General features: G+C 65.3%; 60 protein-coding genes (2 of these 60 running past the window's edge). 44 read left to right on the forward strand and 16 right to left on the reverse strand.

Features of this window, described 5'->3' with window-relative positions:
- The 25 genes from B4I46_RS10860 to B4I46_RS10980 all read left to right on the forward strand — a co-directional run.
- A protein-coding gene (locus tag B4I46_RS10860) for a fused response regulator/phosphatase (protein ID WP_043861810.1) crosses the window boundary here: on the forward strand, positions 1 to 1348 show its 3' portion. 368 nt of this gene lie to the left of the window's left edge; 1348 of the gene's 1716 nt are visible here — the last part of the coding sequence; the start codon falls outside the window, past its left edge; it ends in the stop codon at positions 1346 to 1348.
- Between the two features lie 25 nt (positions 1349 to 1373).
- On the forward strand, positions 1374 to 1739 hold the full coding sequence (locus tag B4I46_RS10865; protein ID WP_043861811.1) for an Hpt domain-containing protein: 366 nt from the start codon (positions 1374 to 1376) through the stop codon (positions 1737 to 1739).
- A gap of 71 nt (positions 1740 to 1810) precedes the next feature.
- Positions 1811 to 3127: a flagellar hook-length control protein FliK gene (locus B4I46_RS10870; RefSeq protein ID WP_088515602.1), complete on the forward strand. Its 1317-nt coding sequence runs from the start codon at positions 1811 to 1813 to the stop codon at positions 3125 to 3127.
- 174 nt (positions 3128 to 3301) lie between these two features.
- Complete coding sequence (gene fliL, locus B4I46_RS10875; protein WP_054915630.1) at positions 3302 to 3799, forward strand: flagellar basal body-associated protein FliL; 498 nt, start codon at positions 3302 to 3304, stop codon at positions 3797 to 3799.
- 9 nt (positions 3800 to 3808) lie between these two features.
- A complete protein-coding gene (gene fliM / locus B4I46_RS10880; RefSeq protein ID WP_043861814.1) occupies positions 3809 to 4777 on the forward strand; it encodes a flagellar motor switch protein FliM in 969 nt (322 codons plus the stop codon).
- Between the two features lie 48 nt (positions 4778 to 4825).
- Positions 4826 to 5296 (forward strand): flagellar motor switch protein FliN, encoded by a 471-nt coding sequence (gene fliN / locus B4I46_RS10885; RefSeq protein WP_043861815.1) that lies wholly within the window; start codon positions 4826 to 4828, stop codon positions 5294 to 5296.
- A gap of 24 nt (positions 5297 to 5320) precedes the next feature.
- Positions 5321 to 5752, forward strand: a complete 432-nt coding sequence (gene fliO / locus B4I46_RS10890) for a flagellar biosynthetic protein FliO (protein ID WP_370409109.1) — start codon at positions 5321 to 5323, stop codon at positions 5750 to 5752.
- Positions 5752 to 6504 (forward strand): flagellar type III secretion system pore protein FliP, encoded by a 753-nt coding sequence (fliP, locus tag B4I46_RS10895; protein WP_054915628.1) that lies wholly within the window; start codon positions 5752 to 5754, stop codon positions 6502 to 6504. Before fliO ends, fliP begins: the two co-directional genes overlap by 1 nt.
- Before the next feature lie 18 nt (positions 6505 to 6522).
- Positions 6523 to 6792 (forward strand): flagellar biosynthesis protein FliQ, encoded by a 270-nt coding sequence (fliQ, locus tag B4I46_RS10900; RefSeq protein WP_043861818.1) that lies wholly within the window; start codon positions 6523 to 6525, stop codon positions 6790 to 6792.
- Between the two features lie 7 nt (positions 6793 to 6799).
- On the forward strand, positions 6800 to 7576 hold the full coding sequence (fliR, locus tag B4I46_RS10905) for a flagellar biosynthetic protein FliR (RefSeq protein WP_054915627.1): 777 nt from the start codon (positions 6800 to 6802) through the stop codon (positions 7574 to 7576).
- Positions 7577 to 7578: 2 nt separating this feature from the next.
- Complete coding sequence (gene flhB, locus B4I46_RS10910) at positions 7579 to 8715, forward strand: flagellar biosynthesis protein FlhB (protein WP_054915626.1); 1137 nt, start codon at positions 7579 to 7581, stop codon at positions 8713 to 8715.
- Positions 8716 to 8879: 164 nt separating this feature from the next.
- A complete protein-coding gene (gene flhA, locus B4I46_RS10915) occupies positions 8880 to 11009 on the forward strand; it encodes a flagellar biosynthesis protein FlhA (RefSeq protein WP_043861821.1) in 2130 nt (709 codons plus the stop codon).
- Positions 11010 to 11020: 11 nt separating this feature from the next.
- On the forward strand, positions 11021 to 12331 hold the full coding sequence (gene flhF, locus B4I46_RS10920; protein ID WP_043861822.1) for a flagellar biosynthesis protein FlhF: 1311 nt from the start codon (positions 11021 to 11023) through the stop codon (positions 12329 to 12331).
- Between the two features lie 119 nt (positions 12332 to 12450).
- On the forward strand, positions 12451 to 13284 hold the full coding sequence (fleN, locus tag B4I46_RS10925) for a flagellar synthesis regulator FleN (protein WP_054915624.1): 834 nt from the start codon (positions 12451 to 12453) through the stop codon (positions 13282 to 13284).
- Positions 13281 to 14021 (forward strand): RNA polymerase sigma factor FliA, encoded by a 741-nt coding sequence (fliA, locus tag B4I46_RS10930; protein ID WP_043861824.1) that lies wholly within the window; start codon positions 13281 to 13283, stop codon positions 14019 to 14021. Before fleN ends, fliA begins: the two co-directional genes overlap by 4 nt.
- Before the next feature lie 104 nt (positions 14022 to 14125).
- On the forward strand, positions 14126 to 14500 hold the full coding sequence (locus tag B4I46_RS10935) for a chemotaxis response regulator CheY (RefSeq protein WP_043861825.1): 375 nt from the start codon (positions 14126 to 14128) through the stop codon (positions 14498 to 14500).
- Between the two features lie 20 nt (positions 14501 to 14520).
- On the forward strand, positions 14521 to 15309 hold the full coding sequence (locus B4I46_RS10940) for a protein phosphatase CheZ (protein ID WP_043861826.1): 789 nt from the start codon (positions 14521 to 14523) through the stop codon (positions 15307 to 15309).
- 12 nt (positions 15310 to 15321) lie between these two features.
- Positions 15322 to 17550 carry a chemotaxis protein CheA gene (locus B4I46_RS10945; RefSeq protein WP_210014308.1) on the forward strand — a complete coding sequence of 743 codons (2229 nt, stop codon included), beginning with the start codon at positions 15322 to 15324 and terminating at the stop codon, positions 17548 to 17550.
- 45 nt (positions 17551 to 17595) lie between these two features.
- Positions 17596 to 18717, forward strand: coding sequence for a protein-glutamate methylesterase/protein-glutamine glutaminase (locus B4I46_RS10950; protein ID WP_058542051.1), 1122 nt, complete (start codon positions 17596 to 17598; stop codon positions 18715 to 18717).
- Positions 18717 to 19457 (forward strand): flagellar motor protein, encoded by a 741-nt coding sequence (locus tag B4I46_RS10955; RefSeq protein ID WP_043861829.1) that lies wholly within the window; start codon positions 18717 to 18719, stop codon positions 19455 to 19457. Before B4I46_RS10950 ends, B4I46_RS10955 begins: the two co-directional genes overlap by 1 nt.
- A 3-nt stretch (positions 19458 to 19460) precedes the next feature.
- Positions 19461 to 20348, forward strand: a complete 888-nt coding sequence (gene motD / locus B4I46_RS10960; RefSeq protein ID WP_043861830.1) for a flagellar motor protein MotD — start codon at positions 19461 to 19463, stop codon at positions 20346 to 20348.
- Between the two features lie 43 nt (positions 20349 to 20391).
- Positions 20392 to 21180: a ParA family protein gene (locus B4I46_RS10965; protein WP_078480275.1), complete on the forward strand. Its 789-nt coding sequence runs from the start codon at positions 20392 to 20394 to the stop codon at positions 21178 to 21180.
- Positions 21180 to 22073 carry a CheW domain-containing protein gene (locus tag B4I46_RS10970; RefSeq protein ID WP_286900151.1) on the forward strand — a complete coding sequence of 298 codons (894 nt, stop codon included), beginning with the start codon at positions 21180 to 21182 and terminating at the stop codon, positions 22071 to 22073. Before B4I46_RS10965 ends, B4I46_RS10970 begins: the two co-directional genes overlap by 1 nt.
- A 64-nt stretch (positions 22074 to 22137) precedes the next feature.
- Positions 22138 to 22617 carry a chemotaxis protein CheW gene (locus tag B4I46_RS10975; protein ID WP_043861833.1) on the forward strand — a complete coding sequence of 160 codons (480 nt, stop codon included), beginning with the start codon at positions 22138 to 22140 and terminating at the stop codon, positions 22615 to 22617.
- A gap of 1 nt (position 22618) precedes the next feature.
- Positions 22619 to 23011 carry a DUF2802 domain-containing protein gene (locus B4I46_RS10980; protein ID WP_043861834.1) on the forward strand — a complete coding sequence of 131 codons (393 nt, stop codon included), beginning with the start codon at positions 22619 to 22621 and terminating at the stop codon, positions 23009 to 23011.
- A gap of 25 nt (positions 23012 to 23036) precedes the next feature.
- On the opposite strand, the gene B4I46_RS10985 is transcribed toward B4I46_RS10980, so the two are convergent.
- Together B4I46_RS10985 and B4I46_RS10990 are read right to left on the reverse strand one after the other, a co-directional pair.
- Positions 23037 to 23372 (reverse strand): EscU/YscU/HrcU family type III secretion system export apparatus switch protein, encoded by a 336-nt coding sequence (locus tag B4I46_RS10985; protein WP_043861835.1) that lies wholly within the window; start codon positions 23370 to 23372, stop codon positions 23037 to 23039.
- Positions 23369 to 24940 carry a flagellar hook-length control protein FliK gene (locus tag B4I46_RS10990; protein ID WP_116053242.1) on the reverse strand — a complete coding sequence of 524 codons (1572 nt, stop codon included), beginning with the start codon at positions 24938 to 24940 and terminating at the stop codon, positions 23369 to 23371. The genes B4I46_RS10985 and B4I46_RS10990 overlap by 4 nt, the downstream gene beginning before the upstream one ends.
- 182 nt (positions 24941 to 25122) lie before the next feature.
- Between B4I46_RS10990 and ccmA the strand changes: the two genes are divergently transcribed.
- From ccmA to B4I46_RS11050, 12 genes are all read left to right on the forward strand, one after another.
- Entirely contained in the window at positions 25123 to 25755 is a 633-nt protein-coding gene (ccmA, locus tag B4I46_RS10995; RefSeq protein WP_043861837.1) for a cytochrome c biogenesis heme-transporting ATPase CcmA, read from the forward strand.
- Entirely contained in the window at positions 25752 to 26420 is a 669-nt protein-coding gene (gene ccmB / locus B4I46_RS11000) for a heme exporter protein CcmB (protein WP_043861838.1), read from the forward strand. Before ccmA ends, ccmB begins: the two co-directional genes overlap by 4 nt.
- A gap of 43 nt (positions 26421 to 26463) precedes the next feature.
- Entirely contained in the window at positions 26464 to 27240 is a 777-nt protein-coding gene (locus tag B4I46_RS11005; RefSeq protein ID WP_286900158.1) for a heme ABC transporter permease, read from the forward strand.
- Positions 27237 to 27413 carry a heme exporter protein CcmD gene (gene ccmD / locus B4I46_RS11010; protein WP_043861840.1) on the forward strand — a complete coding sequence of 59 codons (177 nt, stop codon included), beginning with the start codon at positions 27237 to 27239 and terminating at the stop codon, positions 27411 to 27413. Before B4I46_RS11005 ends, ccmD begins: the two co-directional genes overlap by 4 nt.
- Positions 27410 to 27865, forward strand: coding sequence for a cytochrome c maturation protein CcmE (ccmE, locus tag B4I46_RS11015; RefSeq protein WP_058542048.1), 456 nt, complete (start codon positions 27410 to 27412; stop codon positions 27863 to 27865). The genes ccmD and ccmE overlap by 4 nt, the downstream gene beginning before the upstream one ends.
- A gap of 11 nt (positions 27866 to 27876) precedes the next feature.
- Positions 27877 to 29850, forward strand: coding sequence for a heme lyase CcmF/NrfE family subunit (locus B4I46_RS11020; protein ID WP_167400228.1), 1974 nt, complete (start codon positions 27877 to 27879; stop codon positions 29848 to 29850).
- On the forward strand, positions 29847 to 30383 hold the full coding sequence (locus tag B4I46_RS11025) for a DsbE family thiol:disulfide interchange protein (RefSeq protein ID WP_043861843.1): 537 nt from the start codon (positions 29847 to 29849) through the stop codon (positions 30381 to 30383). Before B4I46_RS11020 ends, B4I46_RS11025 begins: the two co-directional genes overlap by 4 nt.
- The gene (locus B4I46_RS11030; protein ID WP_043861844.1) at positions 30380 to 30856 is read left to right on the forward strand and encodes a cytochrome c-type biogenesis protein; all 477 of its coding nucleotides are present in this window, start codon (positions 30380 to 30382) and stop codon (positions 30854 to 30856) included. The genes B4I46_RS11025 and B4I46_RS11030 overlap by 4 nt, the downstream gene beginning before the upstream one ends.
- The gene (gene ccmI / locus B4I46_RS11035; protein ID WP_043861845.1) at positions 30849 to 32033 is read left to right on the forward strand and encodes a c-type cytochrome biogenesis protein CcmI; all 1185 of its coding nucleotides are present in this window, start codon (positions 30849 to 30851) and stop codon (positions 32031 to 32033) included. Before B4I46_RS11030 ends, ccmI begins: the two co-directional genes overlap by 8 nt.
- A 10-nt stretch (positions 32034 to 32043) precedes the next feature.
- Positions 32044 to 32454, forward strand: a complete 411-nt coding sequence (locus tag B4I46_RS11040; RefSeq protein ID WP_043861846.1) for a hypothetical protein — start codon at positions 32044 to 32046, stop codon at positions 32452 to 32454.
- A gap of 49 nt (positions 32455 to 32503) precedes the next feature.
- Complete coding sequence (locus B4I46_RS11045; RefSeq protein ID WP_213607216.1) at positions 32504 to 33442, forward strand: 2-hydroxyacid dehydrogenase; 939 nt, start codon at positions 32504 to 32506, stop codon at positions 33440 to 33442.
- Positions 33443 to 33533: 91 nt separating this feature from the next.
- The gene (locus B4I46_RS11050) at positions 33534 to 33947 is read left to right on the forward strand and encodes a GFA family protein (RefSeq protein WP_043861848.1); all 414 of its coding nucleotides are present in this window, start codon (positions 33534 to 33536) and stop codon (positions 33945 to 33947) included.
- Here B4I46_RS11050 and B4I46_RS11055 read toward each other — a convergent pair.
- A complete protein-coding gene (locus B4I46_RS11055; protein WP_054915613.1) occupies positions 33940 to 34833 on the reverse strand; it encodes a LysR substrate-binding domain-containing protein in 894 nt (297 codons plus the stop codon). The genes B4I46_RS11050 and B4I46_RS11055 overlap by 8 nt on opposite strands.
- Before the next feature lie 156 nt (positions 34834 to 34989).
- Here B4I46_RS11055 and B4I46_RS11060 point away from each other — a divergent pair, with 156 nt between their 5' ends.
- The 5 genes from B4I46_RS11060 to B4I46_RS11080 all read left to right on the forward strand — a co-directional run bounded on the left by B4I46_RS11060 (position 34990) and on the right by B4I46_RS11080 (position 38513).
- Positions 34990 to 35922: a DMT family transporter gene (locus B4I46_RS11060; RefSeq protein ID WP_123753585.1), complete on the forward strand. Its 933-nt coding sequence runs from the start codon at positions 34990 to 34992 to the stop codon at positions 35920 to 35922.
- A 91-nt stretch (positions 35923 to 36013) separates the two neighbouring features.
- Complete coding sequence (locus tag B4I46_RS11065; protein WP_043861851.1) at positions 36014 to 36352, forward strand: FKBP-type peptidyl-prolyl cis-trans isomerase; 339 nt, start codon at positions 36014 to 36016, stop codon at positions 36350 to 36352.
- Between the two features lie 80 nt (positions 36353 to 36432).
- Positions 36433 to 37044, forward strand: a complete 612-nt coding sequence (locus B4I46_RS11070) for a hypothetical protein (protein ID WP_043861852.1) — start codon at positions 36433 to 36435, stop codon at positions 37042 to 37044.
- Between the two features lie 13 nt (positions 37045 to 37057).
- On the forward strand, positions 37058 to 37645 hold the full coding sequence (locus B4I46_RS11075; protein ID WP_043861853.1) for a hypothetical protein: 588 nt from the start codon (positions 37058 to 37060) through the stop codon (positions 37643 to 37645).
- Positions 37646 to 37850: 205 nt separating this feature from the next.
- Complete coding sequence (locus B4I46_RS11080; RefSeq protein WP_236176436.1) at positions 37851 to 38513, forward strand: histidine phosphatase family protein; 663 nt, start codon at positions 37851 to 37853, stop codon at positions 38511 to 38513.
- Between the two features lie 3 nt (positions 38514 to 38516).
- Here B4I46_RS11080 and B4I46_RS11085 read toward each other — a convergent pair whose 3' ends face one another.
- From B4I46_RS11085 to B4I46_RS11095, 3 genes are all read right to left on the reverse strand, one after another.
- Positions 38517 to 39194: a hypothetical protein gene (locus tag B4I46_RS11085; RefSeq protein ID WP_043861855.1), complete on the reverse strand. Its 678-nt coding sequence runs from the start codon at positions 39192 to 39194 to the stop codon at positions 38517 to 38519.
- Entirely contained in the window at positions 39194 to 40090 is an 897-nt protein-coding gene (locus B4I46_RS11090; protein WP_157811456.1) for a hypothetical protein, read from the reverse strand. Before B4I46_RS11090 ends, B4I46_RS11085 begins: the two co-directional genes overlap by 1 nt.
- A gap of 98 nt (positions 40091 to 40188) precedes the next feature.
- Positions 40189 to 40626: an Lrp/AsnC family transcriptional regulator gene (locus B4I46_RS11095; protein ID WP_043861856.1), complete on the reverse strand. Its 438-nt coding sequence runs from the start codon at positions 40624 to 40626 to the stop codon at positions 40189 to 40191.
- 131 nt (positions 40627 to 40757) lie between these two features.
- On the opposite strand from B4I46_RS11095, the gene B4I46_RS11100 reads away from it, so the two are divergent.
- Positions 40758 to 41663 carry a DMT family transporter gene (locus tag B4I46_RS11100; RefSeq protein WP_054915609.1) on the forward strand — a complete coding sequence of 302 codons (906 nt, stop codon included), beginning with the start codon at positions 40758 to 40760 and terminating at the stop codon, positions 41661 to 41663.
- A gap of 81 nt (positions 41664 to 41744) precedes the next feature.
- Complete coding sequence (locus B4I46_RS11105; RefSeq protein WP_286900171.1) at positions 41745 to 42665, forward strand: class I SAM-dependent methyltransferase; 921 nt, start codon at positions 41745 to 41747, stop codon at positions 42663 to 42665.
- Between the two features lie 102 nt (positions 42666 to 42767).
- Here B4I46_RS11105 and B4I46_RS11110 read toward each other — a convergent pair whose 3' ends face one another.
- The 10 genes from B4I46_RS11110 to B4I46_RS11155 all read right to left on the reverse strand — a co-directional run.
- Positions 42768 to 44219: a PepSY domain-containing protein gene (locus tag B4I46_RS11110; protein ID WP_286900174.1), complete on the reverse strand. Its 1452-nt coding sequence runs from the start codon at positions 44217 to 44219 to the stop codon at positions 42768 to 42770.
- A gap of 48 nt (positions 44220 to 44267) precedes the next feature.
- Positions 44268 to 46421: a TonB-dependent receptor gene (locus tag B4I46_RS11115; protein ID WP_043859886.1), complete on the reverse strand. Its 2154-nt coding sequence runs from the start codon at positions 46419 to 46421 to the stop codon at positions 44268 to 44270.
- Between the two features lie 90 nt (positions 46422 to 46511).
- Complete coding sequence (locus B4I46_RS11120; protein ID WP_043859887.1) at positions 46512 to 46898, reverse strand: DUF2946 domain-containing protein; 387 nt, start codon at positions 46896 to 46898, stop codon at positions 46512 to 46514.
- A 54-nt stretch (positions 46899 to 46952) separates the two neighbouring features.
- Complete coding sequence (locus B4I46_RS11125) at positions 46953 to 48992, reverse strand: mechanosensitive ion channel family protein (protein WP_043859888.1); 2040 nt, start codon at positions 48990 to 48992, stop codon at positions 46953 to 46955.
- 238 nt (positions 48993 to 49230) lie between these two features.
- Positions 49231 to 50232, reverse strand: coding sequence for a sulfate ABC transporter substrate-binding protein (locus B4I46_RS11130; RefSeq protein WP_043859889.1), 1002 nt, complete (start codon positions 50230 to 50232; stop codon positions 49231 to 49233).
- 92 nt (positions 50233 to 50324) lie between these two features.
- Positions 50325 to 51149: an ion transporter gene (locus B4I46_RS11135; protein WP_043859890.1), complete on the reverse strand. Its 825-nt coding sequence runs from the start codon at positions 51147 to 51149 to the stop codon at positions 50325 to 50327.
- A 31-nt stretch (positions 51150 to 51180) separates the two neighbouring features.
- A complete protein-coding gene (locus tag B4I46_RS11140; protein WP_210014301.1) occupies positions 51181 to 52059 on the reverse strand; it encodes an urea transporter in 879 nt (292 codons plus the stop codon).
- A 169-nt stretch (positions 52060 to 52228) separates the two neighbouring features.
- Positions 52229 to 53644, reverse strand: a complete 1416-nt coding sequence (pyk, locus tag B4I46_RS11145; RefSeq protein WP_043859892.1) for a pyruvate kinase — start codon at positions 53642 to 53644, stop codon at positions 52229 to 52231.
- Entirely contained in the window at positions 53634 to 54914 is a 1281-nt protein-coding gene (locus B4I46_RS11150) for a glycerate kinase type-2 family protein (RefSeq protein ID WP_054915605.1), read from the reverse strand. The genes pyk and B4I46_RS11150 overlap by 11 nt, the downstream gene beginning before the upstream one ends.
- Positions 54915 to 55097: 183 nt before the next feature.
- Positions 55098 to 55275, reverse strand: partial view of a 2-hydroxy-3-oxopropionate reductase gene (locus B4I46_RS11155; protein WP_054915604.1) — the 3' portion only. 716 nt of this gene lie beyond the right edge of the window; only the last 178 of its 894 coding nucleotides appear in the window; its start codon lies beyond the right edge, outside the window; the stop codon is at positions 55098 to 55100.

A 55275-nucleotide genomic window follows, 5' to 3' on the forward strand; every position in this document is an offset into this window, starting at 1 on the left:
GATCAAGGCGATGGATCGGCTGCGTCGCCTGCAGGCGACCGTGCTGGAGCAGCGCGACGAGCTGGCGCGCCACCACGGTCACCTGCTCAACGAGCAGCGGGTGGCCAAGGCGGTGTTCGATCAGGTCACGCACTCGGGGTGCCTGAATGCGCCGAACATCCGCTACCTGCAATCTCCCTATGCGCTGTTCAACGGCGACCTGCTGCTGGCGGCGTTCACGCCGACCGGTGAAATGCATGTGCTGCTGGGCGACTTCACTGGCCATGGCCTGCCGGCTGCAGTGGGCGCCATGCCGTTGGCCGAGGTGTTCTACGGCATGACCGCCAAGGGCTACGGCCTGGCCGAAACCTTGCGCGAGATGAACGCCAAGCTCAAGCGCATCCTGCCGGTGGACATGTTCTGCTGCGCAATGATGCTCAGCCTGAGTTTCGAGCGGCGCCTGGCCGAGGTATGGAACGGCGGCATGCCGGACGGCTACCTGCTGCCCGCGGCCGGTGGCGAGCCCCAGGCGCTGGTGTCGCGGCACTTGCCCTTGGGGGTGCTGGCGCCGGAGCGTTTCGACGAGCACCCCGAGGTGGTGTCGCTGGCGTTGGGGGATCGTCTGTTCCTGCTGTCCGATGGGGTGGTGGATACCTGCGACCAGGACGAGCAACTGTTCGGGGTGGAGCGCCTGCGCCAGGTGTTTGCGCGCAACCGTGCGCCGCAGCACCTGTTCGAGGATGTGCTGCAGGCGCTCGAAGACTTTCGCGGCCAGTCCCGCGACGATGTCAGCATGCTCGAGATCAGTGTGGTCGAGCCACAGACACTGGCCCCGCCGCCGCTGGTGTATTCGGACAGCGGCCAGTCCAGCCCGCTGGACTGGTCGCTGTCGTTCGAGTTTCGCGCGCAGACCCTCAAACGCTTCAACCCCTTGCCCTATCTGTTGCAGGTACTGCAGGAAATACACGGCCTGCGCCCCCAGAGCGGTGCGCTGCACAGCGTGCTCAACGAGCTCTACACCAATGCACTGGAGCACGGTGTGCTGGCCCTCGACTCGGCCCTCAAGCGCGACGCCCAGGGGTTTGCCGCCTATTATCAGGAGCGCAGCCGACGCCTGCAGGCATTGCAGGAAGGTTACATACGCTTGCACCTTCAGGTTGAACCCGTAGCGGGTGGCGGGCGTCTGGTGATTGAGATCGAAGATAGCGGCAGTGGCTTCGATGTGGGTACAGTGCTGGCCCGACCGGTGTTGGAGCAGCGGTTGTGCGGGCGTGGCCTGAGCCTGATCCGGCGTTTGAGCCGTCACGCCGAATGGGCCGACGGAGGGCGCAGGGCCCGCGTGGAGTTCGCCTGGGTGGCTCTGGCATAATTGAACTTGATCAAGGAGTGAGCAAGTGTCCGATCAGCGTATCGATAACAAGGTAGTGGGCGAGTTGCGGGAGGTCATGGGTAGCCAGTATGCCGAGTTGCTGGAGACCTTCCTGGCCGATTGCGAAAAGCGCATGGTGCAACTGCGCGACGCCCGCTCCCCCCGGCAGCTGAGTGAGGCTGCCCACAGTTTCAAGGGTAGCTGCAGCAACATGGGCGCCACCGACCTGGCCGAGTTGTGTCGGCAGCTGGAAGTGCGCGTGATGGAGCAGCCGGCACACGGCATCGAGGACCTGATCAGCCAGATCAGGTGCGAGTACCTCGAAGTGCGTCCCTTCTATGTCGCCGAGTTGGAGCGCGTGTCGCCGCAGGCGGCCAGGCATCCTGTGTAGCGCAAACCTGGCGCGACTCTTGCAGTCTCTTCGCTATTCAAGTTCGCGCTTCTGTAGTGGAGACCCTTCCCATGCCTGTCGCTTCAAACCCGCTGCTGCAACCGTCCGCCGTGGCCAAGGCCTCGCGCACGGCTGCGCCAGCGCCCGAAAAGGTGCCCCAGGTCGCCAATGACAAGGCTGCGGGCTTCTCCAAGGTGTATGCCGATCAGTCCCGCGACAAGCTGCCGGCCAAGGCGGATGTGCCCAATGCCGACAAGGCGGGCGTTGCAGCCGGGGCGGCAAATGCCGGCAAGACGGCGACCGATCAGGAGCGCACTGTTGCCGACAGCGGCAATTCATTGCCTGAACAGAAGCCGGCATCGGACGAGTCGACGCCAGTTGCCGATGACCTTCAACTGCTCGATTCGAGCCTGGTGGCGGGTCAGGTTACTGACGCCCAGGCCGGCGCACAGCTGATCCAGGCTCAGGCCGAAGCGGTGGCCCCAGTGGTGCAGGCGGCTGCCGCACAGTTGCAGGCCCAGGTGCAGGCCCCGGCCGTCGCGCCGCAGCCACCGGCCCCGGAAGAACCCGCTTTCGACCCGGCCGGCGACGTGCTCGAGGACCTGCCGGCATTGCGCCTGGCCCTGGAGCAGAACGCCCAGGCCCAGGGCACCACCTCTGCCCATGCCAGCAAGCCGACCACGGCGCAACCCGAAGCCACCCAGGGCCAGCCTGCCGTCAATACCCTGGCGGCCATGCTCGACCCGCGTCAGGCCGATCCGGGCGACAGCGAGCCGGGCGAGAAGGGCTTCAGCAACCTGCTCGATGACGGCCTGAAGGACCTCAAGGGCGCCTCCAGCGATACCCGTGTCGATGACTTTGCCGAGCGCCTCAGCGCGCTGACCCAGGCCGCGACGCCCAAGACCGCCAATGCGGTGCCGGTGGCGATGCCGCTGAACCAGCCGCTGGCGATGCACCAGGGTGGCTGGACCGAGGGCCTGGTCAATCGCGTGATGTACCTGTCCAGCCAGAACCTGAAGTCGGCTGAAATCAAGCTGGAGCCAGCCGAACTGGGGCGCTTGGACATTCGCGTGCACATGACACCCGAGCAGCAGGCGCAGATCACCTTCACCAGTGGCAACGTGGTGGTGCGCGAAGCGCTGGAAAACCAGGCCAGCCGGCTCAAGGAAATGTTCGCCGAACAGGGCCTGGCGCAACCTGACGTGAACGTGGCCGACCAGTCCCGCGAGCAGCAGCAGGGCTCGCAGGACGGCACCTCGAAGCTCAGCGGCGTGGCCGCGCGTCGCAATGAAGGCGCGGGCGGCGAAGAGGCCGACGCCGACGCGGCGGCCCAGCCCGTGGAGCGACCGGTGGTGCTGGGGTCCAGCGCGGTCGATTTCTACGCCTGATTGCACGGGTAGGGCTGGGCGGTTGCGGGGCGGCTGCCCAGCCCTTCACGGATGAATCTGCCCCTGCGTTCGTCGCCTTCCTCAATCGGGCCGGTGTGGCCCGCAAATCTGGCATAACACTTGCTCAACCCTCGCCATGTGGGACAAACCTCTTGTGAGTGACGGATTATTGGCATGGCGAAGAGCGAAGCAGTGAAAGACCCCGCCGTAAAAGGCAAACTCAAGCTGATCCTGCTGCTGGTGCTGGCATTGCTGCTGGCCATCGGCTTGTCGGTGGGCGCCACCTGGTTCTTCCTGCAAAGGGGCGACAGCAAACCTCAGGTCGACCCGGCAACCGTCAGCAACGTCAGGCCTGCGGCCATCTACGAGCCGCTGGCGCCAGCCTTCGTCGTCAACTTCAACCAGAACGGTCGTCAGCGCTACATGCAGGTGAGCATCACCATGCAGGGGCGCGACCAGGCTGCGCTGGATGCGCTGAAAGTGCACATGCCGGTGATCCGCAACAACCTGGTGATGCTCTTCTCCGGCCAGCCGTTCGACTCCCTGGCGACCCCGGTCGGCCAGGAGATGCTGCGCCAGAAGGCCACCGCCAGCGTGCAGGAAGTGGCCCAGAAAGAAGTCGGCAAGCTGGTGATCGACCAGTTGCTGTTCACCAATTTCGTATTGCAGTAGGAGCCCAAGATGGCCATGCAGGACCTGCTGTCCCAGGATGAGATCGATGCCCTGCTGCACGGCGTCGACGACGGGCTGGTGCAAACCGATAGCGGCGCCGACCCCGGCAGCATCAAGAGCTACGACCTGACCAGCCAGGACCGGATCGTGCGCGGGCGCATGCCGACCCTGGAAATGATCAACGAACGTTTCGCCCGCTATACCCGCGTGAGCATGTTCAACCTGCTGCGCCGCTCGGCGGATGTGGCAGTGGGGGGCGTGCAGGTGATGAAGTTCGGTGAGTACGTGCACTCGCTGTACGTGCCCACCAGCCTCAACCTGGTGAAGATCAAGCCGTTGCGCGGCACCTCGCTGTTCATCCTCGATGCCAAGCTGGTGTTCAAGCTGGTGGACAATTTCTTCGGCGGTGACGGTCGTCACGCCAAGATCGAGGGCCGCGAGTTCACGCCCACCGAATTGCGCGTGGTGCGCATGGTGCTGGACCAGTGCTTCGTCGACCTCAAGGAAGCCTGGCAGGCGATCATGCCGGTCAACTTCGAGTACATCAACTCGGAGGTCAACCCGGCCATGGCCAACATCGTCGGCCCGAGCGAGGCGGTGGTGGTGTCCACCTTCCACATCGAACTCGATGGCGGTGGCGGCGACCTGCACGTGACCATGCCCTACTCGATGATCGAGCCGGTGCGCGAAATGCTCGACGCGGGCTTCCAGTCCGACCTGGACGACCAGGACGAACGCTGGATCAAGGCCCTGCGCGAAGACGTGCTGGACGTCAGCGTGCCGATCAGCGCCACCGTGGCACGCCGCGAGCTGCGCCTGCGCGACATCCTGCACATGCAGCCGGGTGATGTGATCCCGGTCGAACTGCCGGACGAGCTGGTACTGCGCGCCAATGGCGTACCGTCGTTCAAGGCCAAGTTGGGCTCGCACAAGGGCACACTGGCATTGCAAGTAACCGAGCCGATCGAGCGCCGCTGATCGGTACCCTGGCTTTAACTCCGAATTGATTGCCCCGTCGAGGACAAGATGGCTGACGAAAACGATATCACCTCCATGGAAGACCAGGCCCTGGCCGATGAGTGGGCAGCAGCCCTGAGCGAGACCGGCGACGCCGGCCAGTCCGACATCGACGCGCTGTTGGCGGCTGACGGCGGCAGCAGTGCCGGCTCGCCCAACCGCCTGCCGATGGAAGAATTCGGCAGCTCGCCCAAGGGCAACGATGCAGTGACCCTGGACGGCCCGAACCTGGACGTGATCCTGGATATTCCGGTGAGCATCTCGATGGAAGTGGGCAGCACCGAAATCAACATCCGCAACCTGCTGCAACTGAACCAGGGTTCGGTGATCGAGCTGGACCGCCTGGCCGGCGAGCCGCTGGACGTGCTGGTCAACGGCACCCTGATCGCGCACGGCGAGGTGGTGGTGGTGAACGAGAAGTTCGGCATCCGCCTGACCGACGTGATCAGCCCGAGCGAACGCATCAAGAAGCTGCGCTGAGTGAAGCGTCTTCTGCAAGCGGGGCTGACCGGGGTCGGCCTGCTCTGGCTCGACCTGGCACTGGCGGCACAGCCCGCGGCCACGACAGCCGCGGCGACCACGGCAGCAGCCGGCAGTGCCAGCGGGCAGTTGGGCCGTCTGGTGCTGGGGTTGTTGCTGGTGCTGGGCCTGATCTTCTTTCTCGCCTGGCTGCTGCGCCGGGTGCAGAACGTGACGCCGCGTGGCCAGCAGGTCATCGAGATCGTCGGCACGCGCGTGGTCGGCCCGCGTGATCGGCTGCTGCTGGTGCAGGTGGGCAACGAACAGATACTGATCGGTCATACGCCGGGCAGCCTTACCGCATTGCATGTGCTGGCCGAGCCGGTGCAGGTACCGGCCAGCGCCCGCCAGGCTACGCCCGAATTCGCCCAGCGCCTGATGGAGCTGCTGGGCAAGGATCAAAAGGACAAGTCGTGATGGGCGCATTGCGCATGCTGTTGACTCTGCTGCTGATGTTCGCAGCGCCGCTGGCCCTGGCCGCCGACCCGCTGTCGATTCCGGCGATCACCCTGTCCAACGGGGCGGATGGGCAGCAGGAGTACTCGGTCAGCCTGCAGATCCTGCTGATCATGACGGCGCTGAGCTTCATTCCGGCGTTCGTGATCCTGATGACCAGCTTCACCCGGATCATCATCGTGTTCTCGATCCTGCGCCAGGCCCTGGGCCTGCAGCAGACGCCGTCGAACCAGATCCTCACCGGCATGGCGCTGTTCCTGACCCTGTTCATCATGGCGCCGGTATTCGACCGGGTGAACAAGGATGCCCTGCAGCCGTACCTGGCCGAGACCCTGTCGGCCCAGGACGCGGTGGCCAAGGCCCAGGTGCCCCTCAAGGACTTCATGCTGGCGCAGACCCGCGAGAGCGATCTCGACCTGTTCATGCGCCTGTCCAAGCGTACCGATATCGCCACGCCGGACGAGGCGCCGTTGACCATTCTGGTACCGGCCTTCGTCACCTCCGAACTCAAGACCGCGTTCCAGATCGGCTTCATGATCTTCATCCCGTTCCTGATCATCGACCTGGTGGTGGCCAGTGTGCTGATGGCCATGGGTATGATGATGCTGTCGCCGCTGATCATCTCCCTGCCGTTCAAGATCATGCTGTTCGTGCTGGTGGATGGCTGGGCGTTGATCATGGGCACCCTGGCCGGCAGTTTCGGTGGCGTCTAGCGCGCCGAGGAGAACAACATGACCCCAGAAGTTGCTGTCGACCTGTTCCGCGATGCGCTGTGGCTGACCACCATGATCGTGGCCGTGCTGGTGGTGCCGAGCCTGCTGGTGGGCCTGATGGTGGCCATGTTCCAGGCCGCCACCCAGATCAACGAACAGACCCTGAGCTTCCTGCCGCGCCTGCTGGTGATGCTGATCACGCTGATCGTGGCCGGGCCCTGGCTGGTGCAGAAGTTCATGGAATACATCCTGTCGTTGTACGGCAGCATTCCCCAGTTGATCGGCTGAGCGCGCGATGCTCCAGTTGACCGATGCGCAGATCGCCACCTGGGTGGCGAGCTTCATCCTGCCGCTGTTTCGCATTGCCGCCGTGCTGATGACCATGCCCATCATCGGGACCAAGATGGTGCCGGGGCGCATCCGCCTGTACCTGGCCCTGGCGATCACCGTGGTGGTGGTGCCGGGCCTGCCGCCGATGCCCGAAGTCAATCCGCTGTCGCTCAGCGGGCTGCTGCTGATTGCCGAGCAGATCCTCATCGGTGCGGTATTCGGCCTGTCGCTGCAGCTGTTCTTCCAGATATTCGTGGTGGCCGGGCAGGTGGTGGCCATCCAGATGGGCATGGCCTTCGCCTCCATGGTCGACCCGGTCAACGGCGTCAACGTGGCGGTGGTCAGCCAGTTCCTGAGCATGCTGGTGACGCTGCTGTTCCTGTCGATGAACGGGCACCTGGTGGTGTTCGAGGTGATCACCGAGAGCTTCACCACCTTGCCGGTGGGCACCGGCCTGATGGTCAACCACTACTGGGACCTGGTCGGGCGGCTGAGCTGGGTGCTGGGCGCGGCGCTGCTGCTGGTGCTGCCGGCGATCACCGCGCTGCTGGTGGTGAACATCGCCTTCGGCGTGATGACCCGTGCAGCGCCGCAGCTGAACATCTTCTCCATCGGTTTCCCGTTGACCCTGGTGCTGGGGCTCGGGATTTTCTGGGTTGTCCTGGCCGACATCCTTTCCCATTACCAGGCGCTGGCCTCCGAGGCCCTGCAGTGGCTGCGTGAGCTGGCGAGGGCGAGCTGAGCATGGCAGAGAGCGAAAGCGGTCAGGACAAGACAGAAGACCCCACGGAGAAAAAGAAGAAGGACGCCCGCGAGAAGGGCGAGATCGCCCGTTCCAAGGAGCTCAACACGGTGGTGGTGACCCTGGCCGGGGCCGGTGGCCTGCTGGTGTTCGGTGGTGGCCTGGCCGAAGTGCTGATGGACATCATGCGCATCAACTTCACCCTGTCGCGCGACACGCTGATCGACGAGCGCTCGATGGGCACCTTCTTGCTGGCCTCGGGCAAGATGGCCCTGATGGCGCTGCAGCCGGTATTGCTGGTGGCGCTGATCGTGGCCTTCATCGGGCCGATCTCGCTGGGTGGCTGGCTGTTTGCCGGCGGCACCCTGGCGCCCAAGTTCAGCCGCATGAACCCGCTGTCGGGGATCAAGCGCATGTTTTCCCTGAACGCACTGACCGAGCTGCTCAAGGCCCTGGCGAAGTTCTTCGTGATCCTGATCGTGGCGCTGGTGGTGTTGTCGTCGGACCGTGACGACCTGCTGGCCATTGCCAACGAGCCGCTGGAGCAGGCGATCATCCACAGCGTGCAGGTGGTGGGCTGGAGTGCCCTGTGGATGGCCGCCGGCCTGTTGCTGATTGCCCTGGTGGACGTGCCGTTGCAGCTGTACCAGTCGCACAAGAAGCTGCTGATGACCAAGCAGGAGGTGCGCGACGAGTACAAGAACAGCGAGGGCAAGCCGGAGGTCAAGCAGCGTATTCGCCAGTTGCAGCGCGAGATGTCGCAGCGGCGCATGATGGCGGCGATCCCCGATGCCGACGTGATCATCACCAACCCGACCCACTATGCGGTGGCGCTCAAGTACGACCCCGAGAAGGGCAATGCGCCGACGCTGCTGGCCAAGGGCACCGATTTCCTGGCGCTGAAGATTCGCGAAATCGCCAATGCCCACAACATCCAGGTGCTGGAATCGCCTGAGCTGGCGCGTTCGATCTTCTACTCCACCGAGCTCGAGGAAGAGATCCCGGCCGGCCTCTACCTGGCCGTGGCCCAGGTGCTGGCCTACGTGTATCAGATTCGCCAGCACCGGGCGGGCAAGGGCAAGGCGCCGGAGCCGCTCAAGGATCTGCCGATTCCGCCGGACCTGCGCCGCGATTCCTGAACCGTTTGAGCTCTTCCCGTCGGCGCCGAGGTGTCGGCCCCTTCGCTGCAGGAGCCGGCAGTGTCGGCGAAGGTCGCGTCACTGATCCAAAGTTGGAAAGCTTCTTGCAATAGCAGCGCCAAGCGCCCGCATGGCGTCAAAAGTTTGCTTGAAGAGGAATATCGGTGGATCGCTCTCAGTTAATCAACAGCGCCCGTAGCAACCTGTCCGGGCTCGGCCGGGGCAACCTGGGGGTGCCGCTGTTGCTGCTGGTGATGTTGGCAATGATGATGTTGCCGATCCCGCCGTTCCTGCTCGACGTGTTCTTCACCTTCAACATCGCCCTGTCCATCGTCGTGCTGCTGGTGTGCGTGTACGCCTTGCGCCCGCTGGATTTCGCCGTGTTTCCGACCATCCTGCTGGTGGCCACGCTGCTGCGCCTGGCGCTGAACGTGGCGTCCACGCGGGTGGTGATGCTCCACGGCCACGACGGCCACGAAGCCGCGGGCAAGGTGATCCAGGCCTTCGGCGAGGTGGTGATCGGCGGCAACTACGTGGTCGGTATCGTGGTGTTCGCGATCCTCATGATCATCAACTTCGTGGTGGTGACCAAGGGTGCGGGGCGCATTTCCGAGGTGAGCGCGCGCTTCACCCTCGACGCCATGCCCGGCAAGCAGATGGCCATCGACGCCGACCTCAACGCCGGCCTGATCGACCAGGCCCAGGCCAAGGCACGGCGTACCGAAGTGGCCCAGGAGGCCGAGTTCTACGGTTCGATGGACGGTGCCAGCAAGTTCGTGCGCGGTGACGCCATCGCCGGCCTGCTGATCCTGTTCATCAACCTGATCGGCGGCATGGCCGTGGGTATCTTCCAGCACGGCATGACCTTCGGCGACGCCGGTCGCGTGTATGCGCTGCTCACCATCGGTGACGGTTTGGTGGCGCAGCTGCCTTCGCTGCTGCTGTCCACCGCCGCCGCGATCATGGTTACCCGTGCCTCGGGCTCCGAGGAAATGGGCAAGCAGATCAACCGGCAGATGTTCGATTCGCCCAAGGCGCTGGCCGTGTCCGGCGGCCTGATGATCGTCATGGGGCTGGTGCCGGGCATGCCGCACGTGGCATTCCTCAGCCTCGGCCTGATGGCCGCGGGCGGCGCCTACCTGGTGTGGCGCAAGCAGAACCAGGCCAAGGTCAAGGCACAGCAGGAAGTGCAGCGCCAGCAGGACCTGCTGCCGTCGCCGCAGCGTGCTCAGGAAACCAAGGAGCTGGGCTGGGACGACGTTACCCCGATCGACATGATCGGCCTGGAAGTCGGCTACCGGCTGATCCCGCTGGTGGACCGCAACCAGGGTGGGCAGTTGCTGGCGCGGATCAAGGGGGTGCGCAAGAAGCTGTCCCAGGACCTGGGCTTCCTGATGCCCACCGTGCACATCCGCGACAACCTCGACCTGGCCCCCAGCGCCTACCGCCTGACGCTGATGGGGGTGATCCTGGCCGAGGCCGAGATCTACCCCGACCGCGAACTGGCGATCAACCCGGGGCAGGTGTTCGGCAACCTCAATGGCATCGCCGCCAGGGACCCGGCCTTCGGCCTGGAGGCAGTGTGGATCGATGTGGCCCAGCGCAGCCAGGCGCAATCGCTGGGCTACACCGTGGTGGACGCGAGCACCGTGGTCGCCACCCACCTCAACCAGATCCTCTACAAGCATTGCCACGAGCTGATCGGTCACGAAGAGGTACAGCAACTGCTGCAGGTCCTGGCCAAGGGCTCGCCCAAGCTGGCCGAGGAACTGGTGCCGGGGGTGCTGCCGCTGTCCGGTCTGCTCAAGGTGCTGCAGGCGTTGCTGGCCGAGCAGGTGCCGGTGCGCGACATCCGCACCATTGCCGAAGCCATCGCCAACAATGCCGCCAAGAGTCAAGATACCGCCGCGCTGGTGGCTTCGGTGCGCGTAGGATTGAGCCGCGCAATCGTGCAAAGCATTGTAGGAACTGAGTCCGAGCTGCCTGTGATCACGCTTGAGCCAAGGTTGGAACAGATTTTGCTCAATAGTTTGCAAAGGGCCGGGCAGGGTCAGGAAGATGGTGTTCTTCTTGAGCCGAGCATGGCCGAAAAGCTTCAGCGTTCGTTGATCGAGGCCGCCCAGCGTCAGGAGATGCAAGGGCAACCTGCAATCCTGCTGGTCGCAGGACCCGTTCGACAGATGCTGTCGCGTTTTGGCCGCCTGGCTGTACCGAATTTGCATGTTTTGGCGTATCAGGAAATACCTGACAACAAGCAAGTTACCATCGTTGCCACAGTAGGCCCCAACGGCTGAGGTAGTGGGATATGCAAGTTAAGCGTTTTTTCGCCGCTGATATGCGTCAGGCCATGAAGCTGGTTCGTGATGAGCTGGGGGCAGAGGCCGCCATCATCGGCAACCGACGGATTGCTGGCGGTGTCGAGCTGACGGCGGCGCTGGACTACAAGCTGTCCGCGCTTGCGCCGCGGGTGCCGAACGTCGAGCTCGAGGACGAACTGCGCAAGACCCAGTCGCGCATCGTCACCGCGCAGGCCGAGCTCAGCAGCCGGGTCGAAGGCGAGGAGGGCAACCGCCAGTTGTTCGCCGGCCTGCCGCTGACCGCCTCCGAGCCGCTGGTAGAGCCGCAGGTCGAGGCCCCCGTGCGGCCTCAGGCAGCAGCCCCGGCGCCGGTCGATCAGCGCCTGTTCGATTCCATGCGTTCGGAACTCTCGGGCCTACGCGAGCTGCTCGAAGTGCAGCTCGGCTCGCTGGCCTGGACCCAGCTGCAGGGCAGCAAGCCGCACCAGGCCAACCTCTGGCGCCGCCTGCAGCGCATCGGCATCGCCGGGCCGCTGGCCCGCGAGGTGCTGGACATCACTGCCGACATCGAAGAGCCCCGCCAGGCCTGGCGCATGCTGCTGGCGCACCTGGCCCGCATGATCCAGGTGCCGGAAATCGAGCCGATCGAAGAGGGCGGCGTGATCGCCATGGTCGGCCCGGCCGGCATGGGCAAGACCACCACCCTGGCCAAGCTGGCGGCGCGCTATGTGCTCAAGTACGGCGCGCAGAACATCGCGCTGGTGAGCATGGACAGCTTTCGCATCGGCGCCCAGGAACAACTCAAGACCCTGGGGCGCATCCTGAATGTGTCGGTGACCCACGTCGACCCCGGCCAGTCGCTGGCCCAGGCCCTGGACCCTCTGCTGCGCAAGCGCGTGGTGCTGATCGATACCGCCGGCCTGCAGGCCAGCGACCCGGCACTGCGCATGCAGCTCGAAACCCTGGCCGGGCGCGGCATCCAGGCCAAGAATTACCTGGTGCTGGCCACCACCAGCCAGAAGCAGGTGCTGACCGCTGCCTACCACAGCTACAAGCGCTGCGGGCTGGCCGGTTGCATCCTGACCAAGCTCGACGAAACGGCGTGCCTGGGCGAGGTGCTGAGCCTGGCCATCACGCATGAGTTGCCGGTGGCCTATCTGACCGATGGGCCGCGCATTCCGGACGATCTGCACTTGCCGCGCCGGCACCATCTGGTCAGTCGCGCGGTCAGTGTACAAATGCAGGACGATCCCAGCGAAGAGGCCATGGCCGACATGTTCGCCGATCTGTACCACAGCGACGGCAAGCGTGTCGGCTGAGGTAAATGTGTATACGTTGCAAAGTACCTACATCAATGGTCTGCCAGGCATTTTTCAGGTGTTGAAAGCGCAGCCAGTCATGTGGCCTCGGTCTAAGTAAGACAAGGTAAAGAACAAACATGGGCAGCATGCATCCCGTACAGGTGATCGCCGTGACAGGCGGCAAAGGTGGCGTCGGCAAGACCAACGTGTCAGTGAACTTGTCATTGGCGCTGGCTGAGCTTGGCCGTCGGGTCATGCTGCTGGACGCCGACCTGGGCCTGGCCAACGTCGACGTCTTGCTCGGCCTGACCCCCAAACGCACACTGGCCGATGTCATCGAGGGCCGCTGCGAGCTGCGCGACGTGCTGCTGCCGGGGCCTGGCGGGGTACGCATCGTGCCTGCGGCCTCCGGCACCCAGAGCATGGTGCACCTGGCGCCGGCCCAGCATGCCGGGCTGATCCAGGCGTTCAGCGAGATCGGCGACAACCTCGACGTGCTGGTCATCGACACCGCGGCCGGCATCGGCGATTCGGTCGTCAGCTTCGTGCGCGCGGCCCAGGAAGTGCTGCTGGTGGTGTGCGACGAGCCCACGTCCATCACTGACGCCTATGCCCTGATCAAGCTGCTGAACCGCGATTACGGCATGAACCGTTTCCGGGTGCTGGCCAACATGGCACAAAGCCCTCAGGAAGGTCGCAATCTGTTCGCCAAATTGACCAAGGTCACGGATCGCTTCCTGGATGTCGCCTTACAATACGTCGGTGCTGTGCCCTACGACGAATGTGTCCGCAAGGCAGTGCAGAAGCAGCGAGCAGTCTACGAAGCCTTTCCGCGTTCCAAGTGCGCGCTGGCCTTCAAGGCCATTGCTCAGAAGGTCGATAGCTGGCCGTTGCCTGCCAACCCGCGTGGTCATCTGGAGTTCTTCGTCGAACGGCTGGTGCAACCGACCAGTGCGGGACCAGTGCTATGAGTGCAAGCGGCTATCGGATGTACAGCAAGGCTTCGCGTGATGCCCAGTACGAGCTGATCGAGCGGTACGCACCCTTGGTCAAGCGCATTGCCTATCACCTGCTGGCGCGTCTGCCAGCCAGTGTGCAGGTGGAAGACCTGATCCAGGCCGGCATGATCGGCCTGCTCGAGGTCTCCAACAAGTACGACTCCAGCAAGGGTGCCAGTTTCGAGACCTATGCCGGTATCCGCATCCGTGGGGCCATGCTCGACGAGGTGCGCAAGGGGGATTGGGCGCCGCGTTCGGTACACCGCAATACCCGCATGGTGAGTGACGCGATTCGTGCAATTGAAGCAAAAACCGGTCGTGATGCTAAAGATCACGAGGTTGCTGCCGAACTTCAATTGAGTCTCGATGATTATTACGGGATTTTGAACGATACCTTGGGCAGTCGCCTGTTCAGTTTCGACGACCTGTTGCAGGACGGCGAACATGAAGGCCTGCACGAGGACGGCGCCAGTGCCCAGCTCGAGCCATCGCGCGATCTGGAAGACGAGCGCTTTCAGGCAGCCCTGGCGGATGCAATCGCCAACCTGCCCGAGCGCGAGCGCCTGGTGCTGGCGCTGTACTACGACGAAGAGCTGAACCTCAAGGAAATCGGCGAGGTGCTGGGAGTCAGCGAGTCGCGTGTCAGCCAGTTGCACAGCCAGTGCGCCGCACGCTTGCGCGGTCGCCTGGGGGAATGGCGGGCGCGTTGAGCAGCCGTTCCATACAGTCGTGAAATGTAGTGCCCGAATTGATTGAATGCGCGTTCAGCGCTGAGCGCGTTAAAGACTGCTTGGAGGTCTAATTGAACAAAGACATGAAAATCCTCATCGTCGACGATTTTTCGACGATGCGGCGGATCATCAAGAACCTGTTGCGTGACCTGGGCTTCACCAATACCCAGGAAGCCGACGACGGCAACACCGCGTTGCCGATGCTCGAAAGCGGTCACTTCGATTTCCTGGTGACCGACTGGAACATGCCCGGCATGTCCGGTATCGACCTGCTGCGCAAGGTACGTCTGGATGAACGCCTCAAGCACCTGCCGGTGCTGATGGTGACGGCCGAAGCCAAACGCGAACAGATCATCGAAGCCGCCCAGGCGGGCGTCAACGGCTATGTGGTCAAACCGTTCACCGCCCAGGTGCTGAAAGAAAAGATCGAAAAGATCTTCGAGCGCGTCAATAGCTGAGGTACGCCACGGGGGCGCTTATGGAGCAAAAAAGATCATCTTTGGACGACTTCGAGTCGACTCTGAAGAAACATGCCCAGGAGCTGGTCAGCAGCCTTGAAAAAGGCAGGTTCGGCGACGCGGTGCAACTGATCCATCAGCTGAACCAGACCCGTGACCTTGGCCTGTACCAGGAAGTCGGCAAGCTTACCCGCGAGCTGCACAGTGCGATCGTCAGTTTCCAGATCGATCCGCACATGCCGCAGGCCGAGGAAGTCTCGCAGATTACCGACGCCACCGAACGCCTGTCGTATGTGGTCAAGCTGACCGAGGGCGCTGCCAACCGCACCATGGACCTGGTGGAGGCAAGCACGCCGGTACTCAATGACCTCAGTGCCGAGGCGGCCAGCCTGAGTGGCGACTGGCAGCGCTTCATGCGCCGCGAAGTCGAGGCTCCGGAGTTTCGCGAGCTGGTCAAGCGCGTCGACAGTTTCCTGACGCACAGCGCCGAGGGCAACCGCAAGGTCGCCGGCCATCTCAACGACATTCTTCTGGCTCAGGACTACCAAGACCTGACCGGCCAGGTGATCAAGCGCGTCACGGCACTGGTCACCGAAGTAGAAAGCAATCTTCTGAAGCTCGTGTTGATGGCGAGTCAGGTCGACCGGTTCGCCGGCATCGAGCATGACCACGACCAGCTGCGTGCCGAAAAAGATCAAGAAAAACATCCGACTCGGGGTGAAGGACCACAGATTCATGCCGATAAACGTGAAGACGTTGTGTCCGGTCAGGACGATGTCGACGATCTGCTGTCCAGCCTGGGTTTTTAGGGAGCACGTTTAATGAGCTTCGGCGCCGATGAAGAAATCCTCCAGGATTTTCTGGTAGAAGCCGGCGAAATTCTTGAGCAACTGTCCGAGCAACTGGTCGAGCTGGAAAGCCGCCCGGATGATGCCGACCTGCTCAATGCAATTTTTCGCGGTTTTCACACTGTAAAAGGGGGCGCCGGCTTCCTCCAGCTCAATGAGCTGGTGGAGTGCTGCCACATCGCCGAAAACGTCTTCGACATCCTGCGCAAGGGTGAACGACGTGTGGACGCCGAACTGATGGACGTGGTCCTGGAAGCCCTGGACACCGTCAACAGCATGTTCGGCCAGGTGCGCGAGCGCACCGACATCACCGCAGCCACTCCGGAACTGCTGGCCGCCCTGGCGCGCCTGGCCGAACCTGCCAGTGCCGAAGCGGCGGCGCCTGCGCCGGTGGCGGCGGTTGCCGAGCCGGAGCCTGAGGCCGAGGCGAGCGGGGGTGATATCACCGACAGCGAGTTCGAGCAGTTGCTCGACTCGCTCAATGCCGCCAAGGCCCAGGCCGAGGCGCCCGAGCCGGTAGCCGTGGACGCTGCCAGCGATGAAATCACCGACGCCGAGTTCGAGTCGTTGCTGGACCAGTTGCATGGCAAGGGCCAGTTCGCCCCCGACAGCGTGGCGGCGGCATCTGCTGCTGCACCTGGCGCGGACGCGGCGCCCAGCGGTGATATTACCGACGATGAATTCGAAGCACTGCTGGACCAGTTGCACGGCAAGGGCACCTTTGCCGCCGATGCACTGCCCGGCGCTGTAGCGGCCGCCGCACCGGCCGCTGCCGCACCCGCAGCGGCGGGTGACCATATTTCCGAACACGAATTCGAGGCCCTGCTCGACGAGTTGCACGGCAAGGGCAAGTTCGCGCCCGACGCCGTCAGCGGCGCTGGCGCTGCCAACGCGCCTGCTGCTGCGGCGACGGTTGCGGCCAAGCCGGCGGCCAAGCCCGCAGCGGCACCGGCACCGGCACCGGCCAAGGCACCCGCCCCCGCGCCAGCCCGTCAAGCGGCTCCCGCTGCCGACAAGCATCCGGCCAGCGAGGCCGAGACCACCGTGCGGGTCGACACCGCGCGCCTGGACGAGATCATGAACATGGTCGGCGAACTGGTGCTGGTGCGTAACCGCCTGGTGCGCCTGGGCCTGAACAGCGGCGATGAAGCCATGTCCAAGGCCGTTTCGAACCTGGACGTGGTGACCGCCGACCTGCAGACCGCGGTGATGAAGACCCGCATGCAGCCGATCAAGAAGGTCTTCGGGCGCTTCCCGCGTCTGGTTCGCGACCTGGCCCGCCAGCTCAAGAAAGAGATCAACCTGGAGCTGGTCGGCGAAGAGACCGACCTGGACAAGAACCTCGTCGAGGCCCTGGCCGACCCGCTGGTGCACTTGGTGCGCAACGCCGTCGACCATGGCGTGGAAACCCCGGAAGAGCGCGAAGCCGCCGGCAAGTCGCGCAATGGCAAGGTGATCCTCGCTGCCGAACAGGAAGGCGACCACATCCTGCTGTCGATCTCCGATGACGGCAAGGGCATGGATGCCAATGTCCTGCGCGCCATTGCGGTCAAGCGCGGGGTGATGGACAAGGACGCCGCCGATCGCCTCAGCGAAAGCGACTGCTACAACCTGATCTTCGCCCCGGGCTTCTCGACCAAGACCGAGATCTCCGACGTGTCCGGTCGCGGCGTGGGCATGGACGTGGTCAAGACCAAGATTTCCCAGCTCAACGGCTCGATCAACATCTACTCGACCAAGGGCCAGGGCTCGAAGATCGTCATCAAGGTGCCGCTGACCCTGGCGATCATGCCGACCCTGATGGTGATGCTCGGCAACCAGGCCTTCGCCTTCCCGCTGGTGAACGTCAACGAGATTTTCCACCTGGACCTGTCGCGCACCAACGTGGTCGACGGCCAGGAAGTGGTGATCGTGCGTGACAAGGCCTTGCCGCTGTTCTACCTCAAGCGCTGGCTGGTCAGCTCGGCAGCCCACGAGGAGCAGCGTGAAGGCCACGTGGTGATCCTGTCGGTGGGTACCCAGCGCATCGGCTTCGTGGTCGACCAGCTGGTGGGCCAGGAAGAGGTGGTCATCAAGCCGTTGGGCAAGATGCTGCAGGGCACCCCGGGCATGTCGGGCGCCACCATTACCGGTGACGGGCGCATTGCGCTGATCCTCGACGTGCCGAGCATGCTCAAGCGTTACGCCGCTCGGCGTATCTGATCCCGGTGGCGTGGCCAGGTGGCCGCGCCCCGTAATGGAGTGTTTATGGTAGTCAAGGTCCTGGTGGTGGATGATTCCGGTTTTTTCCGCCGCCGTGTCTCGGAAATTCTTTCAGCGGACCCGACTATCCAGGTGGTCGGTACCGCGACCAACGGCAAGGAAGCGATCGATCAGGCGCTGTCGCTCAAGCCCGACGTCATCACCATGGACTATGAAATGCCCATGATGGATGGCATCACCGCCGTGCGTCATATCATGCAGCGCTGCCCCACGCCTGTACTGATGTTCTCCTCGCTCACCCACGAAGGCGCCCGCGTCACCCTCGATGCACTGGACGCCGGTGCGGTGGACTACCTGCCGAAGAACTTCGAGGACATCTCGCGCAACCCCGAGAAGGTCAAGCAGATGCTGTGCGAAAAGGTGCATACCATTTCGCGCAGCAACCGTCGTTTCAGCAGCTATGCCAGCCCGGCACCGGCCGCAGCGCCTGCACCGTCGCACAGCGCCGGCAGCAGCGCCCCGGCAGCGTCCATGCGCGCCGCCCCGGTTGCCCCGCAAGCCCCTGCGCGGGCCGCTGCACCCAGCTCGCCAGCGCCCAAGCGCAAGGCCTACAAGCTGCTGGCCATCGGTACCTCCACCGGTGGCCCGGTGGCGCTGCAGCGCGTGCTGACCCAGCTGCCCGCCAACTTCCCGGCGCCGATCGTGCTGATCCAGCACATGCCGGCGGCCTTCACCAAGGCCTTCGCCGAGCGCCTGGACAAGCTGTGCCGCATCAGCGTCAAGGAAGCCGAGGACGGCGACGTGCTGCGCCCCGGCCTGGCCCTGCTGGCACCGGGCGGCAAGCAGATGATGGTCGACGGGCGCGGCACGGTGAAGATCCTGCCGGGTGACGAACGCCTCAACTACAAGCCCTGCGTGGACATCACCTTCGGTTCGGCGGCCAAGTCGTATGGCGACAAGGTGCTGGCCGTGGTGCTGACCGGCATGGGCGCCGATGGCCGCGAAGGCGCGCGCCTGCTCAAGCAGGGCGGCAGCCAGGTGTGGGCCCAGGACGAAGCCAGCTGCGTGATCTATGGCATGCCCATGGCCATTGCCAAGGCCAACCTGGCCGATGCGGTGTACGGCCTGGACGAGATCGGCCGGCACCTGGTAGAGGCGTGCATCTGATGGACGTGTTGAGCCTTATCGGGATCATCCTGGCGTTCGTCGCCATCGTTGGCGGCAACTACCTCGAAGGCGGCCATCTGTCGGCGCTGATCAACGGCCCGGCGGCGCTGATCGTGATCGGCGGGACGCTGGCGGCCTCGCTGCTGCAGGCCCCCATGAGCGCGTTCAAGCGCGCCCTGCAGATCGTGCGCTGGATCCTCTTCCCGCCGCGGGTCGACCTGGCCGGCGGTATCGACCGGGTGGTCAACTGGAGCCTCACCGCACGCAAGGAAGGCCTGCTGGGCCTTGAGGGCGTGGCCGATGCCGAGCCCGACCCATATGCCCGCAAGGGCCTGCAGCTGCTGGTCGACGGCGCCGAGCCCGAAGCCATCCGCAGCATTCTCGAGGTGGATTTCTACACCCAGGAAAGCCGTGACATCCAGGCCGCCAAGGTGTTCGAGAGCATGGGCGGCTATGCGCCGACCATCGGCATCATCGGCGCGGTGATGGGCCTGATCCACGTGATGGGCAACCTGGCCGACCCGACCCAGCTGGGCAGCGGTATCGCCGTGGCGTTCGTGGCCACCATCTACGGCGTGGCCAGTGCCAACCTGATCCTGTTGCCGATCGCCAACAAGCTCAAGGCCCTGGCCATGCGCCAGTCGCGCTATCGCGAAATGCTCCTGGAAGGCTTGCTGTCGATTGCCGAAGGCGAGAACCCACGTTCAATCGAACTGAAGCTTCAGGGCTTCATGGAGTAAGCCATGGCCCGTCGTCGTCAACCCGAGGAACATGAAAACCACGAACGCTGGCTGGTGTCGTATGCCGACTTCATCACCTTGCTGTTCGCCTTCTTCGTGGTCATGTATTCGATTTCCTCGATCAACGAGGGCAAGTACAAGGTCATCTCGCAGGCGCTGATCGGCGTGTTCAACGACCCCGAGCGCAGCATGAAGCCGATTCCGATAGGCGACGAGCGCCCCCTCAGCGTCAAGCCGGCCGAACCGCTGATCAAGGACAGCGAGCAGGTCGATGCGGGCCTGGGGCAAAGTTCCAGCGACCCGCTGCAGACCATCGCCGACGATGTGCGCGATGCCTTTGGCGATCTGATCAAGTCCGACCAGATGACCGTGCGCGGCAACGAACTGTGGATCGAGATCGAGCTCAATTCCTCCCTGTTGTTCGGCAGTGGCGATGCCATGCCCAGCGACAAGGCGTTCGACATCATCGACAAGGTGGCGCACATCATCAAGCCGTTCGCCAACCCGGTGCACGTCGAAGGTTTCACCGATGACCAGCCGATCCGCACGGCGCAGTACCCGACCAACTGGGAGTTGTCGTCGGCACGGGCGGCGAGCATCGTGCGCCTGCTGGCGATGGAAGGGGTCAACCCGGCACGCATGGCTTCTGTGGGCTACGGCGAGTTCCAGCCCATCGCCAGCAATGCCAGCCCTGAAGGGCGCGCGCAGAACCGCAGGGTGGTGTTGGTGATCTCGCGCAATCTGGAGGTGCGCCGCAGCCTGACCGGTACCGGCAGCGCCAATGCCACACCCGATGCGGCGCTCAAGCGTGCTGGCACACAAACTGCACCGCCAGCCGTAGCACCGACGGCCGGGCGCAATCCCGTCAATTCCCCGTCGTCGACCCTTTAATCGATCCCGGCAGGGTCCGACCCGACCGGGAGGAAGCAGCGCAATGAGAGTCTGGGCAGTAGCCAATCAAAAAGGTGGTGTCGGCAAGACCACCACATCCATCGCCCTGGCCGGCCTGCTGGCCGAGGCGGGCAAGCGCGTGGTCGTGGTCGACCTCGACCCGCACGGGTCCATGACCAGCTACTTCGGTCACAACCCGGACACCCTCGAGCACAGCAGCTACGACCTGTTCCTGCACAAGGGCACGGTGCCCGAAGGGCTGCCGGGCCAGCTGTTGCTGCCCACCAGCGACGAGCGCATCTCGCTGCTGCCTTCGAGCACCGCCCTGGCGGTGCTCGAGCGTCAGTCCCCGGGCCAGAGTGGCCTGGGCCTGGTGATCGCCAAGAGTCTGGCGCAGCTGTGGCAGGATTTCGACTACGCGATCATCGACAGCCCGCCGTTGCTGGGCGTTCTGATGGTCAATGCGCTGGCAGCCAGCCAGCAACTGGTGATCCCGGTGCAGACCGAATACCTGGCGGTGAAAGGCCTCGAGCGCATGGTCAGCACGCTGAGCATGGTCAATCGCTCGCGCAAGCAGGCCTTGCCGTACCACATCGTGCCGACCCTGTTCGACCGCCGCACCCAGGCCTCGATGGGCACCCTGCGGGTGCTGCGCGACGCTTATCCCGACACCATCTGGCAGGGCTACATTCCGGTCGATACGCGCCTGCGCGACGCCAGCCGTGCCGGGCTCACGCCGTCGCAGTTCGATGGCAGGAGCCGTGGCGTGATTGCCTACCGGGCATTGCTCAAGCATCTGCTGGCGCAGAATGCCGTTGCGCAGGTGGCCTGATGAACAGCCCGCAGCAGGTCACCATAAAGCCTCAACTGGCCTTGCAGTCGTACCTGGACGGCCTGTTGCAGGAGGCCACCGAAGAGCTGCAGCCATTGCCCCTGGCGGTGGCCGAACGCGTCGCAGTGGCCCCGGCCCCGGTGGTCGTCACGGCGCCTGAAGCGATCGACGAGTTCCAGGCCGCAGTGCTCGAAGAACAAGCCCGTGACGCCCAACTCAAGATCGCAGCGCCGGCATTCGCCGAGCCGACGCGGCTGGTCATGCCGGTGATGGCGCCACCGGTGGTGGCCAAGGTGGTGGAGGCGGCCCCGGTGGTCGCCCCGGTCATCGCCGACGTGCCAACCCCGGTCGAGCCGCTGGTGCAGGTGCACCTGCCCGCAGCACCGGACCAGCCGGTGCCGCCGTTGACGGGCGACGGTCGCCCGGCCTGGGCCGCCGAGCCGTTCGAATGCCTGCTGTTCGACGTGGCCGGGCTGACCCTGGCGGTGCCGCTGGTGTGCCTGGGCTCGATCTACTCGCTGGCCGGCCAGGAGCTCACGCCGCTGTTCGGCCAGCCCGAGTGGTTCCTGGGCATCCTGCCGAGCCAGGCGGGCAACCTGAAGGTGCTCGACACGGCGCGCTGGGTCATGCCCGACCGCTACCGCGACGACTTCCGCCAGGGGCTGCAATACGTTATTTCGGTACAGGGCTACGAGTGGGGGCTGGCGGTGCATCAGGTCAGCCGCTCGCTGCGCCTGGACCCGAGCGAGATCAAGTGGCGTAGCCAGCGTGGGCAGCGCCCGTGGCTTGCCGGTACGGTCATCGAACACATGTGCGCGCTGCTGGATGTCGCCGAGCTGGCCGAGCTGATCGCCAGCGGCGCCGTCAAGCAGATGCACGGTACGCATAAATAATCGGTCGCAACTGCCGCGACCGCACTGAGTACACCGCCGAGAACGGCTTTTGAGGGTTAGGGGAATGAAAAACATGACTGCGCAGGGTTCCGACGATCCGATTCTGCAGTGGGTAACGTTCAAGCTGGACAACGAGTCCTACGGCATCAACGTGATGCAGGTCCAGGAAGTGCTGCGCTACACCGAAATCGCTCCGGTGCCGGGCGCGCCGAGCTATGTGCTGGGCATCATCAACCTGCGCGGCAATGTGGTGACCGTGATCGACACGCGCCAGCGCTTCGGCCTGATGTCTGCCGAAATCTCCGACAACAGCCGTATCGTGATCATCGAGGCGGACAAGCAGGTGGTCGGCATCCTGGTCGATAGCGTGGCCGAGGTCGTGTACCTGCGTCAGTCGGAGATCGAGACCGCGCCGAATGTCGGCAACGAGGAATCGGCCAAGTTCATCCAGGGCGTGTGCAACAAGAACAACGAACTGCTGATCCTGGTCGAGCTGGACAAGATGATGACCGAGGAAGAGTGGTCCGAGCTGGAGAATATCTGAGTTGATTCTCGAGGGTGCTGTCATATTTCTGGCGCTGGTCTGGATCCTCAGCCTGTGGCTGTTCTACGGCTACAGCAAGCGCCAGCGCGAGCTGGCCTCGCAGCAGGCTCAGGGCGATGCGCTGCGTGACCAGCGCATCAAGGACCTGGCCAAGCGTGTGGACGATTACCAGAACGGTACGGTGCGCATGGGCGACGCGTTGCACGAGCTGCGCGCCGTGGTGGCGCCGTTGCCGGACAAGCTGATGCAACTGGAGCAGCGCGACCCCAACAGCCTGTCGTTCGCCCAGGCGGCGCGGCTGGTGGGCATGGGCGCCAGCGTCGACGAGCTGACCCAGTCCTGCGGCCTGACCCAGGCCGAAGCCGAGCTGATGAGCAAGCTGCACCGCAGCTGATGCAAGGCACCCGGCCTGCGCGGCGTCAGTCCGGCGCAGGCAGGCTGTACAGGTTCGGGGTAATGTCGCGCTCCTGCGGGGCGTTGTCCACGAACCCCTCCGGCACCTGGCCCTTGAGCTGCCAGGCGAAGGCGATGATCTCGGCGATGGTCAGGTACAGCGCCTCCGGGATCTGATCGCCCAGCTCCATGCGCGCCAGCAGGCGTACCAGCTCGGCATTCTCGTAGATCGGCACTTCGTGTTCGCGGGCAATGGCCAGGATCGCCTCGGCCAGCTCGTCGTCGCCCTTGGCGCTCAAGGTCGGGGCCTGCTGGCCGTCGTAGGTCAGGGCAATGGCCTGACGTGGCGGGGTCTGGCTCATGCGTTTTCATCCACCCAGCGTTGTTCCAGATGCGTACGCGGCCCCTGTGGCGGCGTACCGTGATGGCACAGCAGTTCACCGACGTTGAGCCCGCGCTCCACCAACCGCGCGCGCAGCTTGCCGAGCTGGCTGTCGATCAGTTGCGCGGTGCTCGGCAGCTCCGCCCACAGCTGGCTGGACAGGTTGCCCTGGCTGATCTGCGCCTGCACCTGCAAGGGCCCCAGCGGGCTGAGGTCGAATGCCAGCTCCACGCGCCAGAGCATCTCCAGCGGGTCGCGCTGTTCGCGTTCCGGGTCGGCCTGCTGCTCGGGGGTTTCCTCGCGCTGCAGCTTCACTTGCAGCGGCATGAACTCCTGACCGTTGCGCACCGGTATCTCCAGTTGCCAGGTGGTCTGCAGGTTGCCGTCGGCGGTGGTGCGGGTTTGCTCCAGGCCAGCGAGCTGGTGGCTCTGCAGGCGTGAAATGGCTGCCGCTGCCAGGCGCAGCAGGTGTTCCAGGTCGCCTTCCTCGTCGCCACTTTGCAGCAGCCGCGAGGGCAGCGGAAAGCTTCCCGGGGCCGGGCGCGGGCTTACCTGGCCGAGCATGCCCAGGGCGTTGCGCACCATGCCCGGCAGCACCTGGGCCAGGGTGCTGGCGGCCACGGCCGGGTTGAACTGGGTGCTGCCGGGGAGGCCGGGCAGCAACTGCGCCACCAGCCGGATCACCTGGGCCTTGAGGTCGGGGGCGAGGGCGGCTGGGGCGCCAGCCAGCAGCTTGGCTTCCAGAAACGCGCCGCTGTTGTTCAGGGCCTGGGCCAGGCCCTTGGCCGTGCCGAGCTGTTCCATGTCCGGCAGGCTGGCCAGCAGGGTGCTCACGCTGGCCCGCACATCGGCCGGCAGGCGCTGCTCGGCGCTCATCTGTTGCAGGCTGGCGAGCAGGCCCGGCAGCGAGGCCTGGCGGCTCAGCTGCGCGCTCAGGTGCTGGGTGATCGCCAGTTGTTCCTGGCGCCCGCTCAGGGGCACGAAGCTGATCGACTGTTCACCCTGTACCCGTGCGCTGAGCAGGCTGCCCAGCGCCAGTGGCCGAGGGCTGTCGATGTTCAGGGTGGCGCCGGCCTGTGCGGTGTTGAGCAGGGTCACCAACGAGCGGAACAAGGCCGGCTGCCCGGCGGCCTGGGGCAGCGCCTGGGTGGTCAGTACCTTGCCCTGCAGCAGGGTGCCCGGCGGCAACTGGCGGGTGTCGAGCTGGGTGAGGGTGGCCACGCTGCGCGCGATGGCCTGCTGCACGGTGATGCTCAGGTTGCCGGCATTGGGCTGGCTGACCGTCAGCTCGCTGCCCTGGGGCAGGGGCTGGCTGGCGCTGGTCTGCACGGTGGTCTGGCGCCCGTTGGTCTGGGTCAGTTGCAGCAGCAGCTGGAAGTCCTGACCGACCTGGCGCAACGACAGTACCTGCGCCTGCGCGGTCTCGCCCGGGGCGAGCAGGGCAGGCTGGGGTTGCAGCAGCTTGAGCAGTTCGCCGGTCATCGCCGCGCTGCGCGCCTGGGGGTTGGCCAGGGCCTGCGGGCCAAGGCTGTTGATTTCGCCTGTCATCACGTTGCAACCTGTGGAAATAGCCCTCTTTGCAGTAGGACATGCCATGTATAATGCCGCCCGTTCCTGGCGGGTGCGCACGTCCTGTGGCGTGCCCGATGCGACCGGCCATGCCGTACAGCTGTTGCTCAGTATAACGGCCAGGCCCGGACCGACTTGAGACCGAACCATAAGGCGAACCTGTGACCCCTCGACTCGAAGCTGTGGGCCTGGCCTGCGAGCGCGACTGGCGAATGCTTTTCGAACACCTCGAACTGCACCTGGCGGCCGGTGACATGCTGCAGATCAGCGGCCCCAATGGCAGCGGCAAGACCAGCCTGCTGCGCCTGCTCAGCGGGTTGATGCGGCCCACCAGCGGTGAAATCCGCCTGGACGGCAAGCCCTTGGCCGAGCAGGGCAGCGAACTGGCCAGGATGCTGCTGTGGATCGGTCATGCGGCCGGCATCAAGGACCTGCTCACCGCCGAGGAAAACCTGGCCTGGCTGTGCGCCCTGCATCAGCCTGCCAGCCGCGAGGCGATCTGGCAGGCACTGGCGGCCGTGGGCCTGCGCGGCTTCGAAGATGTTGCCTGCCATACCCTGTCGGCCGGCCAGCAGCGCCGCGTGGCGCTGGCGCGGCTGTACCTGGACAGCCCGCCGCTGTGGATTCTCGACGAACCCTTCACCGCCCTCGACAAGCAGGGCGTGGCCCAGCTCGAAGCGCACCTGGCGGCGCATTGCGAGCGCGGCGGCATGGTCGTGCTGACCACCCACCACACGCTGGCGCAGACGCCGTCCGGCTACCGAGAACTGAACCTGGGGCAGTACGCGGCATGAGTGTGTTCGTTCATTTGCTGCGCCGAGAAGCGCAGGTGCTGTGCCGCCGGCCGGCCGAGCTTGCCAACCCATTGGTGTTCTTCGCGATCGTGATCGCGTTGTTCCCGTTGGCGGTCGGGCCGGAGACGCAATTGTTGCAAAACTTGTCCCCTGGGTTAGTCTGGGTGGCCGCCCTTTTATCCGTTCTGCTCTCGCTGGACGGGCTGTTTCGCAGTGATTTCGAGGACGGATCCCTCGAGCAGTGGGTCCTTTCGCCGCACCCCCTGGCGCTTCTGGTATTGGCAAAGGTGCTGGCACACTGGGCCTTTTCCGGTCTGGCACTGGTATTGTTGTCGCCGCTGCTGGCCCTGATGCTCGGTTTGCCGGTGCAATGCCTGCCGGTACTGCTGGCCTCGCTGCTGCTCGGTACCCCGGTACTGAGCCTGCTGGGTGCAGTGGGCGCAGCCTTGACCGTGGGTTTGAAGCGCGGTGGCCTGCTGCTGGCACTGCTTATTTTGCCGTTATATATCCCGGTGTTGATCCTGGGCAGTGGCGCCTTGCAGGCGGCACTGCAAGCTATGCCGGCGACCGGTTACCTGCTCTGGCTTGGCAGCCTGACCGCCCTTGCAGTAACCCTGGCACCCTTTGCAATAGCGGCTGGCCTGAAGATCAGCGTCGGCGAATAATGAGGTCTGGGCCCCGCCCAGCAAAGACCCTGGATGTACCGTGATGAAAAGCAGCGCAATAAGCTGGACGTGGTTTCACAAGCTGGGTTCACCCAAATGGTTCTATGCCATCAGCGGCCGCATGCTGCCGTGGCTGAGCATCGCCGCCATCCTGCTGATCGCCGTAGGCGTGATCTGGGGCCTGGCCTTCGCCCCGCAGGACTACCAGCAGGGCAACAGTTTCCGAATCATCTACATCCACGTGCCGGCGGCCATGCTGGCGCAGTCGTGCTACGTGATGCTGGCGGTGGCCGGCGTGGTCGGCCTGGTCTGGAAGATGAAGATCGCCGACGTGGCACTGCAATGCGCTGCGCCCATCGGCGCCTGGATGACCGTGGTGGCCCTGAGCACCGGTGCCATCTGGGGCAAGCCGACCTGGGGCAGTTGGTGGGTTTGGGATGCACGACTAACGTCGATGCTGATCCTGCTGTTTCTGTACTTCGGTCTGATTGCCCTGGGCCAGGCGATCAGCAATCGTGAGAGCGCGGCCAAGGCCTGCGCGGTACTGGCGATTGTCGGCGTGATCAACATCCCGATCATCAAGTACTCGGTGGAGTGGTGGAACACCCTGCACCAGGGCGCCACCTTCACCCTCACCGAAAAGCCGGCGATGCCTGCCGAGATGTGGCTGCCGCTGCTGCTGACCGTGCTGGGGTTCTATTGCTTCTTCGGCGCGGTGCTGCTGTTGCGCATGCGCCTTGAAGTGCTGCGGCGCGAGGCACGCGCCAGTTGGGTCAAGGATGAAGTGTTGGGCCACCTGGGGCGGGAGACCGCACGATGAGTTTTGCCAGCTTCAATGATTTCCTCGCCATGGGCCATCACGGCCTCTATGTCTGGTCGGCCTATGGCATCTGCCTGCTGGTGCTGGCCATCAATGTTGCCGCGCCCGTACTGAGCAAGCGCCGGTATCTGCAAGAAGAAGCGCGCCGCCTGCGCCGGGAGAAGTCCAAGTGAATCCGCAACGCAAGAAGCGTCTGTTCATCATCCTCGGCCTGCTGGTGGGTGTCGGCGTCGCCGTCGGCCTGGCCCTGAGCGCGCTGCAGCAGAACATCAACCTGTTCTATACCCCTACCCAGATCGCCAACGGCGAAGCCCCGCTCGATACCCGCATCCGGGCCGGCGGCATGGTCGAGGCCGGTTCCCTGCAACGCTCCGGCGACTCGCTGGACGTGCGTTTCGTGGTCACCGACTTCAACAAGTCGGTGCCCATCACCTACCGCGGCATCCTGCCCGACCTGTTCCGTGAAGGGCAGGGCATCGTCGCCCTGGGCAAGCTCAACGCCGAGGGCGTGGTGGTGGCTGACGAGGTGCTGGCCAAGCACGACGAAAAATACATGCCGCCCGAGGTCACCAAGGCCCTGAAGGAAAGCGGCCAGGTGTCCACCGACGGCGGAGCCAAGCCATGAATGCTGCACTGATGATTCCCGAGCTGGGCCAGTTGGCGATGATCCTGGCCATCTGTTTTGCCGGCGTTCAGGCCAGCGTGCCGCTGCTCGGCGCCTGGCGGGGCGACAGCCTGTGGATGAGCCTGGCACGCCCGGCGGCGTGGGGCCAGTTCGCCTTCCTGGCGTTTGCCTTCGCCTGCCTGACCCATGCCTTCATGACCGACAACTTCTCGGTGGCGTATGTGGCCAGCAACTCCAACAGCGCCTTGCCCTGGTACTACAAGTTCAGCGCCGTGTGGGGCGCCCACGAAGGCTCGCTGCTGCTGTGGGCGCTGATCCTGGGCGGCTGGACCTTCGCCGTGTCGATCTTCTCGCGCCAGTTGCCGCAGGTGATGCTGGCCCGGGTGCTGGCGGTGATGGGCATGATCAGCGTGGGCTTCCTGTCGTTTCTGATCGTTACCTCAAACCCGTTCCAGCGTCTGCTGCCGCAGGTGCCTGCCGATGGTCGCGACCTCAACCCGCTGCTGCAGGACATCGGCCTGATCGTGCACCCGCCGATGCTCTACATGGGCTACGTGGGCTTCTCGGTGGCCTTCGCCTTCGCCATCGCCGCCTTGCTCGGCGGGCGCCTGGACGCGGCCTGGGCACGCTGGTCGCGGCCCTGGACCATCGTGGCCTGGGCGTTCCTGGGCATCGGCATCACCCTGGGCTCGTGGTGGGCCTACTACGAACTCGGCTGGGGTGGCTGGTGGTTCTGGGACCCGGTCGAAAACGCCTCGTTCATGCCGTGGCTGGTGGGCACCGCACTGATCCACTCGCTGGCCGTCACCGAGAAGCGCGGCGTGTTCAAGAGCTGGACCGTGCTGCTGGCGATCGCTGCATTTTCGCTGAGCCTGCTGGGCACCTTCCTGGTGCGTTCCGGCGTGCTGACCTCGGTGCACGCCTTTGCCGCCGACCCCGAGCGCGGCGTGTTCATCCTGATCTTCCTGCTGTTCGTGGTCGGCGGTTCGCTGACCCTGTTCGCCTTGCGCGCCCCGGTGGTCAAGAGCCAGGTCGGGTTCGCCCTGTGGTCGCGGGAAACCCTGCTGCTGGCCAACAACCTGGTGCTGGTGGTGGCGGCCTCGATGATCCTGCTGGGCACCCTGTACCCGCTGGTGCTCGATGCACTGACCGGGGCCAAGCTGTCGGTGGGGCCGCCTTACTTCGATGCGCTGTTCATCCCGCTGATGGCCCTGCTGATGGTGGTGATGGCGGTCGGCGTGATCGTGCGCTGGAAGGACACCCCGACGAAATGGCTGGTGAGCATGCTCACCCCGGTGGCGATCGGCAGCGTGGTGCTGGCACCCATCGGCGGGCTGCTGGTGGACGACTTCGACTGGCAGGTACTGACCACCTTCGCCCTGGCGGCGTGGATCCTGCTGGCCGGCGTGCGCGACCTGCTCGACAAGACCCGTCACAAGGGCCTGCTCAAGGGCATGCGCGGCCTGAGCCGCAGTTACTGGGGCATGCACGTGGCGCACCTGGGCATCGCGGTATGCGCCCTGGGCGTGGTGCTGTCGAGCAACAACAGCGCCGAACGCGACCTGCGCCTGGCGCCGGGCGAGTCGATGGAACTGGGCGGCTACCAGTTCGTGTTCGAAGGCGCCAAGCATTTCGAAGGGCCGAACTTCACCTCCGACAAGGGCACCGTGCGCGTGCTGCGGGACGGTCGTGAAATCAGCGTGCTGCACCCGGAAAAACGCCTGTACACCGTGCAGCAGTCGGTGATGACCGAGGCCGGCATCGATGCCGGTTTCACCCGCGACCTGTACGTGGCGCTGGGCGAGTCGCTGGACAACGGCGCCTGGGCCGTGCGCGTGCACGTCAAGCCGTTCGTGCGCTGGATCTGGCTGGGCGGCCTGCTGACCGGCCTGGGCGGCCTGATGGCGGCGATGGACAAGCGGTATCGGGTCAAGGTGAAAAGCCGGGTACGTGAAGTACTGGGCATGTCGGGAGCAACTGCATGAAGCGTTGGATCATGGTGCTGCCGCTGGCGGTGTTTCTGCTGGTGGCGGTGTTTCTGTACCGGGGCCTGTACCTGGACCCGTCCGAGCTGCCCTCGGCGATGATCGGCAAACCCTTCCCGGCGTTCTCGCTGCCGACCGTGGAAGGCGACCGGACCCTGACCCGCGACGACCTGCTGGGCAAGCCGGCGCTGGTCAACGTGTGGGCCACCTGGTGCCCTTCGTGCAAGGTCGAGCACCCGGTGCTGAACAAGCTGGCCGAGCAGGGCGTGGTGATCTACGGGGTCAACTACAAGGACGAGAACGCGGCTGCGATCAAGTGGCTGACCGAGTTCCACAACCCCTACCAGATCGGCATCCGTGACGAGCACGGCACCCTCGGCCTGGACCTGGGTGTGTACGGCGCGCCGGAGACCTTCATTATCGACGCCAAGGGCATCATCCGGCACAAGTTCGTCGGTGTGGTCGACCAGACCGTGTGGCGCGAGCAACTGGCGCCGCTGTACCAGGGCCTGCTCGACGAGGCCGGCCAATGAGGCGCTGGCTGGCAGGCGCGCTGCTGGGCCTGAGCATCGCCGGCGTGGCCCACGCGGCCATCGACACCTATCAGTTCGCCGACGACGCCGAGCGCGAGCGTTACCACGTGCTGACCAAGGAACTGCGCTGCCCCAAGTGCCAGAACCAGGACATCGCCGACTCCAACGCACCGATTGCCGCCGACCTGCGCCGCGAGATCTTCCGCATGCTCGGCGAAGGCAAGGACAACCAGCAGATCATCGACTTCATGGTCGACCGCTATGGCGACTTCGTGCGCTACAAGCCGGCCCTGACGGCGCGTACCTGGCTGCTGTGGTTCGGCCCGGGCATCCTGCTGCTGGGCGGCTTCGGCATGCTGGCGCTGATCGTGCGCAAGCGCCGTACCCAGGCGGCGGGCGGCACCGTCGACCTTTCCCCCGAGGAGCGTGAGCGCCTCGCCAAACTGCTGGACAAAGAACGCACCCATGACTGAATTCTGGCTTCCCGCAGGCCTGCTGTTACTGGTAGCCCTGAGCTTTCTGCTGATCCCGGTGTTGCGCGTGCGTCGTGCGCAACAGGAAGAAGACCGTACCGCGTTGAACGTGGCCCTGTACCAGGAGCGCGTGGCCGAACTGCAGGCCCAGGGCGAGGCCGGCGTGCTCACCACCGAGCAACTGGACCGTGGCCGCGACGAGGCCGCCCGCGAACTGCTGGCCGACACCGACAACGCCGAACCCGACCGCAGTGCGCGCCTGGGCAAGACCTTGCCGCTGCTGGCCGCGGTGCTGGTGCCGGTGATGGGCCTCGGGCTGTACCTGCACTTTGGCGCCAGCGACAAGGTCGAGCTGACCCGCGAGTTCGCCCAGGCGCCGCAGTCGGTGCAGGAGATGACCTCGCGCCTGGAGCGTGCGGTGCAGGCCCAGCCAGACTCGGCCGAAGGCCTGTACCTGCTGGGCCGTGCCTACATGGCCCAGGAACGCGCCGCCGATGCCGCCAAGGCCTTCGAACGCGCTGCCGCCCTGGCCGGGCGTCAGCCGGAGCTGCTTGGGCAATGGGCGCAGGCGCTGTACTTCGGTAACGGCAAGCAGTGGACAGCGCAGATGCAGGCGTTGACCGACGAAGCGCTCAAGGCCGATCCGGCGGAAGTCACCAGCCTGGGGCTGCTGGGTATCGCCGCTTTCGAGGACGGGCGCTACCAGCAGGCCATCGACTACTGGAACCGTCTGATTGCCCAGCTGCCCGAGGGCGATGCCTCGCGTGCCGCGCTGCAGGGCGGCATCGAGCGTGCTGGCGAACGGCTCAAGGCCGCGGGCCAGGCGCCGGCCACCAGCGCACGCCTGACGGTGCGGGTCGAGCTGGCGCCGGCGCTCAAGGACAAGGTGCGTCCCGATGACAGCGTGTTCATCTTTGCCCGCGCCAGTTCCGGGCCGCCGATGCCGCTGGCGGCCAAGCGCGTGACCGTGGCCGACCTGCCGATCGAGGTTCAGCTCAGCGACAGCGATGCGATGATGCCGAACATGAAACTGTCGAGCTTCCCCGAAGTCCAACTGGTTGCGCGCGTCTCCCGTGCCGGCCAGCCGACCAAGGGCGAGTGGATCGGCCGTGGCAGCCCGCTGGCCAGCAGCACCGAGGCGCCGCAGCACCTGACCATCGACAGCCCGGACCCGTAGAGAGCTCACTATGAACAGCATCGCACGCCTCACCCTGATCGCCCTGGCCGTGGGCTTGAGTGCGTGTACGGTGCATCGGCCCAGCGAGCCCACCGTGCCGCCGATCGAAACCCTGCCGCCGACCGGGCCGGTGATCAAACCGGTGCCGGGGCCCAAGCCAGGTACCCCGGCCACGCTGCCGACGCCCAAGCCGATGCCACGCACCTCGGCAAGCTTCGCGCCGCCGCCGGGTGGCGCCAGCCACTGGGACCCTAAACTCGGGGTGTACGTGCTCGAAGGCAAGACCAACACCTTCTACCGCCAACGCACCTACTACCGCTTCAGCAATGGCTGGAGCTGGGCCACCAGCCCTGACGGCCCCTGGCAGGACACCGACAGCAGCGGCGTGCCGGGCGGCCTGGGACGGGCTTTCGCCCAGTAAGCCCAAGCCGGCATAATGCCCCTTTTTGCGAATGGCCAGGGGGCAGGGCATGACACACAAGGTACTGGTGCTGGTAGAAACGGTGGATGACTACCTGCCCTTGCTCGAACAGGCCGGCTTCGAGCTGATTCGTGCACAGACCCCGGTCCTGCGTGCCGAGGCCATCGCCCGCCACGGCGGCGCAATCGATGCGGTACTGACCCGCGGGCCGCTGGGCTTGCGGGCCGACGAAATCGCCGCCTTGCCCCATCTGAAAATCATCTGCGTCATCGGCGCCGGCTACGAGGAAGTGGACCTGGCAGCGGCTGCTGCGCGTGGCATCACCGTGACCAATGGCGCCGGTGCCAACGCCACGGCGGTGGCCGACCATGCCCTGGCGCTGCTGTTCGCCATCGTGCGCGATATTCCCCGTGCCGATGCCACCACCCGACAGGGGCAGTGGAACCGTGTGATCAGCCCGTCGCTGAGCGGCAAGCGCCTCGGGGTACTGGGCCTTGGCGCGACGGGGTTGGCGATTGCCCGGCGTGCGGCGCTGGGCTTCGACATGCAGGTCAGCTACCACAACCGCCGGCCACGCACCGACGTGCCCTACACCTGGTGCGAAAGCCCGCTGGCGCTGGCGGGGGAGGTGGACTTTCTGATCGTTGCCACCCCGGGCGGGGCCGGTACGCGCCACCTGGTCGACGCGGCGGTGCTGGACGCACTGGGGCCTCAGGGTTTTCTGGTGAACATTGCGCGGGCCAGCGTGGTGGACACCGATGCGATGGTGGCGGCGTTGCGCGAAGGGCGTATTGCCGGGGCCGGGCTGGATGTGTTCGATGCCGAGCCTGAAGTGCCGCAGGCACTCAAGGCGCTGGACAACGTGGTGCTGACCCCGCATGTGGCCGGACAGTCGCCGGAAGCGGCGCGCGATACGGTGGCGCTGGTGCTGCGCAACCTGCAGGCGTTCTTTGCCGGGGAACCGGTGTTGACCCCGGTGACGGCGTAATCCGCTGTAGGAGCCGGCCTTGCCGGCGAAAGGGCCGGGGCCGACTGCTGCTAGACTTCAGCCCTACCGCTCACCGCAAGGACCCTGCACCATGTCCCAACCCCAGGAAAAACACGGCAGCTGCCTGTGCGGCGCCATTCACCTCAGCGTCAGCCTCGACAACGCCAGTGTCAGCGCTTGCCATTGCAGCATGTGCCGCAAATGGTCCGGTGGCCCGTTGATGGTGGTGCACAGCACCCAGACCCTCAGGCTCAGCGGCGACACCCCGCGCATCTACGATTCCTCCGAGTGGGCCCAGCGCGGCTTCTGCGGCACCTGCGGCACCCACCTGTTCTATCGCCTCAAGGCCGGCGGCTTCGACGCCGTGCCGGTGGGCGTGCTCGATGGCGAGAGTGACTGGGCGCTGGAACTGCAGATCTACATCGATCAGAAGCCGGGCTACTACTGCTTCGCCAACCAGACCCGGACCCTCACCGGCGCCGAGGTGCAAGCGCAGTTCAGTTGAGCGCCAGCAACCAGTCCCTGAACACCTGGGCCGCCGGCGAGCACACGCGCTGCCTGTCATGCACCAGGTAGTCGGCCTGGCCGGTGTGCACGACGAACTCCGACACCGGCCGCACCTGCCCGCTGGCGATACGCTCGCGGGCCATGAACTCCCAGCCCAACCCCACCCCCATACCCTGCATCACCGCGTCGAACACCAGGGTGATCTGATTGAATGTCACCGCATCGGCCGGCGCCTTGTAGCGCACCCCCAGGTGCGCGAACCAGTCGGGCCAATCCAGACAGTTCCAGGCCGAGGCATCCAGCTGGATCAGCGGCAGGGCCTGCAGCGCCGCCAGCGAATCGGCTGGCGGCAGGGCCCGCTGGGTGCTGACGATGGGGTAGATGCATTCATCGAACAGCTTGTCGGCCTGCAGCGAACTCCAGCGGCCATGGCCGTACAGCACGCCGAAGTCATAGTTGCCCACCACGCGTTCATCCATCTCGTTGCTGGCATGGATGTTCACTGTCAGCTCGGGGTGCTGTGCGTTGAAGCGCAGCAGCCGCGGGAACAACCAGTACTGTGCCACCGCATGGGTGCAGATCACGCTGACATTGCGGCTGCCGTGCCCGCTCTTGAGGCGCAATACGTTGGCCAGCAGGCTGTCGAGCATCGGCTCGACGATGGCATTGAAGCCACTGCCGGCGGCGGTCAGGGTGATGCCGCGGGCGCGGCGTTCGAACAGCGGCGCACCCAGGTGTTCTTCAAGCAGCTTGATCTGTTTGCTCACCGCGCTCTGGGTCAGCGACAGCTCGGCGGCAGCGCGGGTGAAGCTGCCGGTGCGTACCACCGCCTCGAAAGCGATCAGGGTATCCAGCGGGGGCAGGTGACGGCTGAAGCGGCTCATTGCGGTGTCTTCGGTTCAGGGAATGGCTGGATGGTAAACCCGGTGCTTTGCGCTTTAAAGGTATTCCCCATGGGAATGCCTGCATGCCGAATGATCTTTTGCCTGGACGCCTGCATTTGGCTAGCCTGCCTGCTCTGAAAAATGAGGAGCAGGCAAGTGAAACGGGGTGTGGCGTATGCCGGCGTGGCCGGTGCGATGTGGGGCATGGTGCTGATGGTGCCGCAACTGCTGCCGGAGTTCAGCCCGGTGCTGCTGGCCTGTGCGCGGTTCGTCCTGCTGGGGGCGGTATCGCTCGCGCTGCTGCTGCCAATGCGCAAGGCGCTGCGTCAGCTCGAACGGGCAGACGTGTGGATGCTGGCGCGCCTGGCGCTGATTGGCAACCTGCTGTACTTCATGTGCCTGGTGGCGGCGATCCAGCGCCTGGGCGTGGCGCCGGCATCGCTGATCGTTGGTGTGCTGCCGCTGACCATCACCCTGTACGGGCGCAATGACAGCGGCGCGGTGGCCCTGTCGCGCCTGGCCGGGCCGCTGGCGCTGATCCTGGCGGGCATGCTGTGCATCAACCTGCAGACCTTTGCGGTGGAGCCGGGGGCGGTGCAGGACAAGCTCGCCGGGCTGCTCTATGCGCTGGCCGCGCTGGCCTGCTGGACCTGGTACGCCACCTACAACAGCCGCTATCTCAAGCAGTGCCGGCACCTGGACAGCCATCAGTGGTCGGTGCTCACCGGGGTGGTGACCGGCGTGTTCAGTCTGGTGCTGGTGGCGCTGCTGTGGGTGTGGCAGCCGCAGCAGTTGCAGGTGCAGGCCACTGCTGAGCGCTGGCAGCTGTTCTGGGCGTTCAGCCTGGGTTGCGCACTGTTTGGCTCGTGGCTGGCGGGGGTGTTGTGGAATGCGGCAGCCAAGCGCATGCCGCTGACCCTGAGTGGGCAGTTGATCGTGTTCGAGACCCTGTTTGCCTTGCTGTATGCGTTCATCTGGCGCCAGAGCGGGCCGAACCTGCTGGAGGGCGCGGCGATCGTGCTGGTGGTGGGCGGGGTGTGCTGGTCGATGCGCCAGCACGAGCCGGTGACAGCCAGCGCCACCTCATGAACCGAGTTCGCTCCCCACAGCCTTGCAAAACCCGGCCATTGCTGCGAAAACGCATCGGCAGAAAACGTCCCATAGCCGTCAGAGATCACCCATGAGCAACGAACTTCAAATCATCGACCTCCAGTTGGGCGACGGCAAGGCGGCCGTCAAGGGGGCGCTGATCACCACCCAGTACACCGGCTGGCTGGACGATGGCAGCGTATTCGATTCCTCCCACCAACGCGGCAAGCCGTTCCAGTGCGTGATCGGCACCGGCCGCGTGATCAAGGGCTGGGACCAGGGCCTGATGGGCATGCAGGTGGGCGGCAAGCGCAAGCTGATCGTGCCGGCGCACCTGGGTTACGACGCGCGCAGCGTAGGCAGCATCCCGCCGAATTCGACCCTCACCTTCGAGATCGAGTTGCTCGAGGTCCTCACCCGCGACGATTGAGGGCTGAGTAATTCTCATTACAGTCTTTGGCCCTGATGCCGATAACAGCCTGTCTCTCACCCGAAGCAAGGACATTTTGCGTGCTGCGTACTTTCTGTTTTCTTTTCCTGGCCTGCCTCGGCCTTACCGGTTGCTACTCCTTCACACCGGTGGGCCCGATCGGCGAACCGGTCACCGTGGCCGACAACACTGCACAGCGGGGCGCCCAGATCGCCGACGTGGCCATCACCGCGCCCGACCTCAAGGATGACGTGCGCCTGAACATCAGCCGCCAGCTCACCGCACAGATCAGCCACTACGTCGACCGCGGCGAGTACTTCACCAAACTGGTGGAATTTCCCGCCACCCTGGGCGAGCAGGATGTAGTGCTCAAGTTCACCATCACCTCGCTCAAGGGCAAGCGCACCACGCACCCCGGCTACGTTCCCGGCGCGTTGGTGACGCTGACGTTCTGGATCTGGTTCAACGGCCCGATCTATGTCGACAAGTACGACCTGGCCGGCGAGCTGGTGATCGAAGACCGCGACGGCAAGCGCCTCACCCGCGTCACCGAGCAGGTCAAGCTCGACAACAATGTCGGCCTGTACGACAACGACTATGCCAACGGCAGCCTGGGGGGCGTGCAGTTGCGTCAGCTGATCACCAGGTTGCTCGACACCGCGACGGCTGCCCCGCAATTGGCCACTCACTGAAAGGAATTCAACCATGCGTCATTGCCTAATGGCCCTGTTGCTGGCCCTCAGCACGGCCCTGACCGGCTGCATCAGCTACTCCCAGCACCAGTTGCCGGTGGTCGAAGCCTGGCCGCCGCTGCCTGCCGCCGATGCGGCGCCCGCGCACAAGACCGCCTATGTGCGCTTCAACACACTGTACGAGTTCAACGGCCAGCCGCGCGCCAGCAACGCCAACCTGATGCGTTTCGAAAAGACCCTGGTGCAGAGCTATGAACAGAGCGAGCGCTTCACACGGGTGACCAGCGAGAAGGTCGACTCCGACGTGTACGCCTACGTCACACTCAGGAACAACGAGCAAGGCAACGTGCTGGCGGCGACGCTGACCGGTGCGACGCTGTTCATCATCCCGTCCACCTTCGACAACACCCTGACCCTGGAGACGCTGTACAAGGACCGTGAAGGCAAACTCATCGGCAAGGTCAGCAAGAGCGAAACCATCACCACCTGGATGCAATTGCTGTTGATCTTCGCGGTGCCGTTCAACGATTCGGGCGATGCCATCATCGAGCACCTGAGCCGCAGTTCGGTTGAAGAAGCGATCCGGCGCAAGCTGATCTGAGCGTCATCATCGCGAAACATCCCTGCGCCAGACTGGCGCGGGCTCAAGGCTGAGCCGGCACGGATGAACCAAACGGGTTTGCGACACTCTCAAGCACGCCCGTTTCCACGGATGGAACGACAGACAGGGATCACCCCGCAGCCTCGGCTGCGGGGTGGCACAGGCGGGTCAGCCTCAACCCTATTTGTCGCAAAGAGCCCGTGCCATGAAGTTGCCCTCCTTTTTTCGGCGTTATCGCCCTGCGCTGTTTTCCGTTCCGCTGGTCGTCGGCGGCGCCCTGCTGACTTTCGAAGCGCTCGAAAGCCGAGCCCAGCCGGTGGACGGCACCCAGACCCTGGTCTTCCTGCGCCACGCAGAAAAGCCCGGCGAAGGCCTCGGGCAACTGAACTGCCAGGGCCTCAACCGCGCCCTGGACCTGGCCACTCTGCTCCCGGAAAAATTCGGCCCCGCCGACTACGTGTTTGCCGCCAACCCCAGCCGCGAAGTGGAGGAGGGCAGCAACGACAATGCCTACAGCTATATCCGTCCGCTGATGACCATCAGCCCGAGCGCGATCAAGCTCGGCCTGCCGGTGAACATCGACTTCGGCGCCAACGACACCGGCGACCTGGCCGACGAGCTGCTGCAGGACAAGTACCGCAACGCCACGGTCTACACCGCGTGGTCACACGGCTACCTGCCCGAGCTGATCAACACCGTGGCCGGCAAGGCGCTGGGCGAAAAACGCACCATCACCGACGACTGGGACGGCGAGGATTTCGACTCGCTGTATGTGCTGACCCTGACCTGGCACGACGGCAAGGCCAGCCTGCTCAGCCGCAACTACAAGCAGGGGCTGGACAACGGCGACCTCGCCTGCCCGAGCTGAGGGCTAGTTCACCACCTCGAAGCGTGCGCTGGCCTCGCGCCACTCGAACGTCTTGCCCAGGCAATACGGGCTGGAAGGGATGAGCACCTGGGTGGCGCCACCCTGCAGGCGTACCTGGACGGTGTCGATACCCTTGCTGCGACAGCCCGGCACCTTCACCTCCAGCGTCTGCTGCAGCTTGCCGGTGGCCTTGTCCATTACCTGGATGGTTTCGAGGGCGGCATAGTCCATGTCCATCGGCAACTGGAAGTAGAAGCGTTCGGTGGATGCGGCCTGGGGCAGTACCGCGCCCGGCGAGGGTGTCTGCAGGCCGATGTCGGCCACCAGCTTGAGCGTGAAGGGCAGCTGCTTGCCGCTGGCGTAGGCGGTCCAGGTGCCTTGCAGCGGCTGGGCACGGCTGCTGAAATCGGCTTTCTGGAAATGCAGGCGCGCGGTGGGCAGGCCGCCGCTGTCCAGTTCGTCCATGGCGAAGTTGTAGGTGTCGGTGTTGCGCGTGGGCTTGAGCCGGATCGGCGTGTGGTAGCGCTCGTAGTAGTAGATACCGGTCACGTAGTCGTTGGTGCGCTCGATCACCAGCGTCACCGGCAACCCGCCGAGTTTGCCCTGGTACACGGAATGGTAGGCCAGGGCATTGGCGCTCAGACACAGCAGCAGGCAGGCAAACAGGGTACGAAACGGCATCAGAAAGGCTCCACGCTGTGGCGTTGCCACACCAGTTGCTTGGGGTCGACGAAGTGGTAGTACTGCCAGTCGCTGGTCCCGGTGTCGTAGTTGCTGCCCTGGCGCTGGGCTACCCAGCCGGGGGCGGGGAACTTGAGCGCGCCCTTGTCGCCCAGCGCTTCGAGTTCGGTGTGGCGTTGGTAGGTATTGCTGGTGGGCTGGTACAGGTAGAACTGGTCCGGCTCCTGGTTGGCGCCGCCGGTGGCGCGCTGGCCGATGGGCGAGGCCCTGAAGTCGATGATGCCGTCACCGTTGTAGTCGGCGAAGGTCAGGGTCCGGGTGCCGTTGAACGCCAGCGCCAGATTGTCCAGCACCTGCAGTGTGCTGCCGCTGGCGAGGTCGATGATGGTGATGCGATCGACCTTGCCGGTGTATTCGCCCTCGGCCTTGCTGGCGTGCACATAGAAGCTCTTGCCGCGGTTCTGCGGCTGTTGCAGCAGCGCGCCTTGCCAGCTGGAGCGCTGCTCGTCGCTGAAGCGGGTCTGGCGCGTGAGGCTGAAGGGCACACGTTCCCGGGTGCGCAGGTCGATCCATTCGCCACTGAAGTCGCGATCGTGCGTGAACACGAAGGGGCGCACCCGCAATGCTGCGGCGGGCATGCGCGGGTTGTCCATGATGTTGATCAGCAGTGGCACGTCCTTGCTGTAGGGCGTCACTTCCAGTGGCTGGCTGGTGTGGTGCTCGGTGTCCAGCAGGTAGCCTTGCACGTACTCGTACTGCGAGGTGTATTGCAGGGCGACCTCGACCTTGCGCTCGCCGAGGGTGCCCTGGTACAGGTTGATCGGGTCGGTGGCGTGGGCGCTGGTGAAGGCCAGCGCCAGGCCCAGCATGCAGAGGGGCCTTGGGAAAGCGAACATGGTGACGGTGCGTCCTTGCGGGAGAGGGGTGCAAGGCTAGCATATGTGTGGAACGTGCCGTTGCTCTGCAGATCCAGCGCCGCCCGCCAGTATGGCGCTTATGCCATCGGCGGCAGCCGTCGCTTCACCGGGCTTTTCTTGACGATGGCGGTGTTGGTTTCGGCGTGGCTGTTGAGCTTGTCGAGCAAGGTGTCGAGCTGCTCCATCGAGCGTACATGCAGGCGCGCGATGAAGCAGTCGTCACCCGTGACCTTGTCGCACTCGGTGAACTCGGGGATGGCGATGATCTGGCGCTCCACCTCCTGCAGTTGCCCCGGCAACGGACGAATGCGCACGATGGCCTGCAACTGGTACCCGAAGCTGCGCGGGTCGATGTCGACCGTGTAGCCCTTGAGCACGCCGCGTTCTTCCAGGCGACGCAGGCGCTCGCTGACGCTGGGCGCCGACAGCCCGCTCAGGTGCGCCAGCGCCTTGAGCGAACGCCGCGAGTCTTCCATCAGCGCCTTGATCAACAGCTGGTCGATATCGTCAGTCATGCAATCCTCGTCAGGCAGATCAATGAAATTGCCTTGATAAAAAAGGCAAGGCTTGAGTCTAGCCTTGTTTTTGCTATGGAGTACCCTGGCTTCTCGCTCGCATAATCTGTCCATCGTCTGGGAGGTGAGAGATGGACAATTCAATACGCCGTGGGTCGTTGGAAATGGTCGCCGCGATGCTGATATCCGGCACCATCGGCTGGTTCGTGCTGGTGTCGGGGCAACCGGTGCTGGACGTGGTGTTCTGGCGCTGCGTGTTCGGCGCCGGCACGCTGTTGCTGGTGTGCGCCGTGCTGGGTTTTCTGCGGCCGGGCATCCTCACACGTGCCAGCTTTGCCCTGGCGGTACTCAGCGGGGTGGCCATCGTGGGCAACTGGGTGCTGCTGTTCGGCTCCTATTCACGGGCCTCGATTGCCATCGGTACGGCGGTGTACAACGTGCAGCCGTTCATGCTGGTGGGGCTGGCGGCGGTGTTTCTGGGTGAAAAGCTCAGTGTGCCCAAGCTGTTCTGGCTGGGGGTGTCGTTTGCCGGGATGCTGGCCATTGTGAGTGCCCACGGCAGCGGGCAGGGCAGTGGCGAGGATTACCTGCTGGGCATCGCGCTGGCGCTGGGCGCGGCGTTTCTGTACGCGGTGGCCGCGCTGATCATCAAGCGCCTGAGTGGCACGCCGCCGCACCTGATCGCGCTGATCCAGGTGAGCACCGGCATCCTGTTGCTGGCGCCCTTTGCCAATACCGGCGGCCTGCCGGGCACTGCGGGGGCGCTGGCCAGCCTGGTGACGCTGGGTATCGTGCACACCGGCCTGATGTACGTGCTGCTGTATGGCGCCATCCAGAAACTGCCGACCGCGTTGACCGGGGCGCTGTCGTTCATCTACCCGATTGCGGCGATCTTCGTCGACTGGTTCGCCTTTGGCCATCGCTTGAGCGCGCTGCAATGGCTGGGGGTGGCGGCGATTCTGCTGGCGGCTGCCGGCATGCAGCAGGGCTGGTGGTGGAGGGCGAGCGGCAAGCTGCACGCCACAAGCGACAAGTAAACAGGCGCCCGGCGCAAACTTGTCGCTTGCTGCGTGAAGCTTGCCGCTAAAATAGCCCTTTTTGTCCCAGTGAATCCTGCCATGCCGATTGCCACCCTTCACGCCCACCTGTTTGGTGCCCTGAACCCTGCGCCTGCCGAAACCCGGCGCCTGTTCCATGGGCGCGGGCGCTGCTGGCCGGGGCTCGAACAGATCACCGTGGACTGGCTGCAGGGCGTGCTGCTGGTCTCGCTGTTTCGCGAGCCGCCCGAAGGGCAGCTGGCCACGCTGGAGCAGATGCTGCGCACCCTGGCCGCCAGCCCTGGCTGGCCCGGACAGGCGATCCTGATTCAGCACCGCTACCTGCCCGACAGCCCCGGCCAGTGGTTGCTGGGCGAGCCGAGCGAGCACCGCGTGATCGACGAGGATGGCCTGTGCTACCAGCTGGACCTGGGCCTGAAGCAGAACACCGGGCTGTTCCTGGACATGCGCTATGGCCGGCGCTGGGTGCGGGAGCAGGCGGCGGGCAAGCGGGTGCTCAACCTGTTCGCCTACACCTGCGGGTTTTCGGTGGCAGCGATTGCCGGGGGGGCCGAGCAGGTGATCAACCTCGATATGGCGCGCTCGGCCCTGAGCCGCGGGCGCGACAACCATCGGCTCAACGGGCATGACCTGGGGCGGGTGGGGTTTCTGGGGCATGAGCTGTTCAAGTCATGGGGCAAGGTGCGCAAGAGCGGGCCGTATGACCTGATCATCATCGACCCGCCGACGTTCCAGAAGGGCAGCTTTGTGCTGACCCAGGACTACAGCAAGATCCTGCGCCGCCTGCCGGAGCTGTTGAATGAAGGCGGCACGGTGCTGGCGTGCGTGAACGACCCGGCCATCGGGCCTGACTTTCTGATCGAGGGGATGGCAGCCGAGGCGCCGGGGCTGGTGTTCGTGGAGCGTCTGGCCAACCCACCGGAGTTTGCGGACAGTGGTCCGGTGGGCGGGCTGAAGGCGCTGGTGTTTCGCCAGGGGTGAATCTGTTGTGCCAGTGCTGGCCTATCGCGGGTCAAGCCCGCTCCCACAAGGATTGGCGCTAACCCTGTGGGAGCGGGCTTGACCCGCGATGCGATCCGAAGGCTAGCGGCGCAAACGCCGCCACCCCATCACCACACCACTCACGCTCAGCACCAGCCCACCCAGGCTGAGCACGATCATCCACCCATCCCACAACGGCCGCCGCGTCAGCAGCGGTAGCCAGTCCCAGCTGTGCAGCAACGCGAACAGCCAGCGTGACGCGCGCCGTGGCTGGTCCAGCTGCCCCAGTACTTCACCGGTGTACAGGTCCAGATGCAGCCAGGTCTGCGCCGGGTCGTCGAAGCGCACCCGCAGCACCGGCAGACGCTTTTCAAGATGCCCGAGCATGCTCTGCTCGGCCCGCGCGTAGTAGTAGAAGTCGTAGGCCTCCAACTGCTGCACCTGCATCGCCGGCCCGATCGCCCGCGCCGCCTGCTCCAGCACCGCCCGTGGCAGACGCTGCAGCACCTGGCCGTCGTGCATCGACAGTACCCGCGTGCGTCCCGCGCCGTCCTGGCCCACCACATACCCCGCGCCCCCGATCAGCCGCCACTCCAGCTCGCGGGCGGTGAAGCCCTGGTCGGCAAAGCGCGCCAGTGCCTGGGGCACCGACAGCGGGAACGCCGCCGCATTCAGCGGCCCGCCCTGATACGCCGAGGTATCCAGCGGCTGCGCACTGCTGAACAGCCGCCACGGGTTCATCGACATCAGCCCACTGAAAATCCAGGTGATGGCCAGGGCACCGAACAGCAACCCGCCCACATGGTGCCAGCGTGCCCAGCCCTTGTACGGCGAACGCGAACCGCTGCGGTAGGGCCGGCTGAAACGCCAGCGCATCACCCCCACCACCGCGCCCAGCAGCGCCATCACGCTGGCTGCCAGCGACAGGTAGATCACCAGGTTGCTCCACAGCCCGTCCAGGCCGATGCCGCGCAATGGATACAGCCAGTGCAGCCAGGCGCCGATCAGGTTCCAGCCGCGCTCGCTGGCGCTGGCATCGCGCACCACTTCGCCGGTCTGGCCGCTGATGTACAGCAAGGTGCCGTCCGTATCGCTCAACTGCACGCGATGCAGCGGCCGGTGCGCATCCAGTGCGCGCGAATGGCTCCACAGGTCTTCCTGCACCGCGTCGCGATAGGTCAGCGGCGCATGCGGGTCGTATTGCCCGGCACTGGCCAGCGCCCGTTCGCGGGTGGTGGGGGCGATGCGCTGGCCGCTAGTTGCGTCCACCGCCACGGCCTTGCCGCTGGCATAGTCGAACAGGTAAAGCGCCTGCCCGGCCACGCTGCTCAGGCGTATGCGTGCAGGTTGCGGATCGGTCACCGCCAGTGCCTCGCCCAGCGAGACGCAACAGCCCTGCGCCGACAGCGCCGGCAGGTGCGCCAGGTGCTCGCGCGGGGTCAGCTTGGGGTAGCCCACGTACAGCATCACCATGCCCGAGACGAACCACAGCGCCATGAACACGCAGGTCACGATCCCCAGCCAGCGATGCCACAGATACAGATAACGCTTCATTGCAACGCTCCATCAGGGCCAGGGCGCGAACGCCCCGGCCCGGCCCAGTCAGAAGCGGGTCTGCACCGCCAGTTCGAAGGTGCGCGGTGCACCCAGGTAGAGCATGCTCGACGAAGTCCAGCGTGCGTACACCTCGTCGGTCAGGTTGCGCACCCGCGCGGTGATGCGCGTGTCGGCATCCACCTTGTAGCCGACGAAGGCCCCGAACAGGGTGTACGACGGCGCGTAGCGGGTGTTGGCCGCATCGGCATACACCGACGACACATAGCGGCTGTCGCCGCCCACCTGCCACTGTGGGTCCAGGTCGTAGGTCAGCCACAGGTTGGCCACCCGGTCCGGGGTGTTGGTGGGGGTGTTGCCCTTGCGCGAGAACGACTGGCCGCCGACGTTTTCGTTGAACGCGTCGTACTGCGCATCGACATAGGCGAAGTTGCCTTCGGCCAGCAGTTGCGGGGTGACACGCAGCGCCGCCGCCACCTCGATACCGCGTGACGACTGCTTGCCCACCGGCTGGGTGAAGCCGGGGTTGGCCGGGTCGGCGGTGGCCAGGTTGTCGCGCTCGATGCGGTAGGCGGCCACGGTGGCCGAACCGCGTCCGTCCAGAAAGTCGAACTTGCTGCCCACCTCCAGCTGCTTGCCGGTGCTCAGGTCGAAGTCGCGCACCTGGCCGAAGCTGGCGGTGGTGAGCATGCCGGCGGGCGGGTCGGCGGCGGTGCTGTACTGCACATACACGTTGGCCGACGGGGTCAGCTCGAACACCAGGCCCACACGCCCGGTGGTGGGCTGGTAGCGGCGTTTGAACTGCGCCGGGTTGGCCTCGTTGACGGCGCGGTAGTTGCGTACCTGCAGGTCGATGCTGTCGTGGCGCAGGCCCGTCAGCAGGGTCAGGCGATCGGTCAGGGTCAGGCGGTTCTCCAGAAAGCCGGCCCAGGTGTCGACCGTGTTCTGACGGTTCTTCTCGTAGCCGGGGAACATGCCCGGCAGGTCGTAGAAGTGTCCCGGGTCGAAGTGGTCGGGGTCGACGCTGCCGGCAGCGGTGCCCGAGCGCGGGTAGGTCATCTGCACGTTGTGGCTGTAGTCCAGGCCCGTCGACCACTGGCTGCGCAGGCCGAACAGCTGGCCGTCATGCAGCAGTTCCACGCGGTTGCCGTTGAGCTCCTGGTCGTGCCGTTGCAGCAGGCTGCCGGCGCGTTGCACGCGGCTGTTGTCGGCGTTGTAGGTGTAGGTCTCGAGATTGCGGAAGTTGCGCTCGGCGTTGTAGTGGTAAAGCGTATTGCGCAGCGAGGTGGCGTCGTCGAAACGGTACTCGGTGATCGAGCGCAGCCAGCGCACGCGCTGCTCGTAGCGCCCGTCCTCGACGTTGTAGTTCTCGAAGCGTCGGCTCTTGTCGACCTTCATCTGGCCGCCCAGCGGGTTGAGCACCGGGCTGCCCCAGTAGGGGCTGTCGACGCTCTCGTTCTGGTATTCGAGTGCCAGGGTGTGGGACAGCTGGTCGTTGATGTCGGTCAGCAGCGAGAACGCCACGCTCCAGGCATCGCGCTCCTCGCGGTCGACGTAGCCATTGCTGCGGGTATGGCTGAAATCCAGGCGCGCATGGTTGGTGTCGTTGAGTGCGTGGTTGAAGCCGAACGAGGTCTCGCTGCTGTCGTAGCTGCCATAGCTGACGCGGCCTTCATTGAAGTCTTCGTCGCGGTTGGCCAGCTTGGTGATGTAGTTGATCGAGCCGCCTACGGCGCCGGCGCCGAACAGGAAGCTGGACGGGCCGCCGACCGCTTCGACGCGGTCATAGATCCAGCTGTCGACCGGGCGTGCGGCGATCGAGTCGTACTGCACGCTGATGCCATTGAACAGCTGGGTGATCTGCGCCCCGGAAAAGCCCCGGTACGACACCGAGCCGGCCGAGCCGGGCGGGGAGGCGGCGTTCAGGCCGGGTACGCCGGCGAGCATGTCCTGGGTTGTCCTGGCGCCGCGCTGTTCGATCTGCTGGCGGTTGACGATGCTGATCGAGGCCGGGGTTTCGCGGGGCGTGAGGCCCAGGCGCGAACCGGTTTGCGAGGGGGTGTCGAGCAACACGCCGTCCACCGGAATCGGCCGGTCGCTGACCAGTACATCGGGCAGCACGAGTGCCTCGTCGGCAACGGCGTTGAGCGACAGGGCGCAGAGCAGGGCAGTGCAGCCCTGCAAACGTGGGAAAGGGGTCATTGAGCGAACTCTGCAGGTGAGCCAACGGCACCCCCGCGCAGTGGCGCAGGCGTGTGCCGGTACGGGCAGCGGCAAGGCTGCCGGGTTGGATCAGGCCAGCAGGGGGGAGGCGCGCGGGTTGGCCGAGGGCCAGCAGTAGCGAGGTGGCGCCTTGCTGCGCAGTTCGCGGTGGTAGCGGCGCGTGCGGGTGAACGCCAGCAGCCAGCCGATCACCAGGCTCAGGGCCAGGCACACCACGGCCGCGGCACACACCGGGCAGGTTTGCAGGCTGTCCCAGCCGGCGATGGAGGCATCGCTGTAATCGGTCTTGAGGGTCGGGCCCGGGGTGCCCATGGCCGAGCAGAAGGCTCCGCCGATGCCGTTGAGCTGCAGGCCCATCATCTGCCCGTGGCCGATACCGCAGGCGAACAGATTGAACAGGACGCTGAAGTACAGCGTCCAGGCAATCAGCGAGCGGTCGGCACGGGTAAATTTCATGGCGGCGACTTTAGCACCACCTTCCCATGCCGGGAAGGTTGAACGCCGCAGTGTCTACACCGTTTCGTCGCGTACGTGGGCCGGCTGCGGGTAATACTGCGCGAAGCTCACGTCGTCGGTCTGGTCCACGCGCTTTTTCAGGCGTTCGTTGAACGCCCGGTTCACCGCGTACTGCCCGCCCGAGGTGGTGCGGAACTGGGCGGTGAGGGTGATGCCGTTGAGGTTCATGGCGTCCACCCCGAACACCTGCAGCGGCCCTTGCAGGCTGTGGCGCAGCACCGGGTCCTCGCTGATCGACTGGCCCACCTCGCGGATCAGGTGCAGGGCGCTGTCGACATCGGTCTGGTAGCTGAACTGCACCGAGAAGAACGCATAGGCGAACTGGCGCGACTGGTTGGTGACGGCCTTGATCTGGCCGAACGGTACCGAGTGCACGAAGCCCTTGCCGTCACGCAGGCGCAGGGTGCGGATGGTCAGGCTCTCGACGGTGCCGGCGTGGCCGGAGTCGAGCACCACCCAGTCGCCGATGGCGATGGTGTCCTCGATCAGGATGAACAGGCCGGTGATCACGTCCTGTACCAGCTGCTGCGAACCGAAACCGATGGCCAGGCCGACCACCCCGGCACCGGCCAGCAGCGGCGCCACGTTGATGCCCAGGTTGGCCATGGTGGTGATGGTGCAGATCACCACCAGCACGATCTTCACCGCGTTGCGCAGCATCGGCAGGATGGTGCGCACCCGTGTGCTGGGCTGGCGCGAAGCGCGCCGGCCGGCGCTGGGCTTGAGGGCTTCCTGGATGGCGGTGTCGATCACCACCCACAGCAGCCAGGTGACCAGCAAGATCAACCCGATGCTGCTCAGCGAATCGCTGATTGCCCGGCCTAGGCTGTTGCGCACGGCGAATTCGAGCACCGAAAAGCCCCAGATGCGCCCCAGCAGCTCGATGAAGGCGATGGCCATGCCGATGCGCAGCAGCGCGTGGGCGAGGTTGCGCACCAGTTCCTTGTAGGGGCGCAGGCGCTGGCCGGGGTCGACCTCGCGGGACTTGAACAGGTGCTGCAGCACCGTGCTCAGGAACACCGTGCCCACCAGCAGCACCGTGGTCAGCAGGGCCTTTTGCAGGGCCTTCTGGCTTTCTTCGCCGGCGCCGATCAGGTTGATCGCCGATACCAGGATCATCATCAGGATCGGCAGGTACCACAGCCACGAGAAGATCCGCAGGGTTTCCTGCAGGGCGCGGTGCTGCAGGCGGTCGTGCAGGTCGCGGTTGCGGATCAGGTGGGCCACCGGGCGGCGCAGGCGGATCACCAGCGCGGCGAAGGCGAAGGTGGCCAGCAGGCCGGTGATCACCGCGATGCTGCTGGTGAGGTTGCCACCGATCTGGCGGGTGATCTGCGGGCTGGTCAGGGCGTCGGCCCAGGCGGCGAGAAAGCCGATCATGAACAACGGGCGTGGCGCGATCTTGCGGATGATGCGCACGGCGGTGCGCTTGTGGCCGGTGTCGAACACGGTGATCAGGCACAGGATGATCGACGTCGAGAACAGGCCGCTGCTGGTGGCGTAGGCCAGGCTCAGGCCCAGCGCGCGGCCGATCGAGGGGTCGAGCAGGCGCGTGCTGGCGTAGAGGGTGGCGGGCAGGCTGGCCAGGGCCGGCAGGGTGTAGGGCAGCAGGTAGCCGAGCAGTTTCTGCAACCGCGGACGTTCGCGCAGCGGGCGCCTGCGATTGATGTGGTGGGACAGCACGCGGCCCAGGCTGGTGAGCACGCCGAACACCACCAGCCAGGTGAGGCTGAGCAGGGCAAAGTCCACCAGCAGGTCGAAGGAGTCTTCGGCGTGGCGGTCGACCAGCTGGTTGGCCTCCTTGCTGGCGCGATTGGCGCGCAGGCGCCAGGCGTCGACCAGGTGACCGTCGACGTCGATTTCCTGGGTGACGCTGTCGAGGCTGTTGGCCAGGGCGCCGAGCAGGCCGCCCTGAACCACGGGTTCCGGGGCTTTTTCGGCGGTTTCGGCGCTGTCGGTGCCGGGGATGAGGCTGGCGGCGAGCAGTTGCGTGCTGAGCAGGCAACCGAGCAGCAGGGTGAGCAATCGGGTCACTGGGCACTCCTTGAGCCGTGAATGACGGAAAGGGTAGTCCAAGGAACTGATCGGTATTTGCCGGGCAAGTTCGAAACCGAGGTGAATTCATCGCGGGTCAAGCCCGCTCCCACAGGTGCGACATCGCCCTTGAAATCGGCACATCACCTTGTGGCAGCGGGCTAGACCCGCGACAGGCCCGAACGCCGGCCACAAAAAATCCGGGGCCCGTCACAGGCCCCGGATTCGTCACCCGGCCTTACTGCCCGGTGTAGATCTGGTCGAAGATCCCGCCGTCGTTGAAGTGGGTCTTCTGCACGGTGCGCCAGTCACCGAAGGTCTTTTCCACCGACAGGAAGTCGACTTTGGGGAAGCGGTCGGTGTACTTGGCCAGCACGGTCGCATCGCGTGGGCGCAGGTAGTTGTTGGCGGCAATTTCCTGGGCTTCAGGCGACCACAGGTACTTCAGGTACTCCTCGGCGGTGGCACGGCTTTTCTTCTTGTCCACCACCTTGTCGACCACGCTCACCGGCGGCTCGGCTTCGGCCGACACGCTCGGGTAGATCACCTCGAACTGGTCGCGACCGAATTCGCGCGCGATCATCTCGGCTTCGTTCTCGAAGGTCACCAGCACGTCGCCGATCTGGTTGGTCATGAAGGTGGTGGTCGCGGCACGGCCACCGGTATCGAGCACCGGCGCCTGCTTGAACAGCTTGCCGACGAAGTCCTTGGCCTTGTTCTCGTCACCGCCGTTCTTGAGCACATAGCCCCATGCCGACAGGTAGGTGTAGCGGCCGTTGCCCGAGGTCTTGGGGTTGGGCACGATCACCTGTACGCCGTCCTTGAGCAGGTCGGGCCAGTCCTTCAGGGCCTTGGGGTTGCCCTTGCGCACGATGAACACGGTGGCGGAGGTGAAGGGCGCGCTGTTGTTGGGCAGGCGGGTGACCCAGTTGTCCGGCACCAGCTTGCCGTTGTCGGCCAGGGCATTGATGTCGGTGGCCATGTTCATGGTGATGACGTCGGCCGGCAGGCCGTCGATCACCGAGCGCGCCTGCTTGCTCGAACCGCCGAAGGACATCTGCACGTTGATCTTCTCTTTGTGCTCGGCTTCCCAGTGCTTCTGGAACGCGGCGTTGTAGTCCTTGTAGAAGTCGCGCATCACGTCGTAGGAGACGTTGAGCAGGGTGGTCGGGGCGGCCTGGGCGAGGTTGCCCAGGGCCAGGCCTGCGGCCAGAAGCGAGGCACCAAAGAGTTTTTTCACTGCGCATTCCTTGTTCGAGTTGGGAGAAAGGCATTATGCCAGCGACTATAGCGGCTCGGCCTTAGTCGCTTAAAGATTAAAAAGTGCTGTGGTTATTCCATTTTCTTGAACAGCGCATTGCCGCAGCGTGAACAGAACGCGGCGCTCTGCTCGTGGCTGCCCTTGTGGCAGGTGGGGCAGGCGTGCTGCAGCTGTTCGCCGCGCATGGCGTTGGCCAGCTCGGCAGTGAAGATGCCGGTGGGCACGGCAATGATCGAGTAGCCGGTGATCATCACCAGCGAGGAAATCACCTGGCCCAGCGGGGTCTTGGGCACGATGTCGCCAAAGCCCACGGTGGTCAGGGTCACGATGGCCCAGTAGATGCCCTTGGGGATGCTGGTGAAGCCGTGTTCCGGGCCTTCGACCACGTACATCAGGGTGCCGAACACCGTGACCAGGGTCGACACGCTGACCAGGAACACGATGATCTTCTGCTTGCTGCCGCGCAGCGCCGACATCAGGTAGTTGGCCTGCTTGAGGTACGGGCCGAGCTTGAGCACGCGGAAGATGCGCAGCATGCGGATCACGCGGATGATCAGCAGGTACTGCGCGTCACTGTAGTAGATGGCGATGATGCCCGGCACGATCGCCAGCAGGTCCACCAGCCCGTAGAAGCTGAAGGCGTAGCGCAGCGGCTTGGGCGAGCAGTACAGGCGGGTGAGGTATTCGGCCAGGAAGATGGCGGTAAAGCCCCACTCGATCCAGGCCAGCAGCCCGGCGTAGCCCTGGTGGACCTCGTCGATGCTGTCGAGGATGACGGTGATCAGGCTGGCCAGGATGATCAGCAGCAGAATGCTGTCGAAGCGCCGGCCGGCCACGGTGTCGGCTTGAAAGACGATGACGTAGAGCCGCTCGCGCCAGCTCGAAGGGGTGCTCATGGGCGCTTTCCATTACAAGATGGAGCAGAGCCTAGGGGCTGGCCCGCAGCTGTGCAAGCGGGCGACGTCGGGCAGCGGTGCCCAGTTGCAGCAGCCAGCAGGCGAGGATGAACGGCGCGGTCAGGCCCGGCACCGGCAACAGGCCCAGCAGCGGTTGCAGCACGATGGCCAGAACGATGGCCAGCAACGGCCGCCAGGGTTGTGCGCGGGTCTGGCTGAAGGCCAGCGCGGCCAGCGCCGCATTGAAGCCGTACAGGCCGTAGTAGCCGGCGCCGGCCTCGCCACCGAGCAGCGCCACGCTGCCGCCCAGGGCGGCGCCCAGTAGCGCCCAGGCGGCGGCGTAGCGGTTGGCGATCAGCAGGCCCAGGGCAATCAGCAGGCCGGCCAGCGGCTGGTCGAGCAGGAAGATCTGGCCCAGGCCGCGACCCAGGGCGAACAGCGGGTTGGCCGCGACCGGGCCGTAGCCGGCGCTGGAAGGCTCGGCCAGCGCCAGTACCGCCCAGCCGATCAGCACGAAGGGCGCGGTGTAGGCGGGCAGCAGGCGGGGGCTTTTGCGCTTGAGCCATTGGTGCACCAGCATGCTGCTCAGGCCCGCGGCGGCAATGATCAGCGGGGGCAGCAGGGCCGACCAGGGCAGTGCGTGGCTGAGCAGCAGGCCCAGCAGCACGCCGTTGTAGCTGTACAGGCCGGCCTGGCGGTCGGCGCGGTTGTAGCCGCGGCGCTGCGCGGTGAGCAGCCCGGCAAGGGCGCCCAGCAGCGCACCGCCGATGAGTTCGGGGGCGGTGATCAGGATGGCCAGCAGGCACAGCAGGCCGCACAGCGGGTTGCGCTGCAGCAGCACCTGACTGAAACCGTTGAGCAAGGCGGTGGCCCAGTCGGGGCACGGGTTGACGAAGTTCTTGGTGTACATGGCAGTGGGTCAGGGTGGGTGGAGTGGGGCGCCTCTTCGGGCTTTGTTGTCCCACGGTGTGGTGTGTCAGTGCGCCCATCGCGGGTCAAGCCCGCTCCCACAAGGGCTGATGTGATCCTTGTGGGAGCGGGCTTGACCCGCGATGGGCGGCGCAGCCGCCCCAATCAAATCAGAGCAGGGTTTCGATCCGCAGCGTATTGGTCGACCCCGGCTTGCCAAAAGGCACACCGGCAGTGATCAACAGGATGTCGCCACGGCTGGCCATGCCCTGGGCCTGGGCAATCTCCAGTGCCGTGGACACCACTTCGTCCACCTGGCGCAACCGATCGTTGACCACCGAATGCACGCCCCAGGCCACACTCAGGCGCCGTGCGGTGTTGAGGTTGGGGGTCAGGTTGAGGATCGGTGCACGCGGCCGTTCACGCGCTGCGCGCAGGGTCGAGTTGCCCGACTCGCTGTAGTTCACCAGCACCGCCACCGGCAGGATGCCGCTGATGCGACGGATCGCGCAGCTGATCGCATCCGACACCGTGGCCTCGGCCTGTGGCCGGCCCACGTCCAGCTGGGCCTGGTAGTCCGGGCCGCTTTCGACCTGGCGGATGATCTTGCTCATCATCTGCACCGCTTCGAGCGGGTAGTCGCCCGAGGCGGTCTCGGCCGACAGCATCACCGCATCGGCGCCCTCGGCCACGGCGTTGGCCACGTCGGTGACCTCGGCGCGGGTCGGGGCCGGGCTGAAGCGCATCGACTCGAGCATCTGCGTGGCCACCACCACCGGGCGGCCCAGCTGGCGGCAGGTGGTGATGATGCGCTGCTGGATCTGCGGCACGCTTTCGGCCGGCACTTCCACGCCCAGGTCGCCACGGGCGACCATGATCGCGTCGCTCAACTGGGCAATTTCGCGCAGTTGCGTGACCGCCGAGGGCTTCTCGATCTTGGCCATCAGGTAGGCCCGGTCGCCGATCAGCTGGCGCGCCTCGATGATGTCTTCAGGGCGCTGCACGAACGACAGGGCCACCCAGTCCACGCCCAGCTCCAGGCCGAAGGTCAGGTCGCGACGGTCCTTTTCGGTCAGCGGGCTGAGCTCGAGCAGCGCCTGGGGCACGTTCACGCCCTTGCGGTCGGACAGTTCGCCGCCGTTGAGCACCTCGGTGTCGATGGCGTCGGCGTGCTTGGCGGTCACGCGCAGGCGCAGTTTGCCGTCATCGAGCAGCAGGTCCATGCCCGGCTCCAGCGCGGCGATGATCTCCGGGTGGGGCAGGTTGACCCGCTGTGCATCGCCCGGTGTGGCATCCAGGTCCAGGCGCAGGGCCTGGCCGCGTTGCAGCTGCACCTTGCCTTCGGCAAAACGCCCGACACGCAGCTTGGGGCCCTGCAGGTCCATGAGGATGCCCAGCGGGTAGTTGAGCTGGCGCTCCACTTCGCGGATCCATTCGAAACGCATGGCGTGGTCGGCGTGCTCGCCGTGGCTGAAGTTCAGGCGAAAGATGTTCACCCCGGCTTCGACCAGCTGACGGATGTCGTCGATGCCTTTGGTCGCGGGGCCGAGGGTGGCGAGGATTTTGACTTTCTTGTCAGGCGTCATGTTGTGCGGTCTCGAGGATCAGGATGGCGCGAAAATCGTTGACGTTGGTGCGCGTGGGCTCGGTAACGATCAAGGCGTCGAGCGCGGCGAAATAACCGTAGCCATTGTTGTTGTCCAGCTCGTCCGCCGCCGACAGGCCCAGGGCCTGGGCACGCGCATAGCTGTCGGGGGTCATGAAGGCCCCGGCGTTGTCTTCGGAGCCGTCGATGCCGTCGGTGTCACCGGCCAGTGCGTACACGCCGGGCAACCCCTTCAGGCTTTCGGTGAGGCTGAGCAGGAACTCGGCGTTGCGCCCGCCGCGGCCATTGCCGCGCACGGTGACGGTGGTTTCGCCGCCCGACAGGATCACGCAGGGCGCCGCCAGTGGCTGGCCGTGCTGCACGATCTGGCGCGCGATGCCGGCATGCACCTTGGCCACTTCACGCGACTCACCTTCCAGGTCACCCAGGATCAGCGGGCTGAAGCCGGCCTGGCGCGCCTTTACCGCAGCGGCCTCCAGCGACTGCTGGGGGCGGGCGATCAGCTGGAAGTGGCTGCGGGCCAGGGCCGGGTCATCGGCCTTGACGGTTTCGGAGGCCGGGTTGTTCAGCCACGCGGTGACGGCGGCCGGGGCCTGGATGTTGTAGCGCTTGAGGATCGCCAGCGCTTCGGCCGAGGTGCTCGGGTCGGCCACGGTGGGGCCGGAGGCGATCACGGTGGCGAGGTCGCCGGGTACGTCGGAAATCGCGTAGGTGTACACCGTGGCCGGCCAGCAGGCCTTGGCCAGGCGGCCGCCCTTGATCGCCGAGAGGTGCTTGCGCACGCAGTTCATCTCGCCGATGGTGGCGCCGGATTTGAGCAGGGCCTTGTTGACCTGCTGCTTGTCGGCCAGGGTCAGGCCTTCGGCGGGCAGGGCCAGCAGGGCGGAACCTCCGCCGGAGAGCAGGAAGATCACCCTGTCGTCGGCGCTGAGGTCGCTGACCATCGCCAGCACACGCTTGGCCACGGCCAGGCCGGCGGCGTCCGGTACCGGGTGGGCGGCTTCGACCACTTCGATCTTGCTGCAGCTGGCGCCGTGGCCGTAGCGGGTCACGACCAGGCCCGAGACCTCGCCCTGCCAACTGCGCTCGACCACTTCGGCCATGGCGGCGGCGGCCTTGCCGGCGCCGATGACGATGACGCGGCCGCTGCGGTCGCTGGGCAGGTGGGCTTCGAGCACCTGGCGTGGATGCGCGGCATCGATGGCCGTGGCGAACAGCTCGCGCAGAAAGTGTTGCGGATCGACCGACATGGCAGGCTCCCAAATCTTATTGTTTTGCAGAATCGAAAACGCCCCTGGGCCTGCCTCCGTGCAGACGGGCCCAAGGGCGGGTGGTGCTCTTTAGCGCGGCAAGCTTCAGGCTACAAGCTGCAAGAGACAGCGGACCGATGCGCGGTCTGCCGGTCTTGCCGCATGAAACCTGCCGCTTGACGCTTACTTGTCGCCGCGGATCGAGAAGTTGGCCATGTGCTCAAGGCCCTTGACCAGCGCCGAGTGGTCCCAGTTGGCGCCACCGATGGCCGCGCAGGTGCTGAACACCTGTTGGGCATTGGCGGTGTTGGGCAGGTTGATGTTCAGCTCCTTGGCACCCTGCAGGGCCAGGTTCAGGTCC

The sequence above is a fragment of the Pseudomonas sp. UBA7500 genome (assembly GCF_002478435.1).
Taxonomy (GTDB): Bacteria; Pseudomonadota; Gammaproteobacteria; order Pseudomonadales; family Pseudomonadaceae; genus Aquipseudomonas; species Aquipseudomonas palmensis.

Coding starts and splice junctions, on each gene's coding strand:
- pyk (WP_043859892.1), bottom strand. CDS start 53,644: ATGACGCCTGACAAGAAAGTCAAAATCCTCGCCACCCTCGGCCCCGCG.
- B4I46_RS11140 (WP_210014301.1), bottom strand. CDS start 52,059: ATGTACACCAAGAACTTCGTCAACCCGTGCCCCGACTGGGCCACCGCC.
- B4I46_RS11150 (WP_054915605.1), bottom strand. CDS start 54,914: ATGTCGGTCGATCCGCAACACTTTCTGCGCGAGCTGTTCGCCACGGCC.
- B4I46_RS11080 (WP_236176436.1), top strand. CDS start 37,851: ATGAAGTTGCCCTCCTTTTTTCGGCGTTATCGCCCTGCGCTGTTTTCC.
- B4I46_RS11020 (WP_167400228.1), top strand. CDS start 27,877: ATGATTCCCGAGCTGGGCCAGTTGGCGATGATCCTGGCCATCTGTTTT.
- fliA (WP_043861824.1), top strand. CDS start 13,281: ATGAGTGCAAGCGGCTATCGGATGTACAGCAAGGCTTCGCGTGATGCC.
- B4I46_RS10870 (WP_088515602.1), top strand. CDS start 1,811: ATGCCTGTCGCTTCAAACCCGCTGCTGCAACCGTCCGCCGTGGCCAAG.
- B4I46_RS10965 (WP_078480275.1), top strand. CDS start 20,392: ATGAGAGTCTGGGCAGTAGCCAATCAAAAAGGTGGTGTCGGCAAGACC.
- B4I46_RS11120 (WP_043859887.1), bottom strand. CDS start 46,898: ATGAAATTTACCCGTGCCGACCGCTCGCTGATTGCCTGGACGCTGTAC.
- flhF (WP_043861822.1), top strand. CDS start 11,021: ATGCAAGTTAAGCGTTTTTTCGCCGCTGATATGCGTCAGGCCATGAAG.
- ccmB (WP_043861838.1), top strand. CDS start 25,752: ATGAGTGTGTTCGTTCATTTGCTGCGCCGAGAAGCGCAGGTGCTGTGC.
- B4I46_RS11065 (WP_043861851.1), top strand. CDS start 36,014: ATGAGCAACGAACTTCAAATCATCGACCTCCAGTTGGGCGACGGCAAG.
- B4I46_RS11055 (WP_054915613.1), bottom strand. CDS start 34,833: ATGAGCCGCTTCAGCCGTCACCTGCCCCCGCTGGATACCCTGATCGCT.
- fliL (WP_054915630.1), top strand. CDS start 3,302: ATGGCGAAGAGCGAAGCAGTGAAAGACCCCGCCGTAAAAGGCAAACTC.
- B4I46_RS11100 (WP_054915609.1), top strand. CDS start 40,758: ATGGACAATTCAATACGCCGTGGGTCGTTGGAAATGGTCGCCGCGATG.
- B4I46_RS11095 (WP_043861856.1), bottom strand. CDS start 40,626: ATGACTGACGATATCGACCAGCTGTTGATCAAGGCGCTGATGGAAGAC.
- ccmI (WP_043861845.1), top strand. CDS start 30,849: ATGACTGAATTCTGGCTTCCCGCAGGCCTGCTGTTACTGGTAGCCCTG.
- ccmD (WP_043861840.1), top strand. CDS start 27,237: ATGAGTTTTGCCAGCTTCAATGATTTCCTCGCCATGGGCCATCACGGC.
- flhB (WP_054915626.1), top strand. CDS start 7,579: ATGGCAGAGAGCGAAAGCGGTCAGGACAAGACAGAAGACCCCACGGAG.
- B4I46_RS11005 (WP_286900158.1), top strand. CDS start 26,464: ATGAAAAGCAGCGCAATAAGCTGGACGTGGTTTCACAAGCTGGGTTCA.
- B4I46_RS11105 (WP_286900171.1), top strand. CDS start 41,745: ATGCCGATTGCCACCCTTCACGCCCACCTGTTTGGTGCCCTGAACCCT.
- fliM (WP_043861814.1), top strand. CDS start 3,809: ATGGCCATGCAGGACCTGCTGTCCCAGGATGAGATCGATGCCCTGCTG.
- motD (WP_043861830.1), top strand. CDS start 19,461: ATGGCCCGTCGTCGTCAACCCGAGGAACATGAAAACCACGAACGCTGG.
- fliN (WP_043861815.1), top strand. CDS start 4,826: ATGGCTGACGAAAACGATATCACCTCCATGGAAGACCAGGCCCTGGCC.
- B4I46_RS11085 (WP_043861855.1), bottom strand. CDS start 39,194: ATGCCGTTTCGTACCCTGTTTGCCTGCCTGCTGCTGTGTCTGAGCGCC.
- B4I46_RS10970 (WP_286900151.1), top strand. CDS start 21,180: ATGAACAGCCCGCAGCAGGTCACCATAAAGCCTCAACTGGCCTTGCAG.
- fliP (WP_054915628.1), top strand. CDS start 5,752: ATGGGCGCATTGCGCATGCTGTTGACTCTGCTGCTGATGTTCGCAGCG.
- fliR (WP_054915627.1), top strand. CDS start 6,800: ATGCTCCAGTTGACCGATGCGCAGATCGCCACCTGGGTGGCGAGCTTC.
- fliQ (WP_043861818.1), top strand. CDS start 6,523: ATGACCCCAGAAGTTGCTGTCGACCTGTTCCGCGATGCGCTGTGGCTG.
- B4I46_RS10985 (WP_043861835.1), bottom strand. CDS start 23,372: ATGAGCCAGACCCCGCCACGTCAGGCCATTGCCCTGACCTACGACGGC.
- B4I46_RS10945 (WP_210014308.1), top strand. CDS start 15,322: ATGAGCTTCGGCGCCGATGAAGAAATCCTCCAGGATTTTCTGGTAGAA.
- B4I46_RS11090 (WP_157811456.1), bottom strand. CDS start 40,090: ATGTTCGCTTTCCCAAGGCCCCTCTGCATGCTGGGCCTGGCGCTGGCC.
- B4I46_RS10955 (WP_043861829.1), top strand. CDS start 18,717: ATGGACGTGTTGAGCCTTATCGGGATCATCCTGGCGTTCGTCGCCATC.
- B4I46_RS11110 (WP_286900174.1), bottom strand. CDS start 44,219: ATGAAGCGTTATCTGTATCTGTGGCATCGCTGGCTGGGGATCGTGACC.
- B4I46_RS10940 (WP_043861826.1), top strand. CDS start 14,521: ATGGAGCAAAAAAGATCATCTTTGGACGACTTCGAGTCGACTCTGAAG.
- B4I46_RS11025 (WP_043861843.1), top strand. CDS start 29,847: ATGAAGCGTTGGATCATGGTGCTGCCGCTGGCGGTGTTTCTGCTGGTG.
- B4I46_RS10975 (WP_043861833.1), top strand. CDS start 22,138: ATGAAAAACATGACTGCGCAGGGTTCCGACGATCCGATTCTGCAGTGG.
- B4I46_RS10990 (WP_116053242.1), bottom strand. CDS start 24,940: ATGACAGGCGAAATCAACAGCCTTGGCCCGCAGGCCCTGGCCAACCCC.
- B4I46_RS11045 (WP_213607216.1), top strand. CDS start 32,504: ATGACACACAAGGTACTGGTGCTGGTAGAAACGGTGGATGACTACCTG.
- B4I46_RS10935 (WP_043861825.1), top strand. CDS start 14,126: ATGAAAATCCTCATCGTCGACGATTTTTCGACGATGCGGCGGATCATC.
- fleN (WP_054915624.1), top strand. CDS start 12,451: ATGGGCAGCATGCATCCCGTACAGGTGATCGCCGTGACAGGCGGCAAA.
- B4I46_RS11115 (WP_043859886.1), bottom strand. CDS start 46,421: ATGACCCCTTTCCCACGTTTGCAGGGCTGCACTGCCCTGCTCTGCGCC.
- B4I46_RS10950 (WP_058542051.1), top strand. CDS start 17,596: ATGGTAGTCAAGGTCCTGGTGGTGGATGATTCCGGTTTTTTCCGCCGC.
- B4I46_RS11040 (WP_043861846.1), top strand. CDS start 32,044: ATGAACAGCATCGCACGCCTCACCCTGATCGCCCTGGCCGTGGGCTTG.
- B4I46_RS11030 (WP_043861844.1), top strand. CDS start 30,380: ATGAGGCGCTGGCTGGCAGGCGCGCTGCTGGGCCTGAGCATCGCCGGC.
- B4I46_RS11135 (WP_043859890.1), bottom strand. CDS start 51,149: ATGAGCACCCCTTCGAGCTGGCGCGAGCGGCTCTACGTCATCGTCTTT.
- B4I46_RS11050 (WP_043861848.1), top strand. CDS start 33,534: ATGTCCCAACCCCAGGAAAAACACGGCAGCTGCCTGTGCGGCGCCATT.
- B4I46_RS11075 (WP_043861853.1), top strand. CDS start 37,058: ATGCGTCATTGCCTAATGGCCCTGTTGCTGGCCCTCAGCACGGCCCTG.